The 48,790-nt window shown below is 74.0% G+C and carries 44 protein-coding genes and 1 pseudogene; 20 read left to right on the forward strand and 25 right to left on the reverse strand.

All coding sequences use genetic code 11. From position 1 onward, the window contains the following. Positions 1-55 precede the first annotated feature (55 nt). Positions 56-1,783, forward strand: coding sequence for a thiamine pyrophosphate-dependent enzyme (locus IF99_RS0120985; RefSeq protein ID WP_030998150.1), 1,728 nt, complete (start codon positions 56-58; stop codon positions 1,781-1,783). 58 nt (positions 1,784-1,841) lie between these two features. On the opposite strand, the gene IF99_RS0120990 is transcribed toward IF99_RS0120985, so the two are convergent. The 4 genes from IF99_RS0120990 to IF99_RS0121005 all read right to left on the reverse strand — a co-directional run bounded on the left by IF99_RS0120990 (position 1,842) and on the right by IF99_RS0121005 (position 6,742). Next, positions 1,842-3,524: an alpha/beta hydrolase gene (locus IF99_RS0120990; RefSeq protein WP_037827255.1), complete on the reverse strand. Its 1,683-nt coding sequence runs from the start codon at positions 3,522-3,524 to the stop codon at positions 1,842-1,844. Between the two features lie 163 nt (positions 3,525-3,687). Then, a complete protein-coding gene (locus IF99_RS0120995) occupies positions 3,688-4,446 on the reverse strand; it encodes a TIGR04222 domain-containing membrane protein (RefSeq protein ID WP_030998152.1) in 759 nt (252 codons plus the stop codon). Between the two features lie 115 nt (positions 4,447-4,561). Further along, entirely contained in the window at positions 4,562-5,872 is a 1,311-nt protein-coding gene (locus IF99_RS0121000) for a DUF692 domain-containing protein (protein ID WP_051703599.1), read from the reverse strand. A gap of 156 nt (positions 5,873-6,028) precedes the next feature. Beyond that, a complete protein-coding gene (locus IF99_RS0121005) occupies positions 6,029-6,742 on the reverse strand; it encodes a peptidyl-tRNA hydrolase (protein WP_030998154.1) in 714 nt (237 codons plus the stop codon). An 86-nt stretch (positions 6,743-6,828) separates the two neighbouring features. Between IF99_RS0121005 and IF99_RS0121010 the strand changes: the two genes are divergently transcribed. Further along, on the forward strand, positions 6,829-7,500 hold the full coding sequence (locus tag IF99_RS0121010) for an AIM24 family protein (RefSeq protein WP_030998155.1): 672 nt from the start codon (positions 6,829-6,831) through the stop codon (positions 7,498-7,500). Positions 7,501-7,696: 196 nt separating this feature from the next. Here the strand turns inward: IF99_RS0121010 and IF99_RS30985 are convergent, their stop codons facing one another. Both IF99_RS30985 and zapE read right to left on the reverse strand, forming a co-directional pair. Further along, positions 7,697-7,900, reverse strand: a complete 204-nt coding sequence (locus tag IF99_RS30985; protein WP_037827256.1) for a hypothetical protein — start codon at positions 7,898-7,900, stop codon at positions 7,697-7,699. Next, positions 7,897-9,027, reverse strand: a complete 1,131-nt coding sequence (zapE, locus tag IF99_RS0121020; RefSeq protein WP_030998156.1) for a cell division protein ZapE — start codon at positions 9,025-9,027, stop codon at positions 7,897-7,899. The genes IF99_RS30985 and zapE overlap by 4 nt, the downstream gene beginning before the upstream one ends. Positions 9,028-9,063: 36 nt before the next feature. On the opposite strand from zapE, the gene IF99_RS0121025 reads away from it, so the two are divergent. Further along, a complete protein-coding gene (locus IF99_RS0121025) occupies positions 9,064-9,849 on the forward strand; it encodes a pyrimidine reductase family protein (RefSeq protein WP_030998157.1) in 786 nt (261 codons plus the stop codon). A gap of 70 nt (positions 9,850-9,919) precedes the next feature. Here the strand turns inward: IF99_RS0121025 and IF99_RS0121030 are convergent, their stop codons facing one another. The 5 genes from IF99_RS0121030 to IF99_RS0121050 form a co-directional block, all read right to left on the reverse strand. After that, positions 9,920-11,206 (reverse strand): TRAP transporter large permease subunit, encoded by a 1,287-nt coding sequence (locus IF99_RS0121030; RefSeq protein ID WP_030998158.1) that lies wholly within the window; start codon positions 11,204-11,206, stop codon positions 9,920-9,922. A 3-nt stretch (positions 11,207-11,209) separates the two neighbouring features. Then, a complete protein-coding gene (locus IF99_RS0121035) occupies positions 11,210-11,821 on the reverse strand; it encodes a hypothetical protein (protein WP_030998159.1) in 612 nt (203 codons plus the stop codon). Further along, positions 11,818-13,947 (reverse strand): hydantoinase/oxoprolinase family protein, encoded by a 2,130-nt coding sequence (locus tag IF99_RS0121040; RefSeq protein WP_030998160.1) that lies wholly within the window; start codon positions 13,945-13,947, stop codon positions 11,818-11,820. Before IF99_RS0121040 ends, IF99_RS0121035 begins: the two co-directional genes overlap by 4 nt. A 135-nt stretch (positions 13,948-14,082) precedes the next feature. Further along, a complete protein-coding gene (locus tag IF99_RS0121045) occupies positions 14,083-15,693 on the reverse strand; it encodes an FAD-dependent oxidoreductase (protein ID WP_030998161.1) in 1,611 nt (536 codons plus the stop codon). Positions 15,694-15,786: 93 nt separating this feature from the next. Further along, positions 15,787-16,818: a LacI family DNA-binding transcriptional regulator gene (locus IF99_RS0121050; protein WP_030998162.1), complete on the reverse strand. Its 1,032-nt coding sequence runs from the start codon at positions 16,816-16,818 to the stop codon at positions 15,787-15,789. Between the two features lie 528 nt (positions 16,819-17,346). On the opposite strand from IF99_RS0121050, the gene IF99_RS0121055 reads away from it, so the two are divergent. The 5 genes from IF99_RS0121055 (at position 17,347) to IF99_RS0121075 (ending at position 21,564) form a co-directional block, all read left to right on the forward strand. Beyond that, positions 17,347-17,808, forward strand: coding sequence for an indole-3-glycerol phosphate synthase (locus IF99_RS0121055; protein WP_078655193.1), 462 nt, complete (start codon positions 17,347-17,349; stop codon positions 17,806-17,808). A gap of 344 nt (positions 17,809-18,152) precedes the next feature. Next, positions 18,153-19,565 carry a UDP-N-acetylmuramate--L-alanine ligase gene (gene murC, locus IF99_RS0121060; RefSeq protein ID WP_030998164.1) on the forward strand — a complete coding sequence of 471 codons (1,413 nt, stop codon included), beginning with the start codon at positions 18,153-18,155 and terminating at the stop codon, positions 19,563-19,565. Positions 19,566-19,575: 10 nt separating this feature from the next. Next, positions 19,576-19,986, forward strand: coding sequence for a peptide-methionine (R)-S-oxide reductase MsrB (gene msrB / locus IF99_RS0121065; protein ID WP_030998165.1), 411 nt, complete (start codon positions 19,576-19,578; stop codon positions 19,984-19,986). An 85-nt stretch (positions 19,987-20,071) separates the two neighbouring features. Then, complete coding sequence (locus IF99_RS0121070; protein ID WP_030998166.1) at positions 20,072-20,938, forward strand: metallophosphoesterase family protein; 867 nt, start codon at positions 20,072-20,074, stop codon at positions 20,936-20,938. Next, positions 20,935-21,564: a 4'-phosphopantetheinyl transferase family protein gene (locus IF99_RS0121075; RefSeq protein ID WP_030998167.1), complete on the forward strand. Its 630-nt coding sequence runs from the start codon at positions 20,935-20,937 to the stop codon at positions 21,562-21,564. The genes IF99_RS0121070 and IF99_RS0121075 overlap by 4 nt, the downstream gene beginning before the upstream one ends. Before the next feature lie 25 nt (positions 21,565-21,589). Here IF99_RS0121075 and IF99_RS0121080 read toward each other — a convergent pair whose 3' ends face one another. Continuing rightward, a complete protein-coding gene (locus IF99_RS0121080) occupies positions 21,590-23,962 on the reverse strand; it encodes a GTPase-associated protein 1-related protein (RefSeq protein WP_234340789.1) in 2,373 nt (790 codons plus the stop codon). Positions 23,963-24,258: 296 nt separating this feature from the next. Further along, the gene (locus tag IF99_RS0121085) at positions 24,259-25,302 is read right to left on the reverse strand and encodes a LacI family DNA-binding transcriptional regulator (RefSeq protein ID WP_030998169.1); all 1,044 of its coding nucleotides are present in this window, start codon (positions 25,300-25,302) and stop codon (positions 24,259-24,261) included. Between the two features lie 281 nt (positions 25,303-25,583). Here IF99_RS0121085 and IF99_RS0121090 point away from each other — a divergent pair, with 281 nt between their 5' ends. The 10 genes and pseudogenes from IF99_RS0121090 to IF99_RS35065 form a co-directional block, all read left to right on the forward strand. After that, on the forward strand, positions 25,584-26,744 hold the full coding sequence (locus IF99_RS0121090; RefSeq protein ID WP_030998170.1) for a Gfo/Idh/MocA family protein: 1,161 nt from the start codon (positions 25,584-25,586) through the stop codon (positions 26,742-26,744). Then, positions 26,741-27,658: a PmoA family protein gene (locus IF99_RS0121095; protein ID WP_030998171.1), complete on the forward strand. Its 918-nt coding sequence runs from the start codon at positions 26,741-26,743 to the stop codon at positions 27,656-27,658. The genes IF99_RS0121090 and IF99_RS0121095 overlap by 4 nt, the downstream gene beginning before the upstream one ends. Next, a complete protein-coding gene (locus tag IF99_RS0121100) occupies positions 27,652-28,380 on the forward strand; it encodes a cupin domain-containing protein (protein WP_030998172.1) in 729 nt (242 codons plus the stop codon). Before IF99_RS0121095 ends, IF99_RS0121100 begins: the two co-directional genes overlap by 7 nt. A gap of 90 nt (positions 28,381-28,470) precedes the next feature. Beyond that, positions 28,471-29,796, forward strand: coding sequence for an ABC transporter substrate-binding protein (locus tag IF99_RS0121105; protein WP_030998173.1), 1,326 nt, complete (start codon positions 28,471-28,473; stop codon positions 29,794-29,796). After that, complete coding sequence (locus IF99_RS0121110) at positions 29,793-30,755, forward strand: carbohydrate ABC transporter permease (protein WP_030998174.1); 963 nt, start codon at positions 29,793-29,795, stop codon at positions 30,753-30,755. The genes IF99_RS0121105 and IF99_RS0121110 overlap by 4 nt, the downstream gene beginning before the upstream one ends. Then, positions 30,752-31,588 (forward strand): carbohydrate ABC transporter permease, encoded by an 837-nt coding sequence (locus IF99_RS0121115; protein WP_030998175.1) that lies wholly within the window; start codon positions 30,752-30,754, stop codon positions 31,586-31,588. The genes IF99_RS0121110 and IF99_RS0121115 overlap by 4 nt, the downstream gene beginning before the upstream one ends. Positions 31,589-31,593: 5 nt before the next feature. Beyond that, complete coding sequence (locus IF99_RS0121120) at positions 31,594-32,229, forward strand: hypothetical protein (RefSeq protein ID WP_030998176.1); 636 nt, start codon at positions 31,594-31,596, stop codon at positions 32,227-32,229. A gap of 49 nt (positions 32,230-32,278) precedes the next feature. Beyond that, positions 32,279-34,069: a glycoside hydrolase family 2 gene (locus IF99_RS0121125; protein ID WP_030998177.1), complete on the forward strand. Its 1,791-nt coding sequence runs from the start codon at positions 32,279-32,281 to the stop codon at positions 34,067-34,069. 165 nt (positions 34,070-34,234) lie between these two features. Further along, positions 34,235-35,773 carry a family 43 glycosylhydrolase gene (locus IF99_RS0121130; protein WP_030998178.1) on the forward strand — a complete coding sequence of 513 codons (1,539 nt, stop codon included), beginning with the start codon at positions 34,235-34,237 and terminating at the stop codon, positions 35,771-35,773. 131 nt (positions 35,774-35,904) lie between these two features. After that, positions 35,905-36,012 (forward strand): annotated as a pseudogene (locus IF99_RS35065) (GNAT family N-acetyltransferase); the annotation flags it as partial. Positions 36,013-36,084: 72 nt separating this feature from the next. Here IF99_RS35065 and IF99_RS0121140 read toward each other — a convergent pair. From IF99_RS0121140 to IF99_RS0121150, 3 genes are all read right to left on the reverse strand, one after another. Continuing rightward, a complete protein-coding gene (locus tag IF99_RS0121140; RefSeq protein WP_030998179.1) occupies positions 36,085-36,363 on the reverse strand; it encodes a hypothetical protein in 279 nt (92 codons plus the stop codon). Positions 36,364-36,553: 190 nt separating this feature from the next. Then, positions 36,554-36,736, reverse strand: a complete 183-nt coding sequence (locus tag IF99_RS0121145) for a DUF397 domain-containing protein (protein WP_030998180.1) — start codon at positions 36,734-36,736, stop codon at positions 36,554-36,556. Next, positions 36,733-37,572: a helix-turn-helix domain-containing protein gene (locus IF99_RS0121150; RefSeq protein ID WP_030998181.1), complete on the reverse strand. Its 840-nt coding sequence runs from the start codon at positions 37,570-37,572 to the stop codon at positions 36,733-36,735. The genes IF99_RS0121145 and IF99_RS0121150 overlap by 4 nt, the downstream gene beginning before the upstream one ends. Positions 37,573-37,716: 144 nt before the next feature. Here IF99_RS0121150 and IF99_RS0121155 point away from each other — a divergent pair, with 144 nt between their 5' ends. Continuing rightward, a complete protein-coding gene (locus IF99_RS0121155; RefSeq protein ID WP_030998182.1) occupies positions 37,717-38,166 on the forward strand; it encodes an ATP-binding protein in 450 nt (149 codons plus the stop codon). 66 nt (positions 38,167-38,232) lie between these two features. After that, a complete protein-coding gene (locus IF99_RS0121160) occupies positions 38,233-39,360 on the forward strand; it encodes an aminopeptidase P family protein (protein WP_030998183.1) in 1,128 nt (375 codons plus the stop codon). A gap of 54 nt (positions 39,361-39,414) precedes the next feature. Here IF99_RS0121160 and treZ read toward each other — a convergent pair whose 3' ends face one another. The 9 genes from treZ to IF99_RS0121205 form a co-directional block, all read right to left on the reverse strand. Then, positions 39,415-41,166: a malto-oligosyltrehalose trehalohydrolase gene (gene treZ / locus IF99_RS0121165; RefSeq protein WP_030998184.1), complete on the reverse strand. Its 1,752-nt coding sequence runs from the start codon at positions 41,164-41,166 to the stop codon at positions 39,415-39,417. A 184-nt stretch (positions 41,167-41,350) separates the two neighbouring features. After that, on the reverse strand, positions 41,351-41,734 hold the full coding sequence (locus IF99_RS0121170) for a VOC family protein (RefSeq protein ID WP_030998185.1): 384 nt from the start codon (positions 41,732-41,734) through the stop codon (positions 41,351-41,353). A 199-nt stretch (positions 41,735-41,933) separates the two neighbouring features. Further along, a complete protein-coding gene (locus IF99_RS0121175; RefSeq protein WP_030998186.1) occupies positions 41,934-43,211 on the reverse strand; it encodes a sensor histidine kinase in 1,278 nt (425 codons plus the stop codon). Beyond that, positions 43,208-43,909 carry a response regulator transcription factor gene (locus IF99_RS0121180; RefSeq protein WP_051703600.1) on the reverse strand — a complete coding sequence of 234 codons (702 nt, stop codon included), beginning with the start codon at positions 43,907-43,909 and terminating at the stop codon, positions 43,208-43,210. Before IF99_RS0121180 ends, IF99_RS0121175 begins: the two co-directional genes overlap by 4 nt. Positions 43,910-44,046: 137 nt before the next feature. Further along, positions 44,047-44,454 (reverse strand): hypothetical protein, encoded by a 408-nt coding sequence (locus IF99_RS0121185; RefSeq protein WP_030998188.1) that lies wholly within the window; start codon positions 44,452-44,454, stop codon positions 44,047-44,049. A gap of 210 nt (positions 44,455-44,664) precedes the next feature. Further along, complete coding sequence (locus tag IF99_RS0121190; RefSeq protein WP_234340790.1) at positions 44,665-45,054, reverse strand: hypothetical protein; 390 nt, start codon at positions 45,052-45,054, stop codon at positions 44,665-44,667. 117 nt (positions 45,055-45,171) lie between these two features. After that, positions 45,172-46,476 (reverse strand): ABC transporter substrate-binding protein, encoded by a 1,305-nt coding sequence (locus IF99_RS0121195; RefSeq protein ID WP_030998190.1) that lies wholly within the window; start codon positions 46,474-46,476, stop codon positions 45,172-45,174. After that, positions 46,476-47,483, reverse strand: coding sequence for a carbohydrate ABC transporter permease (locus tag IF99_RS0121200; RefSeq protein ID WP_420705691.1), 1,008 nt, complete (start codon positions 47,481-47,483; stop codon positions 46,476-46,478). The genes IF99_RS0121195 and IF99_RS0121200 overlap by 1 nt, the downstream gene beginning before the upstream one ends. Further along, positions 47,480-48,439 (reverse strand): carbohydrate ABC transporter permease, encoded by a 960-nt coding sequence (locus tag IF99_RS0121205; protein WP_030998192.1) that lies wholly within the window; start codon positions 48,437-48,439, stop codon positions 47,480-47,482. The genes IF99_RS0121200 and IF99_RS0121205 overlap by 4 nt, the downstream gene beginning before the upstream one ends. Between the last annotated feature and the right edge of the window lie 351 nt (positions 48,440-48,790).

Below are 48,790 nucleotides of genomic sequence, written 5' to 3' on the forward strand. Positions count from 1 at the left end.
CCCCGCCCCCGGACCCGCCCCGCGGCGGGTCCCCTCCCACCCGTAGGAGAACCGCATGTCCCGCACCGTTGCCCGCCTTCTCGTGGACGCCTGGGAGGAACTGGGCGTCCGGCACGTCTTCGGCGTCGTCGGTGACGCGCTCAACCCGGTCACGGACGCCCTGCGCACCTCGGAGTCCGTCACCTGGGTGGGCTGCCGCCACGAGGAGGCCGCCGCCTTCGCCGCCGGCGCCCAGTCCCAGCTCAGCGGCACGCTGGGCGTGTGCATGGGCACCGTGGGACCCGGCGCCGTCCACCTCCTCAACGGCCTGTACGACGCGGCCAAGAGCGGTACCCCCGTTCTCGCCATCGCCGGTCAGGTGCCGCTCTCCGAGGTCGGCAGCGACTACTTCCAGGAGGTCGACAACGACCTGCTCTTCAAGGACGTCGCCGTCTTCCGCGCCACCGTCACCTCGCCCGCGCAGTTCCCCGCCCTCCTGGAGATCGCGGTGCGCCACGCCGTCGGGCGGCGAGGCGTCGCCGTCCTCACCGTTCCCGGTGACATCGGCGACCAGGAGGTCCCGGACGACCGCCCCTTGCGCCTGGCCGTGACCCCTTCGCAGAACCGTCCGGACGATCCCGCCGTCGAGGCCGCCGCGGACTTCCTCGACGACGGCGGCAAGGTCACCCTGCTCGTGGGCCAGGGGGCCCGCGACAGCCGCGCGGACGTGCTCGCCCTCGCGGACCGGCTCGCCGCCCCGATGGTCCTCACCCTCAAGGCGAAGGAGGGGCTGGAGGACGACAACCCCTTCCAGGTCGGGCAGACGGGACTCATCGGCAACCCCGCCGCCGCCCACGCCATGGACTCCGCCGACACCCTTCTCCTGCTCGGCACGGACTTCCCGTACCGCGAGTGGTACCCGGAAGGGAAGAAGGTCGTGCAGGTCGACCGGGTCGCCGAGCACATCGGCCGCCGTGTCCCGGTCGACATCGCGCTCGCCGCGGACGTCGGTCCCACCGTGCGCGGACTGCTCCACCACCTCGCCCCGCGCGAGGACCGCGCGCACCTGGACCACGCCACCGGTCTGTACGCCACGTGGCGCAAGGCGCAGGACCGGCTGACCGCGCCCGGCCACGACCGCAAGCTGCTCGGCCGGGTCCGCGCCGCCCTCGACAACCGGGACCACCTCGTGCGCCCCGAGGCGCTGGCCGCGGCCGTCGACCGGGCCGCGGCCGACGACGCCGTGTTCACCTCCGACACCGGCATGTCCACCGTGTGGCTCTCCCGCTTCGTGCACATGCGCGGCACCCGCCGCCTGCTCGGCTCCTACAACCTGGGCTCGATGGCCAACGCCATGCCGCAGGCGATCGGTGCCCAGCTCCTCGACCCCGGGCGGCAGACCGTCGCCTTCTGCGGGGACGGCGGGCTGGGGATGCTCCTCGGCGATTTCATGACCGTGCGCACGCAGCGGCTGCCGCTCAAGCTCGTCGTCTTCGACAACCAGCGTCTCGGGATGGTCAAGCTCGAACAGGAGCAGGGCGGTCTGCCCGAGTTCGGCACGACGCTCGACAACCCCGACTTCGCCCGCGTCGCGGAGGCCCTCGGCATCACCGGAATCCGCGTCACGCACGCGGACGAGCTGGAGGAGGCGGTGGCCCGCGCCTTCGCCTGCGAAGGGCCGGTGCTGCTCGACGTCCTCACCAACCCCGAGGAGATCGCCGTCCCGGGCAAGCCCACGGTCCAGCAGGGCTGGGGCTACGCGGTCGCCAAAGTGCGCGAGAACCTGTCCAGCACGGGGGAGTGAGCGCGGCGCGGGGAGGGGGCCGGTGCCTTCCGGCCCCCTCCCCGCGCCCTCGTTCGGCTCAGCGCTCCCGCAGCGCCGTCCGGGCCCGTCCCTCCTCCGGGCGGTCGGCGGTCTTCGCCGGCTCCGGCTCCTTGTGGGGGGCGCAGTCCAGGGTGCCGTTCCCGGGAACCCGGCCGGTCAGGAGGTACGTGTCGACCGCCGCGTTGACGCAGGCGTTGGCGCCGCCCGCGATGCCGTGCGTGCCCGCGCCGCGTTCCGTGACGAGCGCCGCGCCGCTGAGGCGGCGGCGCAGTTCGAGGGCGCCCTCGAACGGGGTCGCCGCGTCGCGCTCGGCGGCGAGGATCAGGACCGGGGGCAGGACGCCGGGGCGGACGCCGATGTCCAGCGGCCGCCGGCGCGGCGCGGGCCACGAGGCGCAGGGGAGGTTCATCCAGGCGTTGTCCCAGGTCTCGAAGGGGGCGACCGAGGCCAGCTGCGTGTTGTCCCTGTCCCACGTCGCGAAGTCCGTGGGCCACGCGGCGTCGTTGCACTCGACGGCCGTGTACACCGCCGTCCCGTTCTCGTCCTCCTTCGCGGCGGCGGCGCTCGGCGGCGCCGCGAGCTTCAGGAGCGGCTTCTCGTCCTTGTCGACGACGAGCCGTGAGAGCACCTCGGCGCGCGAGACCCAGTAGTCGTCGTAGTACGCGGCCTTGAGGAAGGCGGCCTGGAGCTGGGCGGGGCCCACCGTGCCGCCCGCCGGGCGCAGCGCGAGGCGCGCGCGCACCTTGTCGTAGGCGGCCCGTACGGCCGTACCGCTGGTTCCGAGGTGGTAGGCGTCGTCGTGGCGCGCGACCCAGTCGGTGAAGTCCTTCCAGCGCCGCTCGAAGGCGAAGGACTGATCGAGGTTGTTGCGGTACCAGATCTGTTCGGGACGGGGATCGACCGCCGAGTCGAGGACCATGCGCCGCACGTGGCCGGGGAAGAGCGTCGCGTACAGGCCGCCGAGGTAGGTGCCGTACGAGGCGCCCATGAAGTTGAGGGAGGGCTCGCCGAGTGCCGCGCGCAGCACTTCCAGGTCGCGCGCGTTGTTGAGCGAGGTGTAGTGGCGCAGCTTCGCGCCGGACCGCGTCGCGCAGCCTTTCGCGTACGCCTCGGCGCGCGTGAGCCGGGCCCGCTTGTACGCCTCGTCGGGCTCGACGGGCGAGGTGTCCGGGGCCTTCGCGTACTCCTGGGGGTCCTGGCAGCTCAGCGGCGCGGAGCGTCCCACGCCGCGCGGCGCCCAGCCCACGAAGTCGTACGCGGCGGCGAGCTTCTTCCACTCGGGGTACGCGCCGAGCAGCGGGAAGTACATCCCCGAGCCGCCCGGACCGCCCGGGTTGAAGAGCAGCGCGCCCTGCCGCTCGGTGCGCTTCCCGCCCGCTTTCGCGGGCGCCCCCGTCGCCGCGATCCTGCTGACCGTGAGACTGATCCGCTCGCCGTCCGGGTGCGCGTAGTCGAGCGGCACCTCGACCGTCCCGCACTCCACGCTGCGCGGCATCCGCTCCACGGCGGGGCAGGTGCCGAAGGCGATGCCGCGCGCGGCGGCCCGCGCGACGCTCTCACCGACCCCGGCGGGCTGCCCGGCGGCGGACGGGGCGGGCGAGGGGGAGCGGGAGGAGGACAGCGCGCCCGCCGGGGCCGCGCCGAGGCAGCCGAGCAGGAGCGAACCGGCGGCGGCCGGGACCAGGACGAAACGGGAAGCGGACCTGCGGGGGACTCTCATACGGGGCGATCCCTTCCGCCGCCACGGCTCGACGGGCAGCGGGACGAAGAAACGATAAAAGGGATAATTCGTACGAGAATGGGCGAAGTAAAGGACCGCCACCCCGTGTCGGGGCGGCGGTCCCGGAGTCGCGACGGGCGGCGGCGTGCCGTGCCGGGGCGGCTCAGGCCGCCGTACGGACCGTGAGCGCCGCCCGGAACTGCGGCTCGTGCACCGCCCGTACGCCGTGCACCGCGAGCGCGAGCGCCTCGTGGCCCGCTGCCCCGCGCACCGCCTCGGCGCCCAGCGGCGTCGCCCAGCGCCCGTACGGGGCGAGATCGACGCGCGCGATGACGAGGCTGCCCCCGCCGAGCAGCAGCGGCAGCCCGAACCACCCCGCGATCTCCGCCGCCGAGTGCCCGCCGTGCGGCAGGAACAGGAGCGAGACGAGCCCGGCCGCGGCCACGCCGAGCACCGTGCGCCGCGACCGCCGCAGGGCCCCGGCGACGAGCGACTGGATCTCCGCGGGCACGGCGAGCCGGGCCGCGCTCAGGCGCTCGCCGAGCGCCCGTACCTCCGCCGACGCGGCGACGGTCGCGCGCAACTGGGTCACCGGCAGTTGCAGCCCGGGGCCGAGCGCGCCGAGCACCGCGCCCTCCAGCGGGTCGGCCGGGCGGTCCGCGACGGCCGTGGCCCAGCCCGTGTGCGCGAGGAGCAATCGGCCGCGCCGCGCCATCGCCACGAGCGTGACCTCGGCGACCCGCGCGGGGCCACCGACGAGGAAGGCCGTCTCGGCGAGCCCGAGCGGTCGCGCGGCGGGCTCGCCCCGGCCCGTCGTGAGCCGGAAACGGGGATCGGCGGCGCGCATCGCGGCGCGGAGGAGCCGCGCACAGGCGACGACGGAGGCCGCCGAGGCCAGCAACAGGACGGGTATCCACAACACATCCGCTTTGTAACGCCGGTGCGTGGGACACGCCATGACGGTGCTCACAGCCGGGTGGTGACGTGCGGCACGCCGGGGCGGGACCGGCACGGACCGCGGACGCGCCCTCGGCCGCTCACCCCCCGGCTTCCTCACCCCTTCGCCTCCCGCGCCCCAGCCGCCTCAGCGGTCCGCCGCGCGGCGGCACCGGGCCCGAGCGGTCCGCGTGCCAGCGGCCGAGGGCGCGACGGGTACGGGCGGGCAGGGGCGGCTCGGCGTGCTCCAGCACATGGGCGGCGAAGTCGAGCGCGTCGCGCCGGTAGCCGCCGGTCAGCGGGCGTGTCGTCGCGTACGCGCGGAACGCCGACCGGTACCGCGCGCCGAGCAGGCGCGGCAGTTCGGGCGCCACCTTGCCGACGATCTGCCCCCGCTTGCCCGCGAGCGCCGCCGCCTGCACCGCGAGGCGCTCCGCGTCGAAGCCGCCGGGCACGGGCCCGCCCGCGACGAGCGCGGCGAGCAGCGCGTACTGCTCCTCGGCGAGACGAGCCCGGGTGGCCTCGGGAACGGCGGCGCCCCCGGTGCGGGGCACGACGGCGCTCCCCCCGGCGGCCGCCGCGCTCCCGCGCACCGTCTCGCGGATCAACCGCAGCTCGCCCTCCAGCTCACCGGCCGGGGGGAAGTCGTCGTCCCGTTCGAGCAGCACCCCGGGCGGCTCGGCCCGCGCGCACAACTCGCCGAGCAGCGCGAGGACCTGCGGCGGTACGGGGTGGGCGTGCGTGTCGTGCCACACCCCCTCGCGCAGGACACCGCCCGCGACGTGCACGTAGGCGAGGGCTTCGAGCGGTAGTCCGTCGAGCGCGCGGACGGCGTCCTCGCCGCTGTTGACCTGGTTCGTGTACAGGTTCGCGACATCGACCAGGAGCCGCACGCCGGTCCGCTCGACCAGCTCGTACAGGAACTGTCCCTCGGTCAGCTCCTCGTTTGGCCACGTGAAGAGGGCGGCGATGTTCTCGACGGCGAGCGGTACGGGGAGCGAGTCCTGCGCGACGCGCACGTTCTCGCACAGCACCGCGAGCCCTTCGCGGGTGCGCGGCACCGGCAGCAGGTGACCGGCCTCCAAGGCTCCGGCCCGTACGAAGGCGATGTGCTCCGTGACGAGCGGCGAGCCCAGCACCTCGGCCCGCTCCGCGAGCGCGGCGAGCCGCCCCGCGTCGGGCCGCCCGGCACCGCCGAGCCCGAGCCCGACCCCGTGCGGCACGACGGTCACCCCGCGCGCCCGCAGCCGTAGCAGCGACTCCGGCACGTGGCCCGGGCAGATGTTCTCGGCGACGGCCTCGACCCAGTCCACGTCCATCCGCTCCACGGCGTCCGCGATCTCGGGCCGCCACCCGATCCCGGCCCCGAGCCGCAGCCCCGCCTCCTCGCGCGCGCCCGCCGCCACGGTCATCCCCGTCCCCCTCCTGCCGCCGTACCTCTCGCGAAAGGGTGATGACCGGCGGGGGAGCGGGTCAACCGCGCGGGGGACTTTCTCAGAGCCGTACTTGAGGTTGGCGTCGCACGACGCCCCGCCCGCCCGCGCGAGGCGGCGGCCGGGGCGACCGCCTCAGCCCCCGTACTCCCGCAGGTCCGCCACCGCCGTCGCGGAACCGGGCACGACCTCCGTGAAGCCCGCGTCGTGGACCACGGGGAGCCCGGCCGCGACGAGTGCCCGCCACCGCTCCTTCTCCGCCGTCCGCACGGCGAGCGGGAACCCGGCCTCCGCCCACGCGGTGCGGCGCTCGGCGTCCAGCTCCCACCAGGCGAGCTGCACCGCGTGCCCCGCCTGCGCCATCGTCTTGCCCGCCGACATGCCGACCTCGGGGTTGAGCCACACGACCGGGGTGCCGGGCGCGGGCGCGCCGGGCGGCTCCGGGTCGCTCAGTTCCGTCCCCGACACCTGGAGCTTCGCGAGGTCCTTGGGCCAGCCGTCGAGCGGGATCGGCGGGTAGACGCGTACCTCGGCGCTCCCGCCGCGCAGCGTCAGCCCGTCCAGCGCCTCGGCCCGCCGCCACTCGGCACCCCGCGCGCGCCGCACGACCTTGCGGATACGGGCGTCCTGCCAGTCCCGCACCGCCCCGGCCCACGGCCCCTCGCCCTCGGCGCGCGGGTCCGAGAGCAGCGCGAGCACGGCGCGGGCGGCCGTCTCCAGCGCGTCCGTGCGGGCCGGGGGCGCCGTCTTCTCCAGGTGCAGCACGAGGGGGAGGACGAACTGGGGGGCCTCGTCGCGGGGCGAGTGCGCCTCGGGGAGGGGCGGGGGAGGGAAGTCGCTGCTGGTCACGCCCGCCAGTCTGCCAGGGCGCCACCGCGCCCCGCCAAGCCGCGCAACCCCTTGGCGCCCCGGGCGGGCCCGGCCATCATGGGGGCATGAAGAGTGATCTTTTCGGTGCCGACTTCCTCGCCCGCTCCGCCGTCCCGGGGCTCACGGTGGAGAACCCTAAGACCCTCAAGTACGTCGTGCGGGGCGAGATGTTCGCGCGGCAGGGCGCCATGATCGCCTTCCGCGGCGATCTCCGGTTCGAGCGCAAGGGCCAGGGCATAGGGGGCCTGCTCAAGCGTGCTGTGACCGGCGAGGGCCTCCCGCTCATGTCCGTCGCGGGCAACGGCGAGGCGTGGTTCGCGCACGAGGCGCAGAACGTCTTCGTCGTCGAGATCGAGCAGGGCGACCAGCTCACGGTCAACGGGCGCAACGTGCTGTGCTTCGACCCGAGCCTCGGCTACGAGATCAAGACGGTGAAGGGGGCCGGCATGACCGGCGGCGGCCTCTTCAACAGCGTCTTCTCCGGGCAGGGCAAGCTCGGCCTCATGTGTGAGGGGCACCCGCTCGTCATCCCGGTCGGTCAGGGACAGCCCGTCTTCGTCGACACGGACGCCGTCGTCGGCTGGAGCGCCCACCTCCAGACGAGCCTGCACCGCTCGCAGAGCGTGGGCTCGATGCTGCGCGGGGGCTCCGGCGAGGCGGTCCAACTGCGGCTCGACGGCGAGGGGTTCGTCATCGTGCGGCCGAGCGAGGCGACGCCGGAGCAGAAGGCGAACTGAGGGCGGGCCCCCGGGCGTTTGCCCTGACCGAGCAGAGCCCCACACGGCCGAGCAGAGCCCCACACGGCCGAGCAGAGCCCCACACGGCCGAGCAGAGCCCCCGCCCGCGCAGAGCCTCCGGCCGGGGCGGGGACCTCGGCCCGGGGGCAGGGCCGCGCCTCCTAGCAGGCGAGGCGTGCACCCCGGGCAGGCTTCCTCACCCCGAGCAGGCGGTGCGCTGCCCCTCCAGCCAGGCGCAGCGCGGGCAGAGCGTGATCCCCCGGTGCGACGCGGGGTACTCGCTCGGCTCCTGGCACAGCACGCACGCGGCGCGAGGCTCGTCCGCCCCGCCGTGCCCCTCTGCCCTGACCACCGCGTCCGTCGCGGCGGCCCCGGGTGCCTCCTCCGCCCGCTCCGTCATCCCTCGGCCCTCTCCGCCGCCGGTGTCTCCGCGAGCGGCTTCGCGTCGCGCGCCAGGGCCGTGAGCCGCGAGATCGCGCGGAAGTACTTCTTCCGGTAGCCGCCGTTCAGCATCTCCTCGGAGAAGAGCCGGTCGAAGGGCAGGCCCGAGGTGAGCACGGGGACCTCGCGGTCGTAGAGGCGGTCGGCGAGGACGACGAGGCGCAGCGCGGTCGACTGGTCGGGCACCGGGGCGACCCCGGTGAGGCACACCGCGTTCAGCCCGTCCGTGAGTGCCCCGTAGCGGCTCGGGTGCACGCGGGCGAGGTGGCCGAGGAGGGCGGGGAAGGCGTCGAGGCTCGCGCCCGGCGTCGCCTCCGCCGCCCGTACGACCTGCTCCTCGGTGAACGGCGCGGGCGCCTCGGGCAGGCCACGGTGCCGGTAGTCCTCGCCGTCGATGCGCAGCGCGCGGAAGTGCGCGGACAGGCCCTGGATCTCGCGCAGGAAGTCCTGCGCCGCGAAGCGGCCCTCGCCGAGCTTGCCGGGCAGCGTGTTCGATGTCGCCGCGAGTGCCACGCCCGCCTCGACGAGCCGCGCGAGCAGCGAGGAGACGAGCACCGTGTCGCCCGGGTCGTCCAGCTCGAACTCGTCGATGCACAGCAGCCGGTGACCGCTCAGCGTCGCCACGGTCTGCTGGAAGCCGAGCGCGCCGACGAGGTTCGTCAGCTCCACGAAGGTCCCGAACGCCTTCTTCTCGGGCGGCGCCTCGGTCGCGTGCCACAGCGAGGCGAGCAGGTGGGTCTTGCCGACGCCGTAGCCGCCGTCGAGGTACATCCCGCGCGGTGCGGCGGGCGCGCTCGTCCGGGCAGCACTCCGGGCAGTACGAGGAGGACGGCTCTTGCGGCCGAACCACCCGCGCCTGCCCGGGGCGGCGGGGGCCGCGCCGAGCGAGGCGGCGAACGCGGACAGTTCCCGTACCGCCTCCGCCTGGCTCGGCTGCTTCGGGTCGGGCACGTACGTGCTGAAGCGGACCGAGTCGAAACGCGGCGGCGGCACCAGCTCCGCGACCAGGCGCTCCGGGGGGACACGGGGCTCGCGGGCGCACAGCGACAGGGGCTGCGCCTCGGCCAGGGGCGTGGAGGTGGACACGAGTACCCACTGTAAGCGCCGTGCGAGACTGCCGGTATGCGACGCCTGTTCCCCGTGACCGACCCGGCCCCGAGCACGGCCGCCACCGCGCGCGAGTGGTCGCTCGCCGAGCTGGCCGCCCTGTACGCCTACCCCGAGCCGTTGCCCGAGGCCGGTGTCCTGCGCGCCAACATGGTCACGACCCTCGACGGAGCGGCCTTCCACGAGGGCCGCTCGCAGGGCATCTCGGGAGCGGCCGACATGCGGGTCTTCGGCGTGCTGCGGGCGCTGGCGGACGTCATCGTGGTCGGCGCCGAGACAGCGCGCCAGGAGCGGTACCGTCCCGCGAAGGCGCGCGAGGCGTTCGCCGCCGCGCGCGCGGAGCGCGGGCAGGCGCCCGCCGCGGCGATCGCGGTCGTCTCGGCCTCGCTCGACCTCGACTTCAGCCTGCCCCTCTTCACCGCGCCCGTCGTCCCCACGCTCGTGCTCACCGGCGCGGAGGCTCCCGCCGAGCGGGTCGCCGCGGCGCGGAAGGCGGGCGCCGAGGTCGTCGTGGCGGGGAGCGGCCGGGGCGCCGATCCGGCCCGCCTGCGCGCCGAACTCGCCGCGCGCGGCCTGCGCCGCCAGCTCGCCGAGGGCGGCCCCCGCCTGCTCGGCGCGCTCATCGCCGCCGACACGCTCGACGAGCTGTGCCTCACCGTCTCCCCGTTCCTCACGGCGGGCGAGGCGAGCCGCATCGCCCACGCGCCCCTGGCCCTGCCGACCCCCGCCCGGCTGCGCCCCGCCTCGATCCTCACGGAGGACGGCTTCCTCTTCACGCGGTACGTGCGGGAGACGGCCTGAGGCGCGCGACACGCGACGGGGCGGGCCGCCCCGGGAAGGAAGCGGCCCGCCCCCACGGCTCAGCGGTCCGTCACAGGTGCACCGCCGCCGTCACCACGAAGCCCCCGAGCGCCACGAACCACACGTACGGCAGCGTGCGGACCATCACCTGCTGCGGGCTCACGCCCGCGTACTGCGCGGACCACACCGTCTGCGTGCTCGTCGGGTCCGCGACGCCGAAGACCTGGTTGTACGAGGCCGTGATGCCCAGCACCGCGATCGCCGGGTAGATCCCGGTCGCGATGAGCACGCCCGCGATGCCGGCCCCGAGCCCGTACACGTTGAGCGGACCCCGGTACAGGCACAGCGGCACGAGCAGCGCGAAGACCACGACGAACAGCACCGGGTTCTCGGGTGTGACCGCGCGCACGAGCGGTTCGAGCGCGTCGATCGCGCCCGGCAGCTTCACCGCGGCGAGCAGGATGCCGATCGCGACGAACAGTGTCATCGGCGCCGCGGCGACCTCGAAGCCGTTGTAGAGCGTGCGCAGCAGGCGCCGGTTCATCTCGCCGGGCCGCGTCGTCGTCACGAGCGCGTAGAGCACCCCCGCGAGCAGCGAGGGGATGATCGCGATGTCGAAGCCGAGCGCGAGGACGAGGGGGACGAGCGGCGTGAGCAGCGCGTACCACGGCGCGTCGCCCAGCTCGGCGCGCCGCCGTGCCGCCTTCGAGCGCGGGGCCTCCGTACGGAAGGCCCAGGCGTGCTCGACACCCCGGCGCCGCGACTCGACCAGCACGAACATCACGGCCGCGAAGAGCGCGAACGGGAAGAGCTGGATCATGAAGTGGCGCACGTCGTGGACCGGCATGTCCAGCGCGCTGGAGAAGAACTGCCACACCGGCAGCTCGAACGGCATCCCGGCGGCGATGCCCATGAGGATCGTCCCCGCCGCCGTGACCTTCGGGATGCCGACGGCGATCATCGCGGGGATGCCGATGATGCCCGCGAGCATCGCGGCGGGCGCGGAGCCGGTCACCGTGCCGATGAGCGTCGAGACGACGAGGACGCCGAGCGCGACGACCGTGGGCCGGTCCCCGCCGAACTCGACGATCTTGCGGACCAGGGTCCCCGCGATGCCGGTCTCGTCGAGCAGCTTGCCGAGCCACGAGCCGAGCAGGATCGCGATCATCGTCGCGGCGAGCGCCGGGGCGCCCTCCTGGAGCACGGTGTCGAGGACGCTGTCCTTGCCGGTGAGCGGCGCGCCCGAGACGAGCGCGATGACGACACCGAGCAGGACGAGCGCGAACGCGGTGGGGAGCTTGCGGGTGAGCATCGCGGCGACACCGGCCGCCATGACGAGCAGGATGATGATGCCCATGACTTACTTCTCTCTGGCCGACGGCGCCGGGGCGGGCGCGGGGGCGGTGCAGGACGCGGCGAGCGCGGCGGACAGCAGGAGGGGGCTGCGGCCGAGACCGCAGACGGTGCGCGCGTAGGCGTGGGCGGCGAGTTCCTCGGCACCCGCGACGTGCGCGGGCACGCGCAGCCGCCCGAGACGCAGCGCGGTGTGCCCGAGCGCGCGCTTGAGCGCGGCCCGCTCGGGGCCGTGGTGGAGCCGCTCGTGCACGGCCTCGTGGGCGAGCGCGGCGGCCCGTACCGAACCGGCGGGGAACCACTCGCGCCAGCCGTGCCGGGCCACGAGCCGCTCGGCGGCGGCGATCGCGTCGGTGTACAGCTCCACCGCGCGCGGGCGCGAGGTGTAGCGCGCGAGGAGCCCGCGCTCCAGACCGCCCGTGCGCTCCACGACATGCGCGGGAACGGGCGACGGGGTGCGCGCCAGCTCGGCGCCGAAGCGGTCCGCCGCCTCGGCCCAGCGCCGCAGCACGGCGGGGTCGCGGTGCGCGTGCAGCGGCAGCGAGGCGAGGAAGCGGGCCCCGTAGGTGAGGTCGTCCACGGTCGAGAGCTCTTCGGCCCTCACGGTCGCGGTGTTCATGAGCGCTCCTCCACGAGGGCCACGACCCGCTCGTCCGCCGGGCGCCCCTCCAGTTCGGTACGGGCCAGGGCGAGCAGCGGCTGGGGGTCGAGCACCCCGGAGAGGTCCGCGATCCGCGAGCCGATGAGCAGCCGCAGCGCCGGGGCGCGCACCCCGCCGTCCCCGTACGCCGTGGACGCGTCCACGAGCGTCGCGAGGGTGTGCGCGGCGGCGCCCACGGTCGTCGTCTCGATCCGCGCGTCGGGCGCGTGCAGCCGTATGACGCCGTCGGCGTCCACGACCCGGACGGGGTGTCTCGTGCCGCGCAGCCTGCGGTGCTTCTCGGTCCCGTAGACGGTGTACGCGTCCGTGCGGGCCAGCTCGCGCACCTCGCCGCGCGGTGCCTTCAGGCTCGTCGCCGCGAGGCGCAGCCGCTCCTCGTCGTCGGCGCGGTGGGCGCGGTCCTGGGTGCGCAGTTCGGTGGCTCCCGTCGCGACCGCCCGCACGGTGCTGGTCTGCGGATCGACGGTCACCTCGACCTCGACCGCGTCGGCCGCCGCGCCCTGCGCGACGACGGCCCGCTCGGCCTCGGCCCGTACCGCGAGGATGTCCTCCTGGCCCGCGCCGGGGATGATCCGCTCGACCTGCTCGCGCACGAGCGCGAGCGCGACGCCGATCGGGCTGATGACCTCGTGGTGGCGCGCGAGCCTGCCTTCGAGGCCGGTCGCGGCGGCGAGGTGCGGCGTGACCGAGGCGGCGCCGCCGCCCCCGCCGACGAGCAGGACCGCGTCCTCGTCGAGCCGGTAGTCCGAGATCATCGCGTCCACGACCTCGCGCACCCGCGCGGTGCCCGCGTCGAGGACCGCCGTCGCGGCGCCGTCCACGTCGGTGCCGAGCGCGGCGGCGAGCGGCGCGAGTGCCGTACGGGCCGTCTCGCGGTCCGCGTGCGCGAAGTCGTCCTCGGGGACGCGGCCGAGCGCGTTCGCCGCGCACGTCATGGTGAGCGCGTACCGGCCGCCCGCCGCGTCGATCACGACGTGGTCGTCCGCGTCGTCGGGTGTCGGGCGCATCGTGGCGAGCCGCGCGTCCGCCAGCTCGCCCGGCGCGGCGAAGCACGCGTAGGGGAGGCCCGCGATGTGCGCGCTGCGCGGGCCGACCATGGTCACCTTGCCGCCGTCCAGCCGTACCATCGAGCCGCCGCCGACCCCCACGGTGCGCACGTCGAGCGCCGACAGGTACGAGGTCTTGCCGAGCAGCGTCGCGTGCCGTACCGCGACCTTGCCGCGCCGCACCACGCTGATGTCCGTCGACGTACCGCCGGTCTCCAGGAAGACCCCCTCGCTGACCCGCTCCTGCATGAGCGCGCCCGCGACCCCGGCCGCCGGGCCCGAGAGCACGGTGAGCAGCGGGCGGCGGCGCATCTCGTCGAGCGACATGACGCCGCCGTCGCAGCGCATCACCATGAGCGGCGCCTCGACGCCCGCCTTCGTGATCGCCGCGTCCACGAGGTCGGCCGTCGCGAACATGCGCGGCAGGATCGCCGCGTTGACGACGGCGGTGCGGGTCCGCTTCTGGAGCCCGTAGAGGGAGGTGATGTCGTGCGCGGCGGTCATCGGGACGCCGCGCGCGGCGGCGGCCTCGCGCACCGCGTCCTCGCCCTCGGGGCGGTCCACGCTGAAGGGCTGGCTCGCGACGATCACCTCGGCGCCGCCCCGGACGACCTCGTCCACGGCGCGCTCGACCGCGGCGCGGTCCTCGGGGTCGGCGACGTGCGCGTAGACGAGGGGGAAGCGCTTGCCGGGGATCAGCTCGGTCTTCGCGAGCGAGGCGAGGCGCTTGGTGAAGAGCGCGCCGGCGCCGCCGCCGAGGCCGACGAGCCCGACGGTCGCCACATCGCCCTCCAGCAGGGCGTTGGTAGCCTGTGTCGTGCCGTGGGCCAGGAAGGACACGTCCTTGGCGGTGTGCCCGGTCTCGGTGAGCAGCTTGTCGAGCGCCGTCACGATGCCGTGCGCGACCCCGTCCTCGTGATGGTGGCTGGTCGGGACCTTCACCTGGCCGACGAGGGCGAGCGTCGCGCTGTCCACGGCGACGGCGTCGGTGAAGGTTCCGCCCACGTCGATGCCGACGCGGATGCGGTGGGTGGTCATGGTCTGGGCACCTCCTTGTGCTGGGTCGGCGCTTGCGTGGGCGGTGGGCCGGGCGGGACAGGTGGAGCTGTCCCGCCCGGCGGTCTCCGCCCCGGGTGACCGGGCGCGCCATGGAGCTTCCCGGGCCCGGTGGGGTCAGTAGCCGCGTACCTCCGGCCAGTGCCGCTCGACGCCCGCCCGGTCGAGGAGCCCCGCGAAGTCCGCGAAGCGCCCCTCGTCCGCCTGCACCTCGCGCGGCGTCAGGTCCGCGTCCAGGCAGTGCGCCGCGAGCGCGCCCGCGACCTCGCCGATGTTCCACTCGACGGGGTGCAGCCGGTAGCAGCCGTTCGTGATGTGCGTCGTGCCGATGTTCTTGCCGGCCGGGAGCAGGTTGCGCACGCGGCGCGGCACGAGTGCGCCGAGCGGGATCTCGAAGGGCACCGAGCCGATGTCGATGTAGTTGTCGCCGCCCGTCGAGGGGTGCAGGTCGATGCGGTAGCTGCCGACGCCGACCGAGTCCGGGTAGCGCGTGCCGCCGGTCGGACCCACGAGGTCTATCGCCACGTCGTGCTCGGTGACGGTCGTGACGGCCTTGATGCGCCGCGACTCGCGCACGTACGGGGCCTTCGCGAGCCCGTCCTCGGTGCCCATGACGTCGGGGCGCGGGCGCAGCCCGGGGAAGCCCTTGCCGCCGTCCGCGCGCGGCGCCTCGGTCTGGAGCCAGTACAGGACGGAGAGCGAGAGCTGCCTGGCCTCGCGGACCGCCTCGGCGGTGGTCTTCTCGCCGCCGCCGATCAGGGGCTTGAGCCAGTAGTCGTTGAGCGGCCAGTTGACGAGCGTGATGTCGGAGCCGAAGGCGCCCTCGCGGTGCAGCTTGCGGGCGAGGATGCGCCGGAAGCCGAAGAGTTCCTTGTCCCCCGCGTCGGCCGACTGGTCGGCGCTCACCGCGAGCGGGTCCTGCTCCGGGTTCGGCACGAAGGTACGGGGCACGGCCTCCAGGCTGCGCGGGTCGGGCGCGAGGAAGCCGAGGAGCGGGCCCGGCCAGAAGTCCGGCCGGTAGGCGCGCCAGAAGTCGTAGTCGGCGGGCTTCTCGATCGTGTGGTCCTCGCCCTCGTGGTACGAGAGCGCGAAGCAGAAGGTGATGCCCTGCTGGTTGAGCGGGTCGGCCTGCTCGGGCGCGTGCGGCTCGCCGGTCTCGGCGCGCGACTCGGCGCCCAGCACGTGCTCCACGTCCGCGAGTTCGAGCAGCTCACCGGTCTCGGTCGCGTCGAGCACGTACGGCGCCGTGAGCGTGCGGCGCCCGCCGTCGCGCAGGTTCTCGACCGTCACGGATGTGACGGTGTCGCCCTCCGTCGTGGCGGCGACGGGGCGGTGCTCGGTGAGCAGCGTGAGGAGCCCGGCGGAGCGGTACGGGGCGAGCATCCCCTCCAGCGCCGCGAGTCCCGCGCGCGGCTCGGCGCACAGCTTGCTCACGCGCCCGGCGCCCGGGTTGAGCGCCGGCTGCGCCGCCGCCTCCGCGCGCAGCGGGTACAGCTCGCGGTAGTAGTCGCGGATCGCCTCGCGCAGCGCGCGGTACGAGGCCGTGACGCCGAACTGCTCGACCCACGGGTGCTCGTCCGGGGGCACGGCCTGCGAGGTGAGCTGGCCGCCGACCCAGTCGGTCTCTTCGGTCAGGACGACGGTGCGCCCCGCCCGGCAGGCGGCGAGGGCGGCGGCGACGCCGCCGAGGCCCCCGCCGACGACGAGGATGTCCGGTTGGCTGGTCACAAGCTCTCCTAGTGGTGCGGGTGGTGCGGGTGGTGCGGGTGGTGCGGGTGGTGCGGGTGGTGCGGTGCCACGGGTACGGGGTCCGTCGGCGCGTCAGGTCGCCGCCAGGTCCCGTACCGCTTCGGGTGCCGGCCCCGCCGTCGCCCCCGGTCTGAAGGCGCACGGCACGAGCGGTTCGTCCGCGTCCTCGCCCGCGACGAGCGCGGCCAGGAGCCGTACCGCCGCGGCGCCGAGCCGGGTGCGCGGGATGGCGAAGCCGGTCGGTACCGGCTCGCCCGCGAGGTCGGGGGGCGGGTCGCCGAGCAGGGCGAGGCTCAGCTCGCGCGGGCAGTCGTACCCGGCCGCAGCGACGGCCGCGCGCAGCGCCCGCCAGGCGGCGCCCGTGTCGGTCTCCTCCGCGACGAAGGCGGTGACGCCCTCCGCGCGCCAGACCCGCAGCCGCTCGGGGGTCAGGTCCCCCTCCGGCGCGGCGGTGCGGAAGACGGCGCCCTCCCGGGGCAGCCCGGCCTCCTCCAAGCCTGCGAGGAAGCCGCGTTCGCGGTCCGCCGTCGCGGGGGCCTCGTCGTCCTCGCGTACGAGGACGATCCGCCGGTGCCCGAGCGCGACGAGGTGCCGGACGACCTCGCGGCTCGCCGGGGCGTAGTCGGCCCCGACCCAGGCGAGCCCGTCCAGCTCGTCCCTGCGGCCCAGGTGCACGACGGGGAAGCCGTCGGCGACCAGTCGCCGCAGTTCGCGGGTGGGCGCGTGCCGTCCGAGGAAGAGACAGCCGTCCGCGAGCCGTACCCGGCTCAGCGCCTCGGGGCCCGGCGTCGCGCCGTGCGCGCTCGACCCCGTGAAGAGCACGAGGTCGAAGCCGCGCGCGGCGGCCTCCTGCTCGACGCCGACGAGGAACGGGTAGTACGAGTGCTGCACGTCCGTGGGGAAGGCCGCCGTGAAGCTGAAGACGCCGAGCAGGTTGTTGCCGGCCCCGGCGAGGCTGCGCGCCGCCGGGTCGGGGACGTAGCCGAGGGTGCGGGCCGCGTCCATGACCTTCCGCCGGGTCTCGTCGGAGATCGTCGCGGCCTGCGGCTTGTTGCCGAGCACGAGCGAGACGGTCGCCTGGGAGACCCCCGCGAGACGCGCCACCTCCGCCTGTCGCGGACGCGCCCGTTTCACGGGCTCGCGCGACGCTCTCGCCGACTTGCCCGGCTTGTCCGGACTGTTGCCGTTCACGTGTCGACCTCACTCACTAATGCGTATTAGTAATGCGCATTAGTGAGCACTCTGCGACTCGTATGGGCGGGCGTCAAGGGGCTGGGCGGGAATTCGCGGCGCGCGGGGTGTGGGCTGCGCCACGGAAGGCGGGACAGCGAGGTGGCCAGGAGGGGGTGGACGGCCCGGGTCCCTGGGCCCTCCTTACGGAATGTTCCGTTCCGTTTACCGTCCGGTGGGCAGACTAGGGTCTGTCCGGCGATTCCCGTCGTCGCCCGCAGGGCGGTCGCGCGGTGCCAGGTGCGGCGAGAGGCGTGGAAGGCCTCGCGCGGCGGATGGGAGTTTGCCGGACATACCCGAGGAACGCACGCCACTCCGTCCACGGGGTAGCGGGAGACCGTAGGGCCGGTGAGCGCCGGTCCGTTGAGAGAAGAGGCGCCCGAGGTGTTCACGAGCGTACTGATGATCGAACAGGCCCTGTCCCAGGTGGACATCGAGTTCGTCACCACCCTGCACGGCGAGGAGGCCGTGTCCTTCCACGTCCTGATGCAGCCCCGGGGCGACCAGGACCGGCTGCTGCGCGCCGTGGACGACGTGGCGCTCGGTGAGCTGACCGACGCGGTGCGGGAGGCGGAGGTGCCCGAGGGCGAGTCCGCGGTGCCGCCCGCGAAGATCGCCCTGGAGCACTCGCTCCAGGCGCTGCGCGCCGCCGGTGCCCAGGCCGTGGGCCACGTCGTCGAGGACCACCCGCTCGACGCGGTCGCGAGGGCCGTCAAGGAGACCGGGGCGGACGAGGTGATCGTCCTGACCGCGCCGCACTACGTCGAGGAGTTCTTCCACCGCGACTGGGCCTCGCGCGCCCGCCACAAGGTCGGCGTCCCGGTCCTCAAGCTCTACGCGCACAGCCCGGACGCCGCGAACTGACCCACCCGGCCGGGGCGCGCCCGGAACGCGAGGAGACCGGCGGCGGTGCTCGCGTTCCGGGGCGGGGCGGGAGCGGTGGCGTGCTCGCGGACCGGCGGCGTGCAGGCGGACCGGTGGCGTGCTCGCGGATCGGTGGCGCGCTCGCGTTCCGGGGGTGGGGGAGGGACCGGCGGCGGTGCTCGCGTTCCGGGGACGGGGGAGCGCGCACCGTTACACGCTTCTCACGCGCCCCCGAGGCGCGCCGGACACCCGGGCGGCGGCCTTTAAGGTGGTCCCGATCAGTTCGCCCCCCGGGAAGCGTCGGTGACACACGCTCCTCGCCCCACCCCCTGGAGACACAGCAGATGGCAGCCGGCCTTCCCCCCGCCCTCGACCGACCGCACTTCATCGGGATCGGTGGGGCCGGGATGTCGGGCATCGCCCGGATTCTCGCCCAGCGCGGGGCGAGCGTCGCGGGCAGCGACGCGAAGGACTCGGCGACCGCCGCCTCGCTGCGCGCCCTCGGCGCCACCGTGCACCTCGGCCACGACGCGGCCCACCTCGCCGAGGACACCTCCGCCGTCGTCGTCTCGTCCGCGATCCGCGCCGACAACCCCGAACTCGTACGGGCGAAGGAACTGGGCATCCCCGTCGTGCACCGCTCGGACGCCCTCGCCGCCCTCATGGCCGGTACGCGCCCCCTCGCGATCGCGGGCACGCACGGCAAGACGACGACGACCTCGATGCTCGCGGTGTCCCTCACGACGCTCGGTCTGGACGCCTCCTACGCGATCGGCGGCGACCTCGACGCCCCCGGCTCCAACGCCCACCACGGCACGGGAGAGATCTTCGTCGCCGAGGCCGACGAGAGCGACCGCAGCTTCCACACGTACGCGCCCGAGGTCGCCGTCGTCCTCAACGTCGAACTCGACCACCACGCGAACTACGCCTCGATCGAGGAGATCTACGAGTCCTTCGAGACCTTCGTCGGCAAGATCGTCCCCGGCGGCACCCTGGTGATCTCCGCGGACCACGAGGGCGCCCGCGAGCTGACCCGCCGCGTGCGGGACCGGGCGGACCTGCACGTCCTCACCTACGGCTCCGCCGAGGACGCGGACGTACGGGTGCTCAAGGTCGCCCCGCGCGGCCTGACCAGCGAGGTCACGGTCTCGCTGGACGGGAAGCTGCTCACGTTCACGGTCTCCGTGCCGGGCAGCCACTACGCCCACAACGCGGTCGCCGCGCTCGTCGCGGGCGTCTCGCTCGGCGTCCCCCTGCACAACCTCGCCTCCGCCCTGCGCAGCTACACGGGTGTGAAGCGGCGCCTCCAGCTCAAGGGCGAGGCGGCGGGCGTGCAGGTCGTGGACTCCTACGCGCACCACCCCACCGAGATGGCCGCCGACCTGGAGGCGATGCGCGGCGCCGCCGAGGGGCGCATCCTCGTCGTCTTCCAGCCGCACCTGTTCTCGCGCACGCAGGAGCTGGGCAAGGAGATGGGCCAGGCCCTCGCGCTCGCCGACTCCTCGCTCGTCCTGGACATCTACCCGGCCCGCGAGGACCCCATCGAGGGGGTCACGAGCGAGCTGATCATCGCCGCGGGGCGCGCCGCGGGCGCCGACGTGAGCCCGCTGCACGCGAAGGAGGAGGTCGCGGAGGCCGTCGCGGGAATGGCGAAGCCCGGTGATCTCGTTCTCACCATGGGAGCGGGCGACGTCACGGACCTCGGCCCCGCCATCCTGGACCGGCTCGCCGCCGGACCGCACCACCCCGAGCAGTGAGGAGCAGGCCATGGCGTACAACGTCGAGAAGTCGGACCAGGAGTGGCGCGAGGAGCTGACCCCGGACGAGTACGCGGTGCTCCGCCAGGCCGGTACCGAGCCCGCCTTCGTCGGTGAGTACACCGACACGAAGACCAAGGGCGTCTACAACTGCCGCGCCTGCGGTGCCGAGCTGTTCACCTCGGAGACCAAGTTCGAGTCGCACTGCGGCTGGCCGTCCTTCTTCGACCCGAAGGACTCCGACGCCGTCGAGCTGATCGAGGACCGCTCGCACGGCATGGTCCGCACCGAAGTCCGCTGCGCCAACTGCGGCTCCCACCTCGGCCACGTCTTCGCGGGCGAGGGCTACGCGACCCCGACGGACCAGCGGTACTGCATCAACTCGATCTCCGTGCGGCTCGTTCCGGACGACGAGAGCTGACGCGAGGGGCCCGGGGCACGCGCCGGGGGCCCGGAAGGGGCGGGACGGTCTTACGCCGCCCGCCCCTTCGCTCTAGGCTCCTCGGGTGACCGCAACGCACAAGACCCTGCGGGCCGTCAGCGACCTGCACATCTCGTACGAGGAGAACCGGGCCCTCACCGAGGAGATCCGTCCCGCCCACCCGGAGGACTGGCTCATCGTCGCGGGCGACATCGGCGAGCGCTTCGCCGACATCGACTGGGCGCTGCGCCTCCTCGCCGACCGCTTCGCGCGCGTCGTGTGGGCGCCGGGGAACCACGAGCTGTGGACCCTGCCGGGGGAGCCGGACCAGGCACGCGGAGTGGCACGGTACGACAAGCTGGTCGCACTGTGCCGCGAGATCGGCGTCCTGACCCCCGAGGACCCCTGGCCGGTGTGGGACGGGCCCGGGGGCGGGCCGGACGGCTCCGGCGGCCCGCTCCGCATCGCCCCGCTCTTCACCCTCTACGACTACTCCTGGTACGCCCCGGGGACCACGACCCCGGAAGCCTCGCTCGCCCGCGCGCACGAGGCGGGCATCGTCTGCACCGACGAGGCCGTACTCCACCACGAGCCGTACGCGGGCCGCGCCGAGTGGTGCGCGGACCGGATCGCCTACACCGAGAAACGCCTCGCCGAGGCGGCGGGCGGTCCGCCGCTCGTGCTCGTCAACCACTGGCCGCTCGTGCGCCGGCCGACCGAGATCATGACGCACCAGGAGTTCGTGCAGTGGTGCGGCACGGTCCGCACCGCCGACTGGCACACGCGCTTCGACGTCCGCGCCGTCGTCTACGGGCACCTGCACATCCCCCGCTCGGCCCGGTACGACGGGGTGCCCTTCGAAGAGGTGTCGCTCGGCTACCCGCGCGAGTGGAAGCGGTTCGGGCGCCGTGCCGAACTCGCCCGCCCCGTCTTCCCCGAGGTCTCCCCGTGATCCACCGCGTACTGCCCGAGGGCATCAGCGCCGCGCACCACCACGGCACGGACCCGCACGCCACGCTCTTCCCCGAGGAGGAGCCCTTCGTGGCGCGCGCGGTCGCCAAACGGCGCGCGGAGTACACGACGGTGCGGGCCTGCGCGCGCCGCGCGCTCGCGGCGCTCGGCCGCCCGCCGGTCCCGCTCCTCCCCGGCGAGCGCGGCGCCCCCGGCTGGCCCCCGGGGATCGTCGGCAGCATGACGCACTGCCCCGGCTACAGCGCCGCCGCCGTGGCCCCGGCCGACGACTGGCGCGGCCTCGGCATCGACGCGGAGGAGAACGCGCCCCTGCCTCCGGGCGTCCTCGACCTGATCGCCCTGCCGTCCGACCGCGAGGCCCTCGCGGCCCTCCCCCCTGAGGGCCCCTCCTGGGACCGCATCCTCTTCAGCGCGAAGGAGTCGGTCTACAAGGCGTGGTTCCCGCTGGCCCGCCGCTTCCTCGACTTCTCGGAGGCGGAACTCGTCCTGTCCACGGACGGCACCTTCGCGGCACGCGTCCTGGTGGCGGGCCCCGTGAGGGAGCTGAGCGGGAGATGGGCGGCGGGGGACGGGCTGGTGGTGACGGCGGTGACGGTACGGGAGTGAGGGGAGCCCTCGGCCGGGGCGGCGCTCAGCCCCCGAGCAGGCGGCGCCAGCGGCTCGCGCGGGTGCGCTGGTGCCAGCTCTCGAAGGCGCTCACGCGGTGCGGGCCGCCCGCCGCGAGTGCTGTGGTGAGCGCGGCCAGGTGCGCGCGGGACGCGCCCCGCAGGGCGGGACGCAGCACCTCGTCCAGGAGCGTCGCGCACGTCGCGTCCCAGGCCGGGTCGGCTCCCGGATGGGCCGTCCAGTCCACGAAGCAACCCGCCGCCGTGGCCGGGTCGGTGCGCAACCGCTCCGCGACGCCGTCCTCGCGCGCGACCCGCTGGTAGGCCGCGAGGAGTTCCGCGTCGCCGCAGTGCGCGAGCCCGTACAGCTCCCCCTCGGGGCTCCCCGACCGGCGGAGCACCGCGCCGCCCAGGACGGTGTACACGTGCGCGAGGAGTCCGGTGGGCTCGGCCAGGTCGCCCGACTCCCTGAGCCTCACGGCCTGTTCGGCCCAGTCGCCGCCGCGGCCCTCGGCGACGTCCCCGGCCAGTTCGAGGAGCCGCAGGCGGGCGCGGGTCCGGGGGGTCAGTTCGGCGGGGAAGGAGCGGAACAGGTGGGCGGCGAGCGCGCGCCCGGCCGCCGCTTCCGCCTCCGTGCCCGTACCGCCGCGCTCCGCCGCGGCGACCGCCTCGCGCCAGGTCCCCGCCTCCCGGTGGCTGTCCGAGTCGGCGGCCTCCAGGATGTGCGCCATCTCGGCGAGACCGGGCGGCTGTTCGGTCCACACGAGCCGCAACGCCGTACGCAGCAGCGCGGGTTCGGTCGACCAGGACGGGCGCGAGGTCCGCAGCAGCTCGTCCCAGGCCGCCACCGCGTCGAGCGCGAACGCGCGGGCCGACGCGGCGTTCGCGCACATGCGCAGGTGCGGCACGGGCCTGACGGCGGCGTCGAGCGGCAGGTCGACGACGTTCAACAGGGCCTGGGCGGCGAGCGGTTCCCGTGCGGCGTACCGTTCCAGCCGCGGCAGCAGCACGGCGCACAGCTCGGGCAGCCCCGCGAGAGCCCCGGGCACCGGGAGCGCTTCCTCCTCGGCGGGTACGCGTGTGAGGGCGGTCAGGAGCCGGTCGGCCACCTGCTCCAGCACCGGCCCTTCGACCTCGACGCCCAGGACGGCGGCGGCCTGGAGCAGCGCGAGGGAGCGGCGCGGGCCGAGCGTGGGCTCGGCGACGGCCTCGCGCAGTCCCGGGCCGAGGCGCGCGGCGAGCGCGGCGCGGCCGGAGGCGGTGAGCGAGGTCGCGCCGGGCACGGGGACCCCGGTGGGCCGGCCCGCGACGAGCGCCATGAGCACGGCCCCGGCGAGCGGTGAGGTGACGTGCAGCGGCGCGCGGTCCTCAAGCCGCGCCCACACTCGCGCGAGGCCGGTGGCCTCGGTGTCGCCGGCGGGCGGCTCGGTGCCGAGCAGCCCGGTCAAGGACCCGATGGCGTGGGGGAGTTCGCTGTCGGGCAGGGCGTCGAGCGCGGCGGGCAGGAGGGCCCGTACCGCCGCCGGAATCGTGAGGCCCTCACGGTGCGCCGCCGCGAGGAGCGCGAAGCCGTCGAGCGCGGGCCGCGCGTCCGCCGCGAGCGCGGGCCGTCCCTCGCGCCACAGCCACGCCGCGCACGCCGCCCACAGATCCGTGACCGGCTCGGCCGGGGGCAGCGCCCCGTCGAGCAGCCGCTGTCCCGCGACCGCGGGGGCGCTCCCGAGCGGCACCCCGACGACGAGCCGCCCGCTGCGGGCCGCCTCCCACGGCCCGTACGTCGTGAACGACAGCGACCCGGCCTGCTCCGCGGGCAGTACGGCGCAGGCGAGGGCTATCCATCGCGCGACGAGCGAGGGGTCCTTCTCGGCGACGAGGAACGGCACGCCCGTACTGTCCGACGACACCTCCGCCCCGTACGCCGTCTCCTCCTCCCGCCGTGCTCCGGCCCGGATCAGGACTTCCCGTACGCCCGCGAGGAACGCCCCGACCCAGGGTGCCCGCGCTCGCGCGAAGTCCCCGAGCGCGGAGGAGGCGGGCGGCTCGGCGCCGAGCGGGTCCCCGCTGCCCCATCCCGGCGCGTCGAGAAAGGCCACGGGCGCCCTGCCCCCGGGCAGCCGCGCCCCGGCGGGCAGGTGCACGCAGTGCGCGGAGACGCCACCCGCCTGCGCGTTCAGCCGCGTCAACACCCGGCCCCCGTCCGGCAGTACGTCGAGCACCCCCACGCTCGTCCCCGCCTCGGGCACCGGCCACCCCCGCGAGGTGATGGCACGCACCACCTCGCTCCCGGCCGTCACCCGCACCGGGCGCAAGGCGGCCGGACCCCCTGTCCCGGCAGCCGGATCGACGACGCCGAGCACCATTCCGTAAGGCCCCGCGTCGCCCGGTCGCCCGTCCGCCATGCCGTCTCCGTGTTCGTCGTACGGGCGTCCGAGAGCGCTCCGTGTGCGGGGAATCGTAGCGGGGGCGCGCGACCGGGGTGACGGGGACGGCACGCACGCCGGGCGGACGAGCCGACCGCCCGTCACCTTCCTTGCGATCACGACGGGTTGAGGGGAGGAGGCGAAGGGTGCGGATGACGCGATCGGTCCGGGCGCGGTACGCGCACAGGAGCGCCGAACCGTCCGCGGGTCCACAGCGGTGGCGGTCGTTCGCGCCGGGGCGGAGCGGCGCCGGGGGACGGGCATCCGCCCCCGCCTCACCCCTCCACCGGCGCTCGTCCTCCCCGGGTCGATTCCCTCTCGACGAGCCAGTGCGGTGCGTGGTGCACCTCGAACGGGGGCGGGGTGGCGACGCTGATGCGGGCGGCCAGGCACTTCACGGCCAGCGCGGCGATGGCCGCCTTGTCGGGCACGACGGTCGTCAGGGACGGTGTGCCGTACCGCGCCTCCTCGGTTCCGTCGATGCCGGTCAGGGCGATGTCCTCGGGGACGCGCAGCCCCGCCTCGTAGAGAGCCCGGCGGGCGCCGAAGGCGAGCAGGTCGCTGAAGCAGGACACCGCGTCCGGGCGCCTGTCCGGCGGCAGCGCGAGCAGCGCGCGCATCGCCTCCAGGCCGTTGCGCCGGTCGAACTCGTCCACGGGAGGGGCGAGCCGGGGATCGAAGGGCAGCCCCGCCTCGTGCAGGGCCCGCTGGAAGCCCTCCAGGCGCTGCCGGCTCGTCGCGGAACCCTTGCGGTCGTGGCCGATGGCGGCGATGCGGGTACGGCCCAGCGCGGCGAGGTGCGCGGTGGCCGTGTGCGCCGCCGCGACGTTGTCGATGAGGACGTGGTCGGCGGCGACCCGGTCACGCGCGTAGCTGCGCTCGCCGAGCAGGACGAGCGGGAAGGCACCCGAGACGGGGGCGAGTTCCTCGGCCGTGGTGTGCAGGGGGGAGAGGATGACGCCGTCCAGGAGCGAGGCGCCCACACCGCCCGCGAGCCGCAGTTCCTCCGCCGGGTCCCCGAGGGTCTCCTCGATGAGGACGGTGAGGCCGAGCGCGGTCGCCTCCGTGCGCACGTGCTGGGCGAGTTCGGCGAAGTACGGGCTCACCAGCTCCGGCACCACGAGGGCGATCATGCCGCTGCGGCCCGTACGCAGGCGCCGCGCGGTCGGGTTGGGCCGGTACCCCAGCTCCTCCACGGCCTTGGCGACTCGGGCCCGGGTCGTCTCGGAGACCCGTGGCGCGCCGCGTACAACGTTGGAGACCGTCTTGATCGACACTCCCGCGCGCTGCGCCACGTCCTTGAGTGTCACCGCTGCCACAACCCGTGTCCTCTCTCGGAAAAGGCCAGTCTAGGACCCTGATTCACCGGTGTACCAGCGCCCCCGTGTGCTGAAGAAGTCCGGTGCCGAAGGGTTGACCCCGGCGATATACGCCGGTTACAACGTGGGAACAGCAAGCGGTTGCTGTCCGGAATCCATCGGCAGCCACCGCGCCCCCGGCTCCCCCCTGCCCGCTCCCGGGCAACGGGACGCCACCACGCCGGGCCACCCGCACGGGGCCTCCACCGCCCCCGTACGCACGCCGTCCGCAGAGAGGCCGTATGTCTTCGCCCACCCCCGCCCCCGCCAGCCCCCCGCCCGCACCTCTGCGCACCGCGGTCGTGGGCACCGGCGGCATCGCGCGCTCCAGCCACCTGCCCGCGCTGCGCACCCTCGCCGAGGAGGGCGCCACCGAGCTGGTCGCGGCGGTCGACCTCGACGCCGCTTCCGCCGCCTCCTTCGCGGCGGAAGCGGGCATCGCGCACTCCTCCACCGACCTCGAAGCGACCCTCTCCGCCGTCCGCCCCGACCTCGTCGTCCTCAGCACGCCCCCCTCCGTCCACCGCGAACAGGCCGTCGCGGCGCTGCGGGCCGGGGCCTGGGTGTGGTGCGAGAAGCCCCCCTGCCCCTCGCTCGCGGACCTCGACGCCATGACCGCCGCCGAACCGGGCGGCGCGGCGGACCCGTACCTCTCCATCGTCTTCCAGCACCGCTTCGGCTCCGCCGCCCGGCACGTGCGCCGCCTGCTGCGCGAGGGCGCCTTCGGCAGGCCGCTCGTCGCCCACTGCCAGACCACCTGGTACCGCGACACCGCCTACTACGCGGCGCCCTGGCGCGGACGCTGGGCCACCGAGGGCGGCGGGCCGGCGATGGGCCACGGCATCCACCAGACCGACCTCCTCCTCGACCTGCTCGGCCCCTGGGAGGAGGTGCGCGGCATGGCGGGCCGCCTCGTCCACGACGTCGAGACCGAGGACGTCTCCACCGCCCTCGTCCGCTTCGCCGACGGGGCCCTCGCCACCGTCGTCAACAGCGTCCTGAGCCCCGACGAGGTCAGCCGCATCCGCGTCGACTGCTCTCTCGCCACCATCGAGGTCACGCACCTGTACGGCTACCGCAACGCGGACTGGCGCATCACCCCCGCCCCCGGCGTCCCCGAGGAGACCGTCGCGGCCTGGCGCGACTTCGGCCCCGACGAACCCAGCTCCCACCTCGCCCAGCTCCGCGCCCTCACCGCCGACATCCTCGCCGGGCGCCGCCACCCGACCAGTGGCGAAGGCGCCCGCCGCACGCTGGAGTTCATCACCGCCCTGTACAAGTCCGCCTTCACCGGGAACGCCGTGCACGCGGGCGAGATCGCGCCCGGCGACCCGTACTACACCGCACTCCACGGCGGCGCGCCCGGCTGGGCCCCCGCCGAGGCAGGAGAGAACGCCGCATGACCCTCGTCCTGACCCACACCCACGGCGACCGCGTCACCCTCGCCCACGAGGCCACCGGTACCGAACTCCTCGCCTACGTCTACCGGCCCGAGGACCCCTGGGAGGCGCCCAAGCCCTACCTGCACCCGCTGCGCACCCTCTCCGGCGCGCTCGTCACCGACTACCGGCCCAACGACCACCGCTGGCACAAGGGCCTGCAACTGACCGCCTCGCACCTGTCGGGGCAGAACCTGTGGGGCGGCAACACCTACGTGCACGGCGAGGGCTACCTCGCCCTGCCCGAGCGCGTCGGCTCGATGGCCCACACCGGCTTCGAGACCGTGCGCGCCGAGGGCGACCGCGCCCTCATCGAGGAGACCCTCACCTGGCACCCGCACGACACGGCGGTGCACTGGGCCGACGAGCGACGCCGCATCGAGGTCGCGGCCGGTACCGACTGCTGGTCGCTCACCTGGACCTCCGCCGTCACCAACCGCCACAGCGAGCCGCTGCGCTTCGGCAGCCCCACCACCCACGGCCGCCCCGACGCCGGGTACACCGGGCTCTTCTGGCGCGGTCCGCGCGCCTTCCGGGGCGGCGAGACCTTCACCGCCGAGGCCGAGGGCCAGGACCTGATGGGCAGCCAGTCCGACTGGCTCGCCTACACCGGCGAGCACGACGGCCGCGACGGCCACGCCACGCTCGTCTTCGCCCACGCGCCCGGCAACGACCACCGGGGAGAGGCGGGCACCCACCCCGCCCACTGGTTCGTGCGCAGCGAGCCCTTCGCCGCCGTCGCCCCCTCCTGGGCCTTCCACGAGGAACTCGTCCTCGCCCCCGGCGACTCCTTCGCCCGCACCTACCGCGTCACCGTCGCCGACGGCCGCTGGGACCGCGACCGCGTCCTCGCCCACTTCGAGGAGCAGCCGTGGTGAGCGACACCTACGAGGGCTTCCCCGGCGCGGTCGCCGTCTCCCGGCTCAGCGTCTACGACTGGCCCACCGTCGACGGCCACCCCGGCGGCGGCACCCCGCACCTCCACCTCGCCTGCACCGAGGGCTACGTCGTCACCTCCGGGCGCGGCAGCGTGCAGACCCTCACGACCTCCGGCTACCGCGAGGACCCCCTCGAAGCGGGCCGCGTCGTCTGGTTCACGCCCGGCACGATCCACCGCCTCGTCAACGAGGACGCGCTGCGCATCACCGTCGTCATGCAGAACAGCGGGCTGCCCGAGGCGGGCGACGCGGTGCTCACGCTGCCGCCCGAGCTGCTGACCGACCCCGCCACGTACGCCGAGGCGGTCCGCATCCCCGCCGAGGGGACGGAGGAGGAACGGGCCCGGACCGCGCGCCGCCGCCGCGACCTCGCCACCCGCCGCTTCCTCGCCCTGCGCGAGGCCACCGAGCAGGGCGACCCCGCCCCGCTCGCCGCCTTCCACCGCGCCGCCGCCGCCCTCGTACGGCCCCAGCTCGACGCCTGGCAGGAGCGGCTGCGGGACGGGGCCGAGGCGGCCACCCGCGCGAGCGGCGCCCAGCTCGCCGCGCTCCGCGAGGGGAGCGCCGAGCACCTCGCGCACGCCCGCGTCACCGCGACCGGGCCCACCGCACGGGGCCGCTTCGGCATGTGCGGACGCCTCGACGTCTACACCGGCGCCTGACCCGCGCCTTCCCCCGCCCCCGCTCCCACGTCCACCCGCGACCCCGTCCATCCGGCCCCCGCACCCGACCCGCACCCCTGGGACCACCCCATGCCCGAGCCACCCGCCGTCCGGCCCCGCCGGCGGACCTTCCTCGCTCTGAGCACCCTCGGCGCCACCGCCGCGCTCACCCCGCTCTCCGCCTGCTCCTCGGGCGGCACGGGCGGCGGCAAGGGCGTCACCCTCACCTTCTCCTGGTGGGGCAACGACGACCGCGCCACGCGGACGAAGAACGCCGTCAAGCTCTTCGAGAAGGAGCACCCCGGCATCACCGTCCGCACCTCCAACGCCGACTTCGGCTCCTACCTCACGAAGCTCGCCACGCAGGCGGCGGGCGGCGGCGTCCCCGACGTCGTCCAGCTCGACTACCGGCAGATCTCCCAGTACGCGGCGGGCGACGCGCTCGCCCGCCTCGACGACCTGATCGAGGCGGGCATCCTCCGCACCGACGAGATGGACGACTCCTTCGTGCGCACCGGCACCTATCAGGGCCGCCAGTACGCCCTGCCGATGGGCCGCGGCATCACCGGCTACGCCTATGACTCCGCCATCTACGCGAAGGCCGGGATCACCACCCCCAAGCCCTCCTGGACCTGGGAGGACTGGGCGGACGCCAACGCGCGCATCCACCGCCTCGGGCTGCGCGCCCCCGACGGACGCACCGTCACGGGCTCCAACGACGGCGGCACCAACGAGGACGTCTTCGAGGACTGGCTGCGCAGCCGGGGCGGACAGCTCTACGAGGACCAGCGCCGCCTCGCCTACACCGAACGCGACCTCACCGCCTTCTGGACCTTCTGCGACACTCTGCGCAAGGAGGGAGCCGTCGCCGCCGCCCGGGACACCACCCAGGCCAAGAGCACCGAGACGAGTCCCATGGGCCGCGGGCTGGCCGCCGCCGACTTCACGTGGGACGCGCCCTTCCCCGGCTATCCCGCCCTCCTGGGCGACCAGATCCACTACGCGCCCGTCCCCACGACCAACGGCCGCGCGGGCGCCTACTTCAAGCCGTCCATGCTCATCGGCATCGGCGCGCACTCCGCGCACCCGAAGGAGGCCGCGCGACTCGTCGACTTCCTCCTCAACGACCGCCGCGCGGGCGACATCCTCGGCTTCTCCCGCTCCACCCCGCCCAACCGCGCCGTCGCCGCCCGGGTCGCCACCACCCTCAAGGGCGCCGAACGGGAGATCTACCAGTACGCGCGGGCCATGGAGAAGTACGGCCTCGCCGACCCGCCCACCGCGCCGCCCCGGGGCGACCTGGCCGTCCAGGCCGCTTTCGGGCGCACGTACCAGCGCGTCATGTTCGGCCTGGCCACTCCCCGGCAGGCGGCGCGCGAACTCATCGACCAGGCCAACCGGGAGCTGAGGCAATGAGCGTCCTGACCACCCGGCCCCCGGACCGCACCACCGGGCCGCCCGCCGCGCGCAAGGGGCGCGTCCGGCGCCGCCGCGAACAGCAGTGGCCCGCCTACGTCTTCCTCTCCCCGTGGATGATCGGCGCCGTCGCGCTGACGCTCGTCCCGATGGCGGTCTCCCTCTACCTCTCCTTCACCGACTACAACCTCTTCGACCCGCCGCACTGGGTCGGGCTGCGCAACTACACGGAGATGCTCACCGAGGACCCCCGCTACTGGCGGTCCGTCGGCACCACGCTCCTCTACGTCGTCGTCGCCGTCCCGCTCAAACTGGGCCTCGCGCTCGGCGTCGCGATGCTTCTGAAGAACCTCGGCCGGGGCCGCGCCTTCTACCGCTCCGCCTTCTACGCGCCCTCGCTGCTCGGCGCGAGCATGTCCATCGCGCTCGTGTGGCGCGCCCTGTTCAACGACGGCGGCACCGTCGCCCGCGTCCTGGACTCGGTCGGCATCCACACCGGGGGCTGGGTCGGCAACCCCGACTACGCCGTCTTCGCCGTCGTCCTGCTCACCGTGTGGCAGTTCGGGGCGCCCATGGTCATCTTCCTGGCCGGGCTCCAGCAGATCTCGCCCGACCTCTACGAGGCCGCCGCCCTCGACGGCGCGGGCCGCTGGCGGCAGTTCCTCTCCGTCACGGTCCCGATGCTCTCGCCCGTCGTCTTCTTCAACCTCGTCCTGGAGACCATCCAGTCCTTCCAGGTCTTCACCCCGGCCTTCGCCATCAGCGGCGGCGACGGCGGCCCGGCCGACTCGACGCTCTTCTACACGCTGTACCTCTACGAACGCGGCTTCACCGCCTCCCACATGGGCTACGCCGCCGCCATGGCCTGGATGCTGCTGCTCGCCATCGGGGCCGTCACCCTCATCCTCTTCCGCACCTCGCGGTCGTGGGTCTTCTACGCGGACGAGGAGGACCGGTGAGCACGCTCACGAAACGCTGGCTGCCGCACACCGTCGCCCTGGTGTGCCTGCTCCTCCTGCTCTACCCGCTCGGCTGGCTCGCCGCCACCTCGCTCAAACCGGCCACCGAGGTCGCCACGAGCCTCGCGCTGTGGCCCAGCCACTTCGAGTGGTCCAACTACACGACGGCACTCGACGGCGTCTCCGGCGTCTCCGTCGGCCGCCTGCTCGGCAACAGCCTGCTCATCGCGGGCGGCGCCGTGCTCGGCAACGTCCTGTCCTGCTCGCTGGCCGCCTACGCCTTCGCCCGGCTGCGGTTCCGGATGCGCAAGCCGATGTTCGGCTTCATGGTGGCGACGCTCATGCTGCCCCACCACGTCGTCCTGATCCCGCAGTACATCATCTTCAACCGGCTCGGCCTGGTGGACACCTACTGGCCGCTCATCCTGCCCAAGTTCCTCGCGACCGAGGCGTTCTTCGTCTTCCTCGTCGTGCAGTTCATGCGCGGACTGCCGCGCGAACTGGAGGAGTCGGCGCGCATCGACGGCTGCGGGGCCTTCCGCACCTACTGGGCCATCACGCTGCCGCTGAGCAGGCCCGCGCTGATCACCACGGCCATCTTCACCTTCATCTGGACGTGGAACGACTTCTTCACGCAGATGATCTACCTCTTCGCGCCGGAGAAGTTCACCATCACGCTCGCCCTGCGCAGCTTCGTGGACCAGTCGAGCACCTCCGCCTACGGACCGATGTTCGCCATGTCCGTCATCTCCGTCCTGCCCATCGTGCTCTTCTTCGCGGTCTTCCAGCGCTACCTCGTCCAGGGCATGGCCACCTCCGGACTGAAGGGCTGACCACCATGAGCCGTCCCGCACCCGCTCCCGTCCGCGCCTCCGCGTACACCCCCGCGCCCAGCGACCGCCGCGAACCCGGCGAGGTCTTCGGCCCCGCCTTCTCGCTCTTCGCCGACGTCCTGCTCGTCAGCCTCCTCACGAGCCTGTGCTGCCTCCCGGTCCTCACCGCGCCCGCCGCCTTCGCCGCCGCGTCCCAGACGCTCCGCGAGACGGCGGCGGGCGGCAGGACCGCCTCGGCCCGCGCCTACCTCGCACGGCTGCGGGCCCGCCTCGTGCCGCGCTCGCTGCTCCTGGGGCTGCTCCTGCCCGCCTTCGCCCTCGCCGTCCGCGCCGACCTCGCCCTCGCGGGCGGGGACCTGCCGGGACGGGTCCTGGTGGGCCCCGCCCTCGTCGTCCTCGCGCTCGGCGCCGGGGTGCTCCTCCTGCGGGCGAGCGCCGCACCCGGGACCGTGACGGCGCGCACCACCTGGCACCGCGCGGCGGCCGACCCGCACGGCAGCCTCCTCCTGGTGGCCGCCCTCGTGCTCGCCGCCCTCATCGCCTGGGGGATGCCCCTGCTGCTGCCCCTGCTCCCCGGACCGCTCGCCTTCGCCGCGACCACCGTGGACCTGCGCGCCGCCCCGCAGGACCGGGAGAGCTGAGCGCCACCGCCCCCCACTGCCCCCCGCCCCCTCCCCACGGAGTTCGTTCATGCACAGCCACCTCGACGTCGCCGGCCATCCGAGGCCGCAGCTCGTCCGCGACCCGGACTGGCACGACCTCTGCGGCACGTGGCAGTTCGCCCACGACGACGCCGACCAGGGCCGCCGCGCACGCTGGATGGCCCCGGAGACCACCGCTCCCTGGACCCGCGCCATCACCGTCCCCTACCCGCCCGAGTCGCCCGCCTCCGGCATCCACGACCCGGCCCCGCACCCCGTCCTGTGGTACCGGCGCACCCTCGACGTGACCGCCCCCGCGCCCGGCCGCCGCCTCCTGCTCCACTTCGGCGCCGTCGACCACCGCGCCGAGGTGTGGCTCGACGGGCACCTCGCCGGTCGCCACGAAGGCGGGCACACCGGCTTCACCTGCGACCTCACTGAGCTCGTCACCGGCGAGGGGCCGCACGTCCTCGTCGTACGCGCCGAGGACCGGCCGGACCCGGCGCAGCCGCGCGGCAAACAGGACTGGCGCGCCGAACCGCACGTCATCTGGTACCACCGCACCTCCGGCATCTGGCAGCCCGTCTGGCTGGAGGAGGTCCCCGAGCAGCACCTCACCGCGCTCCACTGGGAGAGCGACATCGCCCACGCGCGCGTCCGCTGCCGCACCCGCCTGGACCGCTGGCCCGACCAGCCCCTCGACCTCACCGTCCGCCTGCGCCTCGGGGAGCGCCTCCTCGCCGAGCAGCGCGTCCGTCTCGACGGCCCCGAGAACGAGACCGACATCGCCGTGCCCGCCCTGCGCCACGGCCAGGACCTCGACGACCTGCTGTGGAGCCCCGAGCACCCGCACCTCGTCGACGCGACGCTCGAACTGACCGACGCGGAGGACGGCGCCCTCGTCGACCGCGTCCACTCCTACCTCGGGCTGCGCGACATCGGCTGGGACGACGGCGTCTTCCTCCTCAACCACAAGCCCCGGTTCCTGCGCTTCGCCCTCCAGCAGGGCTACTGGCCCGCCTCGCACCTCGCCGCCCCGGCCGACGCGCTGCGTGAGGAGGCCGAACTCGCCAAGTCCATCGGCCTCAACGGCCTGCGCCTGCACCAGAAGATCGAGGACCCGCGCTTCCTGTACTGGGCCGACAGGCTCGGGCTCATGCTGTGGGGCGAGATGCCCTCCGCGTACGCCTTCGGAACGCCCACCGTCGAACGCGTGACGGCCGAGTGGACCGCCGCCGTCCTGCGCGACGTCAGCCACCCCTCCCTCGTCGCCTGGGTCCCCGTCAACGAGTCCTGGTCCGTGCCCCACCCCGCCGAGGTCCCGGCGCAGCGCCACTTCATGGACGCGCTCTACCACCTCACCAAGGCCCTGGACCCCTCGCGCCCCGCCGTCTCCAACGACGGCTGGGAGATCTCCGCCGCCGACATCTGGGGCGTGCACGACTACACGCAGGACGCGCGCGACCTGCGCGAGCGCTACGAAAAACCCGTGCGTACGGGAGCCTTCGGCGAGCGGTGGCCGGGCGCGCGGCGCCTCCTGCTCGACGGCGTGCGGCACACCGGGCAGCCGGTCGTGCTCAGCGAGTTCGGCGGGGCGACCTTCGTCCCGGAGGAGAGCGCGCCGTGGTTCGGGTACGACACCGTGGAGACTCCGGAGGACTTCGCCGAGCGCCTCGCCGCACTCGTCGCGGCCGCCGAGGACTCCGGTCTCGCGGGCTACTGCTACACGCAGTTCACCGACACGCTCCAGGAGACCAACGGGCTGCTCGACGCCGCCCGCCGTCCCAAGATCGAGCCGGAGATCCTCCGCGCCATCCTGAGCGGACGCGCCCGGTCCTGAGGACCGGGGCCGGGCCCGCCGGCCCGGATGCCCGCACGGAGTCTTGACGCCGCCCCGGGCCGTCCCTACGGTGACGCACCGACAGCTCTGCATCGTTGTAAAACGTCCGTCGAGGTCCCGGCCACCCGGCCGGGACCGGCGGTTCACGAAGAAGGAGCCCCCCACATGCGCGCGCGCCCGCCCCACCCCCCGCGCCCCTTCCACGCCTCGCGCCCGTTCCGCCTCCTGCGCCTGTGCGGCGTCCTCGCCGTCCTCGTCCTGCTCGGCGCCGGTACGAACGCGGTCCGCCCCGAGCAGGCCGCCGCCGCCCCGGCCGCCGCCGCCCCGGCCGCCGCCGCCCCGGCCGCCGCCGCCTCCGCCGCTCCGATGGCGGCCGGTACGTTCCGCAACCCGCTCAACACCGGCCCGGACCCGTACATGACGTACTGGAACGGCAACTACTACCTGACCACCACGCAGGGGGACAGCGTCAAGATGTGGCGCTCCCCGTCCCTGAGCACGCTCCTGACGGCCGACCCCGTCACCGTGTGGACCGACACGGACGCGAGCCGGAACCAGCACATCTGGGCGCCGGAGTTCTACCGCTTCGGGGACCGCTGGTACCTCTACTACACGGCCGACGACGGCACCGACGACCACCACCGCGTCTACGTCGCCGAGTCCGACCGGGACGATCCGACGGGCCCGTACCACTTCAAGGCGAAGCTCGCCCCGCCCAACCACGCCAACGACTTCGCCATCGACCCCGGCATCCTCCAGGTCAACGGCCGCCTCTACCTCGCCTACAGCGGCATCAACCAGTACCAGCACAACGGCCTCAACATCGCCCCGCTGTCGAACCCGTACACCGTCTCCGGGAACGCGGTCGCGCTCGACGCGGCGGGCGGCTGCCCCGAGGTGCGCGAGGGCCCGGAGTTCCTCTACCGCAACGGCCGCACCTGGATGACGTACTCCACGTGCGACACGGGGAAGCCCGACTACCAGCTCTGGATGATGTCGCTGCCGGACGGCGCCGACCCGCTCGTGCCCGGCAACTGGCAGCAGCACCAGGGGGCCGTCTTCTCGCGCGCCGACGACCACGGCGTCTACGGGCCGGGCCACCACGCCCTCTTCAAGTCCCCCGACGGCAAGGAGGACTGGATCGTCTACCACGCCAAGTCCACGTCGGTGAACACCTACAGCAACCGGACGACGCGCGCGCAGCGCATCGGCTGGAAGGCGGACGGCAGCCCGGACTTCGGCGTCCCGCTCGCCACCGGCGCGACCCAGGACCTGCCCTCGGGCGACCCGGGTCCCAGCGCCTACTGGATCAACGACGACGGCCGCTCCAGCGGCGCCGGCTCGCTCGCCTACACCGGCACCTGGAACTCCGGCACCGGCTGCGGCGTGCAGTGCTTCTGGGGCGACGACCACTGGAGCGCGACGGCGGGCAACACCGCCACGTACACCTTCACCGGCACCAGGATCGCCCTGTTCTCCGTACGCGACACCGGCAACGGCTACGCGGCGGTGAGCATCGACGGCGGCGCGGAACAGCGCCTGGACTACTACGGCACACCGCGCACCGGGGAGAACCTCCAGTACCTCAGCCCCCGCCTGCCGAGCGGCAAGCACACCCTGCGCGTCCGGGTGACCGGCGACCGCGACGGCCAGTCCGGCGCGGCCTTCGTCAGCGTGGACCGGGCGGAGGTCTGGACGAACTGACGGCGTGCGGTCCGGCCGGGCCACACGGGGGGTCGCGCTTCGCCTGCGGCCCGCCTGGCCCGGCTGTCCTCGCGTCCGGGCTCCCACCGGCGCCGGGCAGGTCCGAAACCCCGTGGTGGAACACAGCCGTCACCGAGGACTGGCCGGAGGTGATCGCGGGCTCGGAGCACGGAGACGTGGAGTACGAGCTGACGCGGGAGGCATGGGAGCGCGGGGCGGGCGCGGAAAAGGGCCGCTGAGCACGTCGGCGGGGAGCAAGCTCCTTGCTTCGCCGGGCCGGGCAGACGGAGACCCGCGTACGGAGCAAGGGCTCAGCGCATCGGCCGCAGCGCGTTCTTCCGCACCGAGCGCCGCGCCCACCACGCACAGCCCAGCAGAACGATCCCGCACCCGCTCCACAGCCACGCCTCGGCCGCTCCGCGCAGGGCTCCCACCGCCCACAGCACCGACCACAGGGCGAGCAGCACGCACGTCGCGGTCCAGGCCACGTCCCAGGTCCGGCGCCGCGCCGCGACGCGTTGCGGCGTCCCGGGTTCCAAGGGGCCGAGGGCGGTGGGGTCCTTGTGGGGTCCATGCTCTGTCGTCGTCATGCCCGCCGGATACCCCGCCCGGTCGCCGTCATGGGCCGGTCCGCCCCGCGACGGCGGTCCCGCGCCCCCATCCATGCCCTTGCCTCCGGCCTGACGAGGGCCCGGCCCCGTGCCACGGAGATGGTTGCGGCTGCGCGCGTATCTCTGGTGGAGCGAGAGGCGGCGGGCCGTCTCGCGCTGCCCCGCGCGATCAGCGCGTCAGATTCCCCAGGAAGTCAGCCCACGCGGAGGGTGCGGCGGTGAAGCTGGGACGCGTGGTGTCCTTGGAGTCGCGGATGTGGATGGCGAGCGGGGTGAGGGCGACCTCTACGCAGTCGCTTCCGCCGGAGCCGCTGTAGCTGCTCTTGAACCAGGACAGACCCACGGTGGTCATAGTGCTCCTCGCAGTCGCTCAAGCAGGCGCACCGAGTCCTCCGGTGTCAGCGCCTGTGAGCGCAGTTTCGCATACCGCTGGTGGAGCACACTGACGGATTTGGCGTTCGAGATCATGACGCCGCTCTCCTGGCCTTCGGAGTACGCGTGCCACATGTTGTCGGGGGTCTCCAGCAGCCTCATGGTCCCGTCAAGCCCCGCGTGCAGGGGCTGGTGGAGCGGCATGATCTGCACTTGGACGTTCCAGTGTTCGTCGATGACTCGCCGGATGCGGTCCAGGATTCCGCACGTCACCTCGTCGCCACCGGTCCTGCGGATGAAGATGGACTCCTCGATAATGAAGCTGAAGGCGCATGGCGGTTGCCGATCCGTGCTCAGCAACTCCTGTCGCTCAAGCCGAGTAGTCAGGCGTTGCCTCAGCTCCTCGCTGGTCGGCAACGGCGGGACGTTCAGTTCGACTGCTCGGGCATACGCCTCCGTCTGCAACAGCCCCGGCAGCACTCGGCATTCGTACGTGTAGAGGCTGATCGCCTCCGTTTCCAGCAGGGCCCACTCACGGAAGTGGTTGGCCAGCCCAGGCTTCCGCACCACATGGGGGAGCAGAGGGCTCAGCATCCCCGCTGCGTGCAAGGCGCGTTCGGCAGCCTGCACGAAGTCCGGTTGCGGCATCCGGCGGCCCTGCTCGATGGACGAGATCATGTCCACCGAGTAGCCGAGGACTTCCGCCAACCGCTCCTGGGTCAGGCCCTCCCGCTTACGGAAGACCTTGACGACCGCGCCGAACACCTTCAGAGTCTCGGAGGGTTCGGGCTCGCCGGTGGTCGCGCCGATCGCCATGCCGCCTGCCTTTCGCGTCGTACGGACAACGGCTCATGGTCTCGGCCGGTTACTCGTACTGTCCACGGTTCGCGGTCGTACGCTCACTTTCTGTACGAGTTGAGTACCTGGGATCACGCAGGTCAGCGGGCCAGCCTTACCGCCATGACCACCACTCACACCCCCCGCCCGTCCGCCCCCGCCCCTTTCGTCCAGCGCTTCAGTTCCACGCTGCTCGGGGCGCGTCTCGCGCGGCTCCTCGTCGTGCACGAACTGGGCACGTGGGGGTTCTTCCACGGGAGTCCTCTCGTGCGGCGGGCCGAGACCGTCGTGGGGGAGCTGGCCGCCAACGCCGTCACGCACGGCAAAGTTCCCGGGCGGGACTTCGAGGTGCGGGCGGAACTGCGCGTGACGGAGGGCGTGCTGCGTATCGACGTCTCCGACGCGCGCGGGGAACACCGGCCGCCACGGCGGCCCGGGCCGCGTGCGCCGCTCGCGGAGGGCGGCTACGGGCTCGTCCTCGTCGACGCGTGCGCGGACCGCTGGGAGGTCGTGGAGCGGGGGCCGGTCGGCAAGACCGTACGGGCCGAGTTCGCGGTCGACGGCGTGCTCTGAGCGGACGCGGCCCCGGATCGCCCGTACGCTGGCGCTCGCCGTACCCGTACCGCGAAAGGCGAGCCCATGGCGACCGAGACCCCCGATCCCTTCACCTCCGCCGAGTACGAGAGCCGGATGCGTCGGGCGGCGGGGAACGCGCAGGCGGCCGGGCTGGACGGGCTCGTCGTGACGCCCGGTCCCGACATGGAGTGGCTGACGGGCTACCGCGTGCCCGCCGTGACCGAGCGGGCCACGCTGCTCGTCCTGGCCGCCGGGCGCGAACCCGTCCTCGTCGTGCCCGCGCTGGAGGCGCCCGACGCGGAGGCGGCTCCCGGCGCAGGGGCGCTCACCTTCGAGGGCTGGCGCGACGGGCAGGACCCGTACCAGCTCGTCGTCCCGCTCCTCCCGCTCGGCGGCCGGCTCGGCGTCAGCGACAACGCCTGGGCGCTGCACCTCCTCCACCTCCAGCGCACCCTGCGCGGCTCCGCCTTCGACTCGCTCACCGAAGCGCTGCCGATGCTGCGCGCGGTGAAGGACCAGGCCGAACTCGCCCGGCTCGCCGCCGCCGCCGAGGCCGCCGACGCCACGTACGAGGAGATCAAGAGCGTCCGCTTCGCCGGGCGCCGCGAGAACGAGGTCGCCGCCGACCTCGCCGCGCTGCTCCTCGGCCACGGGCACTCGCAGGTCGACTTCACGGTGGTCGGCTCCGGCCCCAACGGCGCGAACCCGCACCACGAGGCGGGGGAGCGGGTCATCGAGGAGGGTGACACGGTCGTCCTCGACTTCGGGGGCCTCAAGCACGGGTACGGGTCCGACACGACCCGTACCGTCAGCGTCGGCGAGCCCTCCGCCGAGGTCCGCGAGGTGCACGAGGTCGTGCGCCGCGCGCAGGAGGCCGGCTGCGCGGCCGTACGTCCGGGTGCGACGTGCCAGGACATCGACCGCGCCGCGCGCGCGGTCATCGACGAGGCCGGGTACGGCGAGTACTTCATCCACCGCACCGGGCACGGCATCGGCGTCACGACGCACGAGCCTCCGTACATGATCGAGGGCGAGACCCAGGAGCTCGTGCCGGGCATGTGCTTCTCCGTCGAACCGGGGATCTACCTCCCCGGCCGCTTCGGTGTCCGCATCGAGGACATCGTGACGGTCACGGAGACCGGCGGCGAGCGCCTCAACAAGACGTCGAGGGACCTCGCGGTCGTGCACTGAGCCCGGTCGGAGGGGCGGTACGGGGCACGCGGTCCCACCCCGTACCGCCGCCGCTCAGGCGTCCTCGGCCAGCACCACGCACGAGCGCCCCGGTACCGTCACGGTGCCCGAGCCGTCCGGTTCCGCGACGTCCTCCCACGCCGCGAGGACCTTCACCGGGCCCGGCTCGACCGGCACGTCCACCGGCTCCGCGCCCAGGTTCACCGCGAGCCGCACGTCCCCGCGCCGCACCGCGAACCAGCCCGCCTCCGCGTCGTACGCCGTCTTCACGGCCGTCAGGTCGGGGGACTGGAGGTCGGGGCGGGTGCGGCGCAGGTCGATCAGAGCGCGGTACCAGGCGAAGAGACGCGTGTGCGGTTCCTCGGCCAGTTCCGCCCAGTCCAGGCACGAGGCGTCGCGCGTCGCGTGGTCCTGCGGGTCGGGGATGTCCTCCCCGGCCCAGCCGTGCTCGGCGAACTCGCGCCTGCGCCCGCGCCGCACCGCCTCCGCCAGCTCCGGGTCCGTGTGGTCCGTGAAGAACTGCCAGGGCGTCGAGGCGCCCCACTCCTCGCCCATGAAGAGCATCGGCGTGAAGGGGGACGTGAGGACGAGCGCCGCCGCGCAGGCCAGTACCCCCGGCTCCAGCTGGGCGCTCAGGCGGTCCCCGCGCGCGCGGTTCCCGACCTGGTCGTGGGTCTGGGAGTAGCCGAGGAAGCGGTGCGCGGAGGCGTGCGCGCGGTCCACGGGACGGCCGTGGTGGCGGCCCCGGAAGGACGAGTACGTGCCGTCGTGGAAGAACGCGCCCGTCAGCGTCTTGGCGAGGGCCGCGTACGGCTCGCGTGCGAAGTCCGCGTAGTAGCCCTGCGCCTCGCCGGTGAGCATCGTGTGCAGCGCGTGGTGGAAGTCGTCGTTCCACTGCGCGTCGAGGCCGAGACCGTGCTCCGCGCGGGGCGTGACGACGCGCGGGTCGTTGAGGTCCGACTCGCCGACGAGGAAGAGCGGGCGGCCCGTCGCCTCGGCCAGCTCCGCGACCGCTCCCGACAGTTCCTCCAGGAAGCTCAGCGCGCGCTCGTCGCGCAGCGCGTGCACGGCGTCGAGGCGGAGCCCGTCGATCCGGTAGTCCCGCAGCCAGGAGAGGGCGCTCTCGCGCAGGTACGCGCGCACCTCGTCCGAGCCGGGCGCGTCGAGGTTGACGGCCGCGCCCCACGGTGTGCTGTGCCGGTCCGTCAGGTACGGGCCGAAGAGCGGCAGGTAGTTCCCGGAGGGACCGAAGTGGTTGTGCACGACGTCGAGCACGACACCGAGACCGAGCCCGTGCGCCGAGTCCACGAACCGCTTGAGCCCTTCCGGCCCGCCGTACGGCTCGTGCACGGCCCACAGCGATACGCCCTCGTATCCCCACCCCCACGTGCCGGGGAAGGGGCACACGGGCATCAGCTCGACGTGCGTGACGCCCAGCTCGGCGAGGTGCGGCAGGCGTTCGGCCGCCGCGTCGAAGGTGCCCTCGCGCGTGTACGTACCGACGTGCATCTCGTAGAGCACCGCGCCCGGGAGCCCGCGTCCGGTCCACTCCGGGTGCCGCCACTCGTACGCGCCCTCGTCGACGACGGCGCTGAGCCCGTCGGGCCCGTCCGGCTGGCGCCGCGAGCGCGGGTCGGGGTACGGGCCCGCGCCGTCCACGACGTACCCGTACCGCGCCCCCTGCCCGGCCTCCGCCTCGGCCGTCCACCAGCCGGGGCGGGTGGGGTCGCGCTCCATCCCGTACGCCGACTGGTCCACCTGGAGACCGAGTCGCTTCGCCTGCGGGGCCCACACTGAGAACTGCACCGGATCTCCTTGGTCGGGGGAGGGGCGGGGAGCGCCTGTGAGCGGCGCGGGCCGTGGCGGCGGCCCGGCTGAGGCCGTTCGGTGACGCTCGGTGTCCATGGTGGCGCAGATCGGCGGGATTCGGGGGGCTTTTCTGCGGGGCGCTGTGTCGGGGGCGGGTCCCGGAAGAGGGAGAGACGGGCCGTCATCCCCCGCTCGGGGCCCGGCTCAGGTCGACCACGCAGAAGAGGTTGCCGTCCGGGTCGGCCAGGACGACGAAGTCGGGGTTCTCCGGGTAGAGGGGCCAGTCGACGCGGCGGGCGCCGATGCTGAGGAGGCGGGCGACCTCCGTGAACTGCTCCTCGCGGCTTTCCGTGAAGAGGTCCAGGTGGAGGCGGGGGCGGGGCTCGGGCGGTGACTGGCTGAGCATGAGGCCCAGGGCGCGTCCCGAGCCGTCCGCGTGCTGCAGGGTGCTCCAGGTCTCGCTGCGCCACTCCTCGCTCTCGACGAGGGGGAGCGCCGTGGTCCAGAAGGAGACCGCGCGGGCGAGGTCGGTGACGCCGATGACGGGGAATCCGAGGGTGAGCATGAACCGAGGGTAGGGCCTGCCTTCCCTCTCGCCTCGTCGCCCTCGGGGCGGCCGCGCGGCGTCCGGTGCGGGCGGGCGGTACGCGAACGGTCCTACGCGTCGGGCGGCCGGATCGCCCTCGGGGCGGTACCGCGCCGCGTCCCCGGCGTCCGCCTCGCCGTCCCGCCGGAGCACGTCCCCTCGCGCCGGACCCGCCTCGTCAGCGGCCCGGGGCGGCTCCCCGTCCCGCACAGCGGATCGGGGGGCGTGGCGCCTCCTCGTCCCCGCGACTGACGCGAGGTGAGGGGCGGACGGCGGTTTCCGGGTCCTGGCGGGGGACGGACGCCGGTCTGTCGTGGGCGGTGGGGCCGCACGGTATGCGCACCGTGACAAGGAGGCCGCCGGCGGGTCGCGCGGTCACGCTCAAGGACCAGTTGTGCCGCTCAGCGATATGGGCGACCAGCGCCGCGCCCAGCCCCCGTCCGGTTCTGCCGGTGACACTGACGGTCCGGCCCTCGGCACGGTAGAACGGCTGGGTGATCTGGGCGGCCTGTTCGGGAGAGAGCGCGGGTCCGGAGTTGCTGATGCGGAAGAGGGCCTGCCCGGCGTCGGCCGTGAGGTCGATGTCCACCGTGCCCGGCCTCGTGTTGTGCTGGACGGCGTTGTCGACGAGGTTGTCCAGCATCAGTCGCAGGAGTACCGGGTCGGCCGTGATCGGGACCGGGGAAGTCGCGGTATGGCGCAGCTCGACGTCCACGAGGGCTGCTCGGGCCCGTTGTTCACTCAGCACCTGCTGGAGCACGGCGTCCAGCGCGACCGTCTGCCGGTCGAGTTCGCCGTCCTCCACCGCCGCGAGGTCCAGGAGCGCCCTCACCGTCTGTGTACTGCGGGTGCTGAGGTGGCGGAGATCGGTGAGCAGGTCGTGGACGTGGCGCAGCTCCGGGTCGCCCAGGGCGACATCGATGACCGCCTGGCTGGTCGCGAGCGGTGTCTGGAGCTCATGCGAGGCGTTGGCGGCGAACTGGCGCTGGGTGTCGAAAGAGCGCTGCAAGCGGGCCAGCATCGCGTTGAACGTGTGGGCCAGGCTGGTGACTTCGTCGGGCGGGCCCTCCACGTCCACGCGGGAACCGAGGTCGCCCGCGACCGCGTCGCGTGCCGCGGCGTCGATTTCCGCGAGGGGCGCCAACGCACGGCCGACCACGGTGCGCATGAGCAGGGCGCCGAGCACGATGACGACGAGAAAGGCGAGAGCGGAGAAAACCGCCAGGAGGCGCAGGAAGTCAGCCGGGCTCGACACCGTGACGGGAGCGCTGGAGGGCCTGGCCGTCACCGGTTCCTGCCCCGGTACGAGCGTCACGTCGACCGGGGTGAGGGTGTACTGCGGCACGTAGGCCATGAGGACCACCACCAGCGCGACGAGCAGGGCCGCGCTGAGGGCGAGCAAGGTGGCGAACACGACAGTGACCCGCGTCTTCACCGAGAACCGCCGGGAGGTCATCGGGCGGAGTCCTGATCCTGCGGGGGACACGAGGTCTGCCCGGGGCGGATGCGGTAACCCGCGCCGGGGACGGTCTCGATGGGCCAGGGGCGGCCGAGCTTGCGCCGCAAGGTGGAGATCACCACTCGGGGAGAGTTGGTGAACGGGTCGGCGTTCCGGTCCCACGCCTTGGCGAGGAGTTCCTCGGCGCTCAGCACCGCGCCGCCCGCGCGCAACAGCTGTTCGAGGACGGCGAATTCCTTGTTGGTCAGGCTGACCGGGGCGCCGGAGCGGGAGACCTGGCGGGTGAAGGGATCAAGGCTCAGGTCACCGGCCCGGAGCAGCGTGGGGAGCCGGGGCCCCGTACGCCGCGAGATCGCCCGGAGCCGGGCGATCAGCTCAGGGAACTCGAAGGGCTTGGCAAGGTAGTCATCGGCACCGAGCCGCAGGCCCTCCACGCGGTCGTGCAGCCGGCCGGCGGCGGTCAGCATCAGCACCCCTACCCCCGGGTGGGCGCGAACGGCGCGACGGCACACCTCGTCACCATGCACGACCGGGATGTCACGGTCGAGCACCATGGCGTCGTAGTCGTTGAGCTCCAGCATCTCCAGAGCCGATCCGCCGTCACCGGTCGCGTCGACCGTCATCGCGTCGCGCCGCAAGCAGACCTGTAGCGCCCTGGCGAGCAGAGGCTCGTCCTCGACCACAAGAACTTTCACGTCCCCGCTCCTCCCATCCCGCGCACCATGTCCCGCCCCTCCCTTTTCCTCACAGGCCCTGGCGGTACTGTCCCAGACCGCCCTGCCCGGTGCCGGAGCAGCCGCCCCGGCACCGGACCGCGCCGAGCGATGCGGGATCAGAGGTGGTACGTCTCGTCGTCCGCGGGTGTGCCGGGGGTGTCGCCTTCGGGCAGGGGGTGCGCCTGGGGGTCGCCGCCCGGGAGGCGGTAGGTCTCGTCGTCCGCGGGTGTGCCGGGGGTGTCGCCTTCGGGCAGGGGGTGCGCCTGCGGGTCACCCGCCGGGAGGCGGTAGGTCTCGTCGCCTGCGGGCGTGCCGGGGGTGTCGCCTTCGGGCAGGGGGTGTGCCTGCGGGTCACCCGCCGAGGTGCCCGATCCGTCACCTCCGGGCAGGACAGCGGCGGGCTGGTTCCCACTGTCGTGGGAGGAGTCGCCGGACGCGGCGTTCGCGGCGTTCGCCATCGCCGCCCCGCCGCCGATCAGCGTGGCGGCGACCAGACCGATGCCCCAGCTTCGCATGAATCCCATGATGCATCCTCTCCGCGGGCCCCTGGTGGGCCGGCTCCCGCAGTCAACCGGGAGGGATGTTGCGAGAGTTTAAAGAAAGCGCACTGGAGAGCGCACTCATGCGCAGGCGCCTGGCGGCGTCCTTCGGGGAGCGCTTCGCTGCCCCGGCCAAGACGTGCTCGCGCCCCGGTCCGAGGGGCCGGGGCGCGGGTGATGGCGGTACGGGGCGGGTCAGCGCATCGCCGCCGCTGCGGCGCGGGCCAGTGTGCCCGCCGCCTCGGAGCGCGCCTTCTTGCTCGCCTTGCGGTCCGCGAGGGTCTTCGCCGCGGCGGTGAGGACCTTCTTGCCCGGCTTCTTCTTCGTGGCCGGGGCCTGCGAGAGCGCGCTCGCCGCCGCCTTCTTCTCCGCCTTCGTCGGCTTCGAGGCCGCGACGGTCTTTCCCGCCGCCGAGGCCGAGCCGGAGCGGGTCGCCTTCTTGCCGGAGCCCTTCTGCGCGAGCGCGCTGCCCGCCGCCTTCTTGCCCGAGGCGGTCTTCGCCTTCCCGCCCACGGTCTTCCCGGCCGACGCGGCGGACTTCTTGCCCGTCGTGCCGGACGCCTTCTTCGTCTTCGTCGATGTCATCTCGCCCTCCTTGGCGGTGCGTTCGCCGTGCGTGCGGTGATGCACCGTCGGGTTCCCCCGGGAGGGCCGGGCACGCCCCCGAGCCGTGTCCCGGCCCGCCTCCTCGCTCCGCGCCGGTCAGTCCCGGTAGCGGTCGAAGACGCGGTTGCCGTCGCGGACGAGCTTCGTGCGCAGCGCGTCGAGCCCGATCGCGCCGCTGTAGTACTGCTGGAGGGCCGGGGTCGCGACCTTGTCCTTCCACTCGGGGTAGCCGCGCGCGCCGAGTGCGGGGGAGGCGACGAGGTGGGCCGCGACGCGCGTGCCCGTGCGCCAGCCGTCCTTCTCGGTGTTCAGGGAGGGATCGCGCAGGGACGCGGTGCCGGTGGGCAGGAGCCAGTCGCCGCGCGCGAGACGGGTGAGCGAGGCGGTACGGGTCAGGAAGGCCAGGAACGCGACGGCGGCCTCCTTGTGGCGGCAGGCCCGCGAGACCGACAGCGTCTGCGGGCTCACGCCCTGCGCGTGGCCCCCGTCCGGTGCCCCGCGCCCCACGGGCAGCGGCAGCGTCACCCAGTCGAAGCCCTCCGGCGCCTGTTGGCTCACCTGCTGGCGGTACGAGAAGCCGAGCGGGACCATCGCGTACCGGCCCGCGAAGAAGCCGGGCAGTGTGTCGCCGCCGCCCATGCCGAGCCCGCTCGCCGGGGCCGTGCGCTCGTCCCGTACCTGCCGCCTGATCAGCTCGGCGACGGCCGAGTCCGCGGCGTCGAAGCGGACCCGGGTGCGGTCGTCCTCGCGGTGGATGACCCGCCCGCCCGTCGTCACCGCCATGTTGACCGTCTGGTTGACCGGCTCCTTCATCGCCCAGACGACGCCGTACCTGCTCTCGCGTCCCTTCCCGTGCCGTGTCAGCTCCTTCGCCGCCTCCTCGAACTCGTCCCAGGTCCAGGGCTGTTCGGCGGTGGGCAGCGTGATGCCCGCGCCGGAGAGGCGGGCCCGGTCCGCGATCAGGACGCGCGGTTCCTGGAGGAAGGGCACGCCGTAGAGGCCGCCGCGGAAACGGGCCGTGTCCCAGGAGGCGGCGGGGATGCGGGCGCGCAGGTCCGCAGGGAGCAGGTCGCTCAGGTCCGCGAGGTCGCCGCCGTGGCCGAAGTCGGTGAGGTCGTTCGCCTCGTCATGGATGATGTCCGGCGCCGTGTCCCCGGCGAAGGAGGTCAGCAACTGGTCGTGGACAGTGGACCAGGAGCCCTGCACGTAGCGGACGCGGACGGCCGGGCGCGAACGGTTCCACTCCGCGACGAGCGCCTTGTTCGCGGCGACCGACTCGGCCTGCCAGGCGAGCGAGAGGAAGTCGAGGGTCGGGTGCCCCTCGTCGCGCCCGCCCGTGCCGCAGGCGGAGAGCAGCCCCGCCGAGGCGACGGCCGCCCCGAGCACCGTACGGCGCCGCATCAGCCCTTCACCGCCCCGCCGAGCATCCCGCTCGCCAGACGCCGTTGCAGCAAGCCGAAGAAGAGGAGGCTCGGCAGCGTCGCGAGGACCGACGCGGCGGCGAGCGGGCCGAGGTCCGCCGCGCCCTCCGCGCCGACGAAGTGGGTCAGGATCACGGACATCGTCTGCTTCTCCGGGGACTTGAGCAGGACGAGAGCGAAGAAGAACTCGTTCCACGCGGTCACGAACGAGAACATGAGAGTCGCGACGAGCCCCGGAGCGAGCAGCGGCAGGACGACGCCGCGCAGCGTGCGCCACCGCCCGGCCCCGTCCACGGCCGCCGCTTCCTCCAGCGAGGGCGGTACGGCACGGACGTACCCCTGGAGCATCCACAGCGCGAACGGCAGGTTCCACACGACGTACACGACGATCAGACCCGGAAGTGAGTCGATCAGATGCGCGCTCCGCAGTACCAGGAACAGCGGGATGATGATCAGCACGAAGGGGAACATCTGGCTCACGAGCACCCACCCCGTCCCGAGCCTGCCGAGCGCCGAGCGGTACCGCACCATGACGTACGCGGCGGGGACGGCGACCGCCACCGAGATCAGCGCGGCCGAGCCCGCCACGAGCAGGCTGTTGAGGCCCGAGCGGAGCAGCGGCTGCTGGTCGAAGGCGGCGCGGAAATTGCCGAGCGTGGGGTGCGCGGGGAGCCACGTCGGGTCGACGGAGCCGAGTTCGCGCGGCGACTTGAACGCCGTGGACAGCAGCCAGAGGAGCGGGAAGGCGAGGAAGACCAGGTAGCAGAGGAGGGCGAGGTACTGGCCCGTGCGGCCTGCGGCGCGGCGCGCACGCCGTCCCGGCGGAAGGGCCGCGCCCCGGCCCGCCGGAGCGCCCGCACCCCCGCCCGCCGGAGTGCCCGCACCCGCCGCGCGTTCATCCGCCGGAGTGCCCGCCCCCCTCACGCGCTGGCCGCCCGGAGCGCTCGCACGCTCCGCGCGCCGTCCCGCAGGAACGGAACCGCTCACTGGTCCTCCCCCTTCAGCCGCCCGCGCAGGAACACGGCCAGGATCACCGCGACGACGGCCATCATCACGAGCCCCATGGCCGCCGCGTAGCCGAACTGCCCGTACCGGAAAGCCTCTTCGTACGCGAAGAGCATCGGCAGCCGCGTCTTCCCGCCCGGCCCCCCATTGGTCAGCACGTAGACGAGACCGAAGGCGTTGAAGTTCCAGATGAACTGGAGCGCCGTGATCGCGACCGCGACCGGTCGCAGCGCCGGCCACGTCACCGTGCGGAAGCGCCGCCACATCCCCGCCCCGTCGAGCGCCGCCGCCTCGCGCAGTTCGAGCGGCACGTTCTGGAGCCCCGCGAGCAGCACCACCGTCGTCTGCGGCATCCCCGCCCACACCCCCACGGCGATCACGGCGGGCAGCGCGAGCGAGAGGTCCGAGAGCCAGTCGGTGTGGCCGCTCGTCAGGTGCAGATCCCGCAGCGTCGTGTTGAGCAGGCCCGCGTCCGGGTGGTAGACGAGCCGCCACATGATGCCGATGACGACCTCGGGCATCGCCCACGGCACGAGCGCGAGGGTCCGCGCGAGCCAGCGGAGGCGCAGGTCCTGGTCGAGCAGCAGAGCGAGCCCCAGCGACAGGACGAACTGGAGCGCGGTGGCGGCGAGCGCCCAGGTCAGGCCGACGCGGAACGAGTCCCAGAAGAGCGAGTCCCAGCGGAGCGCGGCGAAGTTGTCGAGCCCCGTGAGCGAGGTGCCGCGCGCGCTGCCCGACTGCGCGTCGGTGAAGGCGAGCGAGAGCCCGTACAGGAGCGGCACGACGCTCAGCACGAGGACCGGGATCAGCGCGGGAAGGAGCAGGAACCAGCCGTCGCGGTCGAGACCGAGGGCGGTGCGTCGCGCCCCGGGACTCCTCGGTGGCGAGCCGCCGCGCGCGTCCGCGCGTGCCGACGCGGCCTCGCTCGTCACCGTCATCCCGGTCCCTTCCCCCGCCGTGGGCCCCGGCAGGGACGTCGGTGTCCCGGGGGTGGTCCCCATGGTGCGGAGGAGGAGGGTGCGGCGTCTACCCCCTGCTCACCCCGCGTGCGCAACCGCCCTCACGATCAGCCCCGCAGCACGCGGCCGGTCCTGGAGGCCACCGGCCCCTCACCCGTACGGCTGTCCGGCGTGGCGCGCGCGGCCCGCCGGTGGTGCGGTGGGAGGCCGGAACGGGAGGCGGCCGTGGGGCGGACAGAGGCGGGAGCGGAGACCGGGGCGGCGGGGGACCGTGGGGGTGCGGTGGCGGACGGCGGGGGCCCGGGGCGCGATGGCGGGGCAGCCTGGAGC

The sequence above is a fragment of the Streptomyces sp. NRRL F-5630 genome, assembly GCF_000719475.1.
Classification (GTDB): Bacteria; Actinomycetota; Actinomycetes; order Streptomycetales; family Streptomycetaceae; genus Streptomyces.

Coding starts and splice junctions, on each gene's coding strand:
- IF99_RS0120985 (WP_030998150.1), top strand. CDS start 56: ATGTCCCGCACCGTTGCCCGCCTTCTCGTGGACGCCTGGGAGGAACTG.
- IF99_RS0120990 (WP_037827255.1), bottom strand. CDS start 3,524: ATGAGAGTCCCCCGCAGGTCCGCTTCCCGTTTCGTCCTGGTCCCGGCC.
- IF99_RS0121000 (WP_051703599.1), bottom strand. CDS start 5,872: ATGACCGTGGCGGCGGGCGCGCGCGAGGAGGCGGGGCTGCGGCTCGGG.
- IF99_RS0121010 (WP_030998155.1), top strand. CDS start 6,829: ATGAAGAGTGATCTTTTCGGTGCCGACTTCCTCGCCCGCTCCGCCGTC.
- IF99_RS30985 (WP_037827256.1), bottom strand. CDS start 7,900: ATGACGGAGCGGGCGGAGGAGGCACCCGGGGCCGCCGCGACGGACGCG.
- IF99_RS0121025 (WP_030998157.1), top strand. CDS start 9,064: ATGCGACGCCTGTTCCCCGTGACCGACCCGGCCCCGAGCACGGCCGCC.
- IF99_RS0121030 (WP_030998158.1), bottom strand. CDS start 11,206: ATGGGCATCATCATCCTGCTCGTCATGGCGGCCGGTGTCGCCGCGATG.
- IF99_RS0121035 (WP_030998159.1), bottom strand. CDS start 11,821: ATGAACACCGCGACCGTGAGGGCCGAAGAGCTCTCGACCGTGGACGAC.
- IF99_RS0121040 (WP_030998160.1), bottom strand. CDS start 13,947: ATGACCACCCACCGCATCCGCGTCGGCATCGACGTGGGCGGAACCTTC.
- IF99_RS0121055 (WP_078655193.1), top strand. CDS start 17,347: ATGATCGAACAGGCCCTGTCCCAGGTGGACATCGAGTTCGTCACCACC.
- murC (WP_030998164.1), top strand. CDS start 18,153: ATGGCAGCCGGCCTTCCCCCCGCCCTCGACCGACCGCACTTCATCGGG.
- msrB (WP_030998165.1), top strand. CDS start 19,576: ATGGCGTACAACGTCGAGAAGTCGGACCAGGAGTGGCGCGAGGAGCTG.
- IF99_RS0121080 (WP_234340789.1), bottom strand. CDS start 23,962: ATGGCGGACGGGCGACCGGGCGACGCGGGGCCTTACGGAATGGTGCTC.
- IF99_RS0121090 (WP_030998170.1), top strand. CDS start 25,584: ATGTCTTCGCCCACCCCCGCCCCCGCCAGCCCCCCGCCCGCACCTCTG.
- IF99_RS0121095 (WP_030998171.1), top strand. CDS start 26,741: ATGACCCTCGTCCTGACCCACACCCACGGCGACCGCGTCACCCTCGCC.
- IF99_RS0121105 (WP_030998173.1), top strand. CDS start 28,471: ATGCCCGAGCCACCCGCCGTCCGGCCCCGCCGGCGGACCTTCCTCGCT.
- IF99_RS0121110 (WP_030998174.1), top strand. CDS start 29,793: ATGAGCGTCCTGACCACCCGGCCCCCGGACCGCACCACCGGGCCGCCC.
- IF99_RS0121120 (WP_030998176.1), top strand. CDS start 31,594: ATGAGCCGTCCCGCACCCGCTCCCGTCCGCGCCTCCGCGTACACCCCC.
- IF99_RS0121125 (WP_030998177.1), top strand. CDS start 32,279: ATGCACAGCCACCTCGACGTCGCCGGCCATCCGAGGCCGCAGCTCGTC.
- IF99_RS0121130 (WP_030998178.1), top strand. CDS start 34,235: ATGCGCGCGCGCCCGCCCCACCCCCCGCGCCCCTTCCACGCCTCGCGC.
- IF99_RS0121140 (WP_030998179.1), bottom strand. CDS start 36,363: ATGACGACGACAGAGCATGGACCCCACAAGGACCCCACCGCCCTCGGC.
- IF99_RS0121145 (WP_030998180.1), bottom strand. CDS start 36,736: ATGACCACCGTGGGTCTGTCCTGGTTCAAGAGCAGCTACAGCGGCTCC.
- IF99_RS0121150 (WP_030998181.1), bottom strand. CDS start 37,572: ATGGCGATCGGCGCGACCACCGGCGAGCCCGAACCCTCCGAGACTCTG.
- IF99_RS0121155 (WP_030998182.1), top strand. CDS start 37,717: ATGACCACCACTCACACCCCCCGCCCGTCCGCCCCCGCCCCTTTCGTC.
- IF99_RS0121160 (WP_030998183.1), top strand. CDS start 38,233: ATGGCGACCGAGACCCCCGATCCCTTCACCTCCGCCGAGTACGAGAGC.
- IF99_RS0121170 (WP_030998185.1), bottom strand. CDS start 41,734: ATGCTCACCCTCGGATTCCCCGTCATCGGCGTCACCGACCTCGCCCGC.
- IF99_RS0121175 (WP_030998186.1), bottom strand. CDS start 43,211: ATGACCTCCCGGCGGTTCTCGGTGAAGACGCGGGTCACTGTCGTGTTC.
- IF99_RS0121185 (WP_030998188.1), bottom strand. CDS start 44,454: ATGGGATTCATGCGAAGCTGGGGCATCGGTCTGGTCGCCGCCACGCTG.
- IF99_RS0121190 (WP_234340790.1), bottom strand. CDS start 45,054: ATGACATCGACGAAGACGAAGAAGGCGTCCGGCACGACGGGCAAGAAG.
- IF99_RS0121195 (WP_030998190.1), bottom strand. CDS start 46,476: ATGCGGCGCCGTACGGTGCTCGGGGCGGCCGTCGCCTCGGCGGGGCTG.
- IF99_RS0121205 (WP_030998192.1), bottom strand. CDS start 48,439: ATGACGGTGACGAGCGAGGCCGCGTCGGCACGCGCGGACGCGCGCGGC.